57 protein-coding genes and 1 tRNA gene (2 of these 58 running past the window's edge) are annotated in these 56,820 nt (G+C 56.1%); 36 read left to right on the forward strand and 22 right to left on the reverse strand.

All coding sequences use genetic code 11. The features are described 5' to 3' along the window. Window positions 1–747, forward strand: the 3' portion of a protein-coding gene (locus tag ACZYUB_RS11020) for a permease (RefSeq protein ID WP_463947868.1). Its footprint begins 624 nt before the window's first position; the window shows 747 of its 1,371 coding nt (coding positions 625–1,371); its start codon lies beyond the left edge, outside the window; it ends in the stop codon at window positions 745–747. 16 nt (window positions 748–763) lie between these two features. On the opposite strand, the gene ACZYUB_RS11025 is transcribed toward ACZYUB_RS11020, so the two are convergent. Then, window positions 764–1,036: a zinc ribbon domain-containing protein gene (locus ACZYUB_RS11025; protein WP_463947870.1), complete on the reverse strand. Its 273-nt coding sequence runs from the start codon at window positions 1,034–1,036 to the stop codon at window positions 764–766. A 253-nt stretch (window positions 1,037–1,289) separates the two neighbouring features. Between ACZYUB_RS11025 and ACZYUB_RS11030 the strand changes: the two genes are divergently transcribed. From ACZYUB_RS11030 to ACZYUB_RS11080, 11 genes are all read left to right on the forward strand, one after another. Next, window positions 1,290–3,452, forward strand: coding sequence for a TonB-dependent siderophore receptor (locus tag ACZYUB_RS11030; protein ID WP_463947871.1), 2,163 nt, complete (start codon window positions 1,290–1,292; stop codon window positions 3,450–3,452). Then, entirely contained in the window at window positions 3,452–4,462 is a 1,011-nt protein-coding gene (locus tag ACZYUB_RS11035; RefSeq protein ID WP_463947872.1) for a FecCD family ABC transporter permease, read from the forward strand. Before ACZYUB_RS11030 ends, ACZYUB_RS11035 begins: the two co-directional genes overlap by 1 nt. A gap of 4 nt (window positions 4,463–4,466) precedes the next feature. After that, the gene (locus ACZYUB_RS11040; protein WP_463947874.1) at window positions 4,467–5,573 is read left to right on the forward strand and encodes a FecCD family ABC transporter permease; all 1,107 of its coding nucleotides are present in this window, start codon (window positions 4,467–4,469) and stop codon (window positions 5,571–5,573) included. Then, entirely contained in the window at window positions 5,570–6,556 is a 987-nt protein-coding gene (locus ACZYUB_RS11045; RefSeq protein ID WP_463947875.1) for an ABC transporter substrate-binding protein, read from the forward strand. Before ACZYUB_RS11040 ends, ACZYUB_RS11045 begins: the two co-directional genes overlap by 4 nt. Then, window positions 6,532–7,329, forward strand: a complete 798-nt coding sequence (locus ACZYUB_RS11050) for an ABC transporter ATP-binding protein (protein WP_463947877.1) — start codon at window positions 6,532–6,534, stop codon at window positions 7,327–7,329. The genes ACZYUB_RS11045 and ACZYUB_RS11050 overlap by 25 nt, the downstream gene beginning before the upstream one ends. A 340-nt stretch (window positions 7,330–7,669) precedes the next feature. Continuing rightward, window positions 7,670–8,995 carry a tyrosine-type recombinase/integrase gene (locus tag ACZYUB_RS11055; protein ID WP_463947879.1) on the forward strand — a complete coding sequence of 442 codons (1,326 nt, stop codon included), beginning with the start codon at window positions 7,670–7,672 and terminating at the stop codon, window positions 8,993–8,995. Continuing rightward, window positions 8,995–9,630, forward strand: coding sequence for a hypothetical protein (locus ACZYUB_RS11060; protein ID WP_463947880.1), 636 nt, complete (start codon window positions 8,995–8,997; stop codon window positions 9,628–9,630). The genes ACZYUB_RS11055 and ACZYUB_RS11060 overlap by 1 nt, the downstream gene beginning before the upstream one ends. Before the next feature lie 92 nt (window positions 9,631–9,722). Continuing rightward, entirely contained in the window at window positions 9,723–9,911 is a 189-nt protein-coding gene (locus tag ACZYUB_RS11065) for a helix-turn-helix transcriptional regulator (RefSeq protein ID WP_463947881.1), read from the forward strand. A 49-nt stretch (window positions 9,912–9,960) separates the two neighbouring features. Further along, entirely contained in the window at window positions 9,961–10,335 is a 375-nt protein-coding gene (locus ACZYUB_RS11070; protein ID WP_463947883.1) for a hypothetical protein, read from the forward strand. 326 nt (window positions 10,336–10,661) lie between these two features. Further along, window positions 10,662–11,297: a YagK/YfjJ domain-containing protein gene (locus ACZYUB_RS11075; RefSeq protein ID WP_463947884.1), complete on the forward strand. Its 636-nt coding sequence runs from the start codon at window positions 10,662–10,664 to the stop codon at window positions 11,295–11,297. 434 nt (window positions 11,298–11,731) lie between these two features. Next, window positions 11,732–11,929 carry a hypothetical protein gene (locus tag ACZYUB_RS11080; RefSeq protein ID WP_463947886.1) on the forward strand — a complete coding sequence of 66 codons (198 nt, stop codon included), beginning with the start codon at window positions 11,732–11,734 and terminating at the stop codon, window positions 11,927–11,929. 448 nt (window positions 11,930–12,377) lie between these two features. Here ACZYUB_RS11080 and ACZYUB_RS11085 read toward each other — a convergent pair. The 4 genes from ACZYUB_RS11085 to ACZYUB_RS11100 all read right to left on the reverse strand — a co-directional run bounded on the left by ACZYUB_RS11085 (window position 12,378) and on the right by ACZYUB_RS11100 (window position 16,217). Further along, window positions 12,378–12,453: transfer RNA gene (locus tag ACZYUB_RS11085), tRNA-Thr, on the reverse strand. 137 nt (window positions 12,454–12,590) lie between these two features. After that, on the reverse strand, window positions 12,591–13,337 hold the full coding sequence (locus ACZYUB_RS11090; RefSeq protein ID WP_463947887.1) for a hypothetical protein: 747 nt from the start codon (window positions 13,335–13,337) through the stop codon (window positions 12,591–12,593). 67 nt (window positions 13,338–13,404) lie between these two features. Then, on the reverse strand, window positions 13,405–14,784 hold the full coding sequence (locus ACZYUB_RS11095; RefSeq protein WP_463947889.1) for an alkaline phosphatase: 1,380 nt from the start codon (window positions 14,782–14,784) through the stop codon (window positions 13,405–13,407). 26 nt (window positions 14,785–14,810) lie between these two features. Then, a complete protein-coding gene (locus ACZYUB_RS11100; protein ID WP_463947891.1) occupies window positions 14,811–16,217 on the reverse strand; it encodes an alkaline phosphatase in 1,407 nt (468 codons plus the stop codon). Between the two features lie 213 nt (window positions 16,218–16,430). On the opposite strand from ACZYUB_RS11100, the gene ACZYUB_RS11105 reads away from it, so the two are divergent. Then, the gene (locus ACZYUB_RS11105) at window positions 16,431–17,654 is read left to right on the forward strand and encodes an iron-containing alcohol dehydrogenase (protein WP_463947893.1); all 1,224 of its coding nucleotides are present in this window, start codon (window positions 16,431–16,433) and stop codon (window positions 17,652–17,654) included. A 53-nt stretch (window positions 17,655–17,707) separates the two neighbouring features. Next, entirely contained in the window at window positions 17,708–17,875 is a 168-nt protein-coding gene (locus ACZYUB_RS11110) for a rubredoxin (RefSeq protein WP_463947894.1), read from the forward strand. Window positions 17,876–17,948: 73 nt separating this feature from the next. On the opposite strand, the gene ACZYUB_RS11115 is transcribed toward ACZYUB_RS11110, so the two are convergent. The 3 genes from ACZYUB_RS11115 to ACZYUB_RS11125 form a co-directional block, all read right to left on the reverse strand. Further along, window positions 17,949–19,355, reverse strand: a complete 1,407-nt coding sequence (locus ACZYUB_RS11115) for a peptide MFS transporter (protein ID WP_463947895.1) — start codon at window positions 19,353–19,355, stop codon at window positions 17,949–17,951. A 275-nt stretch (window positions 19,356–19,630) separates the two neighbouring features. After that, window positions 19,631–20,542, reverse strand: coding sequence for a UTP--glucose-1-phosphate uridylyltransferase GalU (galU, locus tag ACZYUB_RS11120; protein WP_463947897.1), 912 nt, complete (start codon window positions 20,540–20,542; stop codon window positions 19,631–19,633). 147 nt (window positions 20,543–20,689) lie between these two features. Further along, window positions 20,690–21,007: a ComEA family DNA-binding protein gene (locus tag ACZYUB_RS11125; protein ID WP_463947898.1), complete on the reverse strand. Its 318-nt coding sequence runs from the start codon at window positions 21,005–21,007 to the stop codon at window positions 20,690–20,692. A gap of 224 nt (window positions 21,008–21,231) precedes the next feature. On the opposite strand from ACZYUB_RS11125, the gene cysQ reads away from it, so the two are divergent. Then, on the forward strand, window positions 21,232–21,993 hold the full coding sequence (cysQ, locus tag ACZYUB_RS11130) for a 3'(2'),5'-bisphosphate nucleotidase CysQ (RefSeq protein WP_463947963.1): 762 nt from the start codon (window positions 21,232–21,234) through the stop codon (window positions 21,991–21,993). A gap of 101 nt (window positions 21,994–22,094) precedes the next feature. Here cysQ and ACZYUB_RS11135 read toward each other — a convergent pair whose 3' ends face one another. The 9 genes from ACZYUB_RS11135 to ACZYUB_RS11175 all read right to left on the reverse strand — a co-directional run bounded on the left by ACZYUB_RS11135 (window position 22,095) and on the right by ACZYUB_RS11175 (window position 31,005). After that, window positions 22,095–23,042 carry an L-lactate dehydrogenase gene (locus tag ACZYUB_RS11135; RefSeq protein ID WP_463947900.1) on the reverse strand — a complete coding sequence of 316 codons (948 nt, stop codon included), beginning with the start codon at window positions 23,040–23,042 and terminating at the stop codon, window positions 22,095–22,097. A gap of 270 nt (window positions 23,043–23,312) precedes the next feature. Next, entirely contained in the window at window positions 23,313–23,630 is a 318-nt protein-coding gene (locus ACZYUB_RS11140; protein WP_463947901.1) for a YciI family protein, read from the reverse strand. A 59-nt stretch (window positions 23,631–23,689) separates the two neighbouring features. Continuing rightward, window positions 23,690–24,229 (reverse strand): septation protein A, encoded by a 540-nt coding sequence (locus ACZYUB_RS11145; protein ID WP_463947903.1) that lies wholly within the window; start codon window positions 24,227–24,229, stop codon window positions 23,690–23,692. A 115-nt stretch (window positions 24,230–24,344) separates the two neighbouring features. Then, complete coding sequence (trpA, locus tag ACZYUB_RS11150) at window positions 24,345–25,151, reverse strand: tryptophan synthase subunit alpha (protein ID WP_463947905.1); 807 nt, start codon at window positions 25,149–25,151, stop codon at window positions 24,345–24,347. After that, complete coding sequence (gene trpB / locus ACZYUB_RS11155; protein ID WP_463947906.1) at window positions 25,151–26,341, reverse strand: tryptophan synthase subunit beta; 1,191 nt, start codon at window positions 26,339–26,341, stop codon at window positions 25,151–25,153. Before trpB ends, trpA begins: the two co-directional genes overlap by 1 nt. A gap of 61 nt (window positions 26,342–26,402) precedes the next feature. Then, complete coding sequence (gene trpCF, locus ACZYUB_RS11160) at window positions 26,403–27,806, reverse strand: bifunctional indole-3-glycerol-phosphate synthase TrpC/phosphoribosylanthranilate isomerase TrpF (RefSeq protein WP_463947908.1); 1,404 nt, start codon at window positions 27,804–27,806, stop codon at window positions 26,403–26,405. 8 nt (window positions 27,807–27,814) lie between these two features. Then, complete coding sequence (gene trpD, locus ACZYUB_RS11165) at window positions 27,815–28,828, reverse strand: anthranilate phosphoribosyltransferase (RefSeq protein ID WP_463947909.1); 1,014 nt, start codon at window positions 28,826–28,828, stop codon at window positions 27,815–27,817. Further along, complete coding sequence (locus tag ACZYUB_RS11170; RefSeq protein WP_463947910.1) at window positions 28,821–29,426, reverse strand: aminodeoxychorismate/anthranilate synthase component II; 606 nt, start codon at window positions 29,424–29,426, stop codon at window positions 28,821–28,823. The genes trpD and ACZYUB_RS11170 overlap by 8 nt, the downstream gene beginning before the upstream one ends. Then, entirely contained in the window at window positions 29,419–31,005 is a 1,587-nt protein-coding gene (locus tag ACZYUB_RS11175; RefSeq protein WP_463947912.1) for an anthranilate synthase component 1, read from the reverse strand. The genes ACZYUB_RS11170 and ACZYUB_RS11175 overlap by 8 nt, the downstream gene beginning before the upstream one ends. 418 nt (window positions 31,006–31,423) lie before the next feature. Here ACZYUB_RS11175 and rnm point away from each other — a divergent pair, with 418 nt between their 5' ends. From rnm to ACZYUB_RS11205, 6 genes are all read left to right on the forward strand, one after another. Beyond that, entirely contained in the window at window positions 31,424–32,314 is an 891-nt protein-coding gene (gene rnm / locus ACZYUB_RS11180) for an RNase RNM (protein ID WP_463947913.1), read from the forward strand. Beyond that, window positions 32,311–32,931: an L-threonylcarbamoyladenylate synthase gene (locus ACZYUB_RS11185; protein ID WP_463947915.1), complete on the forward strand. Its 621-nt coding sequence runs from the start codon at window positions 32,311–32,313 to the stop codon at window positions 32,929–32,931. The genes rnm and ACZYUB_RS11185 overlap by 4 nt, the downstream gene beginning before the upstream one ends. Window positions 32,932–33,035: 104 nt before the next feature. Then, the gene (rluB, locus tag ACZYUB_RS11190) at window positions 33,036–34,085 is read left to right on the forward strand and encodes a 23S rRNA pseudouridine(2605) synthase RluB (protein ID WP_463947964.1); all 1,050 of its coding nucleotides are present in this window, start codon (window positions 33,036–33,038) and stop codon (window positions 34,083–34,085) included. 12 nt (window positions 34,086–34,097) lie between these two features. After that, window positions 34,098–34,829, forward strand: a complete 732-nt coding sequence (gene queC / locus ACZYUB_RS11195) for a 7-cyano-7-deazaguanine synthase QueC (protein WP_463947917.1) — start codon at window positions 34,098–34,100, stop codon at window positions 34,827–34,829. Window positions 34,830–35,094: 265 nt separating this feature from the next. Then, entirely contained in the window at window positions 35,095–36,672 is a 1,578-nt protein-coding gene (locus tag ACZYUB_RS11200; RefSeq protein ID WP_463947919.1) for a TerC family protein, read from the forward strand. Window positions 36,673–36,779: 107 nt separating this feature from the next. Continuing rightward, window positions 36,780–38,522 carry a hypothetical protein gene (locus ACZYUB_RS11205; protein WP_463947921.1) on the forward strand — a complete coding sequence of 581 codons (1,743 nt, stop codon included), beginning with the start codon at window positions 36,780–36,782 and terminating at the stop codon, window positions 38,520–38,522. Window positions 38,523–38,592: 70 nt separating this feature from the next. On the opposite strand, the gene ACZYUB_RS11210 is transcribed toward ACZYUB_RS11205, so the two are convergent. From ACZYUB_RS11210 to cmoA, 5 genes are all read right to left on the reverse strand, one after another. Beyond that, window positions 38,593–39,570, reverse strand: a complete 978-nt coding sequence (locus ACZYUB_RS11210) for an alpha-L-glutamate ligase-like protein (RefSeq protein WP_463947922.1) — start codon at window positions 39,568–39,570, stop codon at window positions 38,593–38,595. A 1-nt stretch (window position 39,571) separates the two neighbouring features. Further along, a complete protein-coding gene (locus ACZYUB_RS11215; RefSeq protein ID WP_463947924.1) occupies window positions 39,572–41,080 on the reverse strand; it encodes an inactive transglutaminase family protein in 1,509 nt (502 codons plus the stop codon). Window positions 41,081–41,083: 3 nt separating this feature from the next. After that, the gene (locus tag ACZYUB_RS11220) at window positions 41,084–42,070 is read right to left on the reverse strand and encodes an ATP-dependent zinc protease family protein (protein ID WP_463947925.1); all 987 of its coding nucleotides are present in this window, start codon (window positions 42,068–42,070) and stop codon (window positions 41,084–41,086) included. A gap of 62 nt (window positions 42,071–42,132) precedes the next feature. Beyond that, a complete protein-coding gene (gene cmoB / locus ACZYUB_RS11225) occupies window positions 42,133–43,113 on the reverse strand; it encodes a tRNA 5-methoxyuridine(34)/uridine 5-oxyacetic acid(34) synthase CmoB (RefSeq protein ID WP_463947926.1) in 981 nt (326 codons plus the stop codon). Then, window positions 43,110–43,853, reverse strand: a complete 744-nt coding sequence (gene cmoA, locus ACZYUB_RS11230; RefSeq protein ID WP_463947928.1) for a carboxy-S-adenosyl-L-methionine synthase CmoA — start codon at window positions 43,851–43,853, stop codon at window positions 43,110–43,112. Before cmoA ends, cmoB begins: the two co-directional genes overlap by 4 nt. A gap of 234 nt (window positions 43,854–44,087) precedes the next feature. Here cmoA and ACZYUB_RS11235 point away from each other — a divergent pair, with 234 nt between their 5' ends. The 15 genes from ACZYUB_RS11235 to tolB form a co-directional block, all read left to right on the forward strand. Then, window positions 44,088–44,336, forward strand: coding sequence for an FmdB family zinc ribbon protein (locus ACZYUB_RS11235; RefSeq protein ID WP_463947929.1), 249 nt, complete (start codon window positions 44,088–44,090; stop codon window positions 44,334–44,336). 21 nt (window positions 44,337–44,357) lie between these two features. Further along, a complete protein-coding gene (gene aspS / locus ACZYUB_RS11240) occupies window positions 44,358–46,121 on the forward strand; it encodes an aspartate--tRNA ligase (protein WP_463947931.1) in 1,764 nt (587 codons plus the stop codon). A 92-nt stretch (window positions 46,122–46,213) separates the two neighbouring features. Beyond that, complete coding sequence (locus tag ACZYUB_RS11245; RefSeq protein WP_463947932.1) at window positions 46,214–46,954, forward strand: YebC/PmpR family DNA-binding transcriptional regulator; 741 nt, start codon at window positions 46,214–46,216, stop codon at window positions 46,952–46,954. A gap of 99 nt (window positions 46,955–47,053) precedes the next feature. Next, complete coding sequence (gene ruvC, locus ACZYUB_RS11250; RefSeq protein ID WP_463947934.1) at window positions 47,054–47,584, forward strand: crossover junction endodeoxyribonuclease RuvC; 531 nt, start codon at window positions 47,054–47,056, stop codon at window positions 47,582–47,584. Between the two features lie 90 nt (window positions 47,585–47,674). Then, entirely contained in the window at window positions 47,675–48,298 is a 624-nt protein-coding gene (gene ruvA / locus ACZYUB_RS11255) for a Holliday junction branch migration protein RuvA (protein WP_463947935.1), read from the forward strand. A 12-nt stretch (window positions 48,299–48,310) separates the two neighbouring features. Next, window positions 48,311–49,321, forward strand: a complete 1,011-nt coding sequence (gene ruvB, locus ACZYUB_RS11260) for a Holliday junction branch migration DNA helicase RuvB (protein ID WP_463947936.1) — start codon at window positions 48,311–48,313, stop codon at window positions 49,319–49,321. A gap of 612 nt (window positions 49,322–49,933) precedes the next feature. After that, a complete protein-coding gene (locus tag ACZYUB_RS11265; protein ID WP_463947938.1) occupies window positions 49,934–51,490 on the forward strand; it encodes a cytochrome ubiquinol oxidase subunit I in 1,557 nt (518 codons plus the stop codon). Window positions 51,491–51,502: 12 nt separating this feature from the next. Beyond that, window positions 51,503–52,642, forward strand: a complete 1,140-nt coding sequence (gene cydB / locus ACZYUB_RS11270; RefSeq protein WP_463947940.1) for a cytochrome d ubiquinol oxidase subunit II — start codon at window positions 51,503–51,505, stop codon at window positions 52,640–52,642. A gap of 12 nt (window positions 52,643–52,654) precedes the next feature. Beyond that, window positions 52,655–52,762 (forward strand): cytochrome bd-I oxidase subunit CydX, encoded by a 108-nt coding sequence (cydX, locus tag ACZYUB_RS11275; protein ID WP_460881399.1) that lies wholly within the window; start codon window positions 52,655–52,657, stop codon window positions 52,760–52,762. A 146-nt stretch (window positions 52,763–52,908) separates the two neighbouring features. Then, a complete protein-coding gene (gene ybgC / locus ACZYUB_RS11280) occupies window positions 52,909–53,337 on the forward strand; it encodes a tol-pal system-associated acyl-CoA thioesterase (protein ID WP_463947942.1) in 429 nt (142 codons plus the stop codon). Further along, a complete protein-coding gene (gene tolQ, locus ACZYUB_RS11285; RefSeq protein WP_463947944.1) occupies window positions 53,309–53,998 on the forward strand; it encodes a protein TolQ in 690 nt (229 codons plus the stop codon). Before ybgC ends, tolQ begins: the two co-directional genes overlap by 29 nt. After that, on the forward strand, window positions 53,998–54,432 hold the full coding sequence (gene tolR / locus ACZYUB_RS11290) for a protein TolR (protein WP_460881473.1): 435 nt from the start codon (window positions 53,998–54,000) through the stop codon (window positions 54,430–54,432). The genes tolQ and tolR overlap by 1 nt, the downstream gene beginning before the upstream one ends. Before the next feature lie 15 nt (window positions 54,433–54,447). Next, window positions 54,448–55,533 (forward strand): cell envelope integrity protein TolA, encoded by a 1,086-nt coding sequence (tolA, locus tag ACZYUB_RS11295; RefSeq protein WP_463947946.1) that lies wholly within the window; start codon window positions 54,448–54,450, stop codon window positions 55,531–55,533. 104 nt (window positions 55,534–55,637) lie between these two features. Beyond that, entirely contained in the window at window positions 55,638–55,982 is a 345-nt protein-coding gene (gene tolA / locus ACZYUB_RS11300; protein WP_463947948.1) for a cell envelope integrity protein TolA, read from the forward strand. 2 nt (window positions 55,983–55,984) lie between these two features. Continuing rightward, window positions 55,985–56,820, forward strand: partial view of a Tol-Pal system beta propeller repeat protein TolB gene (tolB, locus tag ACZYUB_RS11305; protein WP_463947950.1) — the 5' portion only. It continues 469 nt past the right edge of the window; the window shows 836 of its 1,305 coding nt (coding positions 1–836); it begins with the start codon at window positions 55,985–55,987; the stop codon falls past the right edge of the window.

Below are 56,820 nucleotides of genomic sequence, written 5' to 3' on the forward strand. Positions count from 1 at the left end.
TTACAGAGCCAGCTTGCGCAACTGATACCCTTTGATCCGCGCCGAGGCGGAGAAGGGCTATCAGCCCAAGGGGCGTTACTCATACTGCTACTCGGGCTCGTTGGCCTGGCATCATGGCGGGGGATCGAGACCATCTTTGAGGGCTGGAATCGTTGGACCACCGGCTCCCTGCTGCTACTTGGCGTCACATTAGTGATGGCTGCGGTGGGGATTAAACCCAATGCCCACAACGTAGAGCTGTTGATCAATGGTCGAGCTCTCGGGGTTTTGACGGCGTTTATACTCCTGGCTTGGCTGCTCAAATACCACCTCTCGGAAGAGCAGCAATGCAACTTTCTCTGGGAATCCTGGAAATTCGTGAAACAGATATTCCCGTTGCTGGTCATCGGGGTATTTCTGGTCGGGATCCTGCGGGAGCTGATCAAACCAGAGTGGATCGAAGCGGTTGCCGGTAACAATACCCTGCTGGGCAATCTGGCCGGGGTGGCCTTCGGTGTGTTTATGTATTTCCCGACGTTAGTCGAAGTGCCGATTGCTCAAATGTTCCTGAGCCTGGGCATGCATCGTGGCCCGCTACTGGCCTACCTGATGGCCGATCCCGAACTCAGTTTGCAGAGCATCCTCATCACCGCTGCCATCATCGGCCATGTCAAAACTTGGACTTATGTCGCCTGGGTCGCCCTGTTCAGCACGCTGGCTGGGCTCTTGTATGGCTTCTGGATTGATGGCGTCTTGTGGCTCGGCTGAGACAAAAGCATCAGGTTTATGAAGAACCAGGGGATTTGGTCTCGGCTCCTTCGGTATCACCTGGAATCTCGGTCAGCCTGAACTCGACTTGCCGCTTGGAAATCAGTGAATTGCAGTGGTTACAGAAAAAATTGATGGCACAGCACTGTAATTTTTCCAGCTTTGTATGACAGGTCGGGCAAAAGCCGATGATCTCAAACGTCCTACCACAGTGGGAACAAGTGTAGGGACTATAACGAGGATCAAGGCTCTCCTGATGACAACCAGGGCAACGAATGAGGAAGGTCATCTTCTCTCCTTGCTGCAACGAGCAGTCTCGCAATAATTCCCTACTCCAAGTGTAGCGAGTCTTCGGATGGACGTTCGTGTTCAATCATAGGTGATTATTCGATGGTAGTCGGTGTGTATCGTTTCTAATGCTGAATCGCACCAGCTTCGTTTGATAACCTCACAATGTCAGCATATTTCAGCAAATGATAACTGTTTGCATCTAATGGCTTAATATGTAGAATTCCTGCACTTTTATCTGCAGGGTCTGTGTTATGTCGTTTGCTTCCTCCTCCGCTGCACTGGCTGTCCGGCCGTCGCTGCCGTTTTCTCTGTCCGTTCTTGCCTTGTTCTGCTCGACCTCGACGTTCGCAGAACAGAGTGCAACCACAGCGCCTGTGATGGTGGTGGCCGATGCGGTCAAGACCTCGCAGGATGAGGCCAAAGGCTATCAGGCCCAGACTTCGTCCCTGGCAACCCAGACCGACACGCCGCTGGTGGAGATCCCGCAATCGGTGAGTGTGGTGACCGAGCAGCAGCTGGAGGATCGTCAGCCACAGAGTCTGGACGAGGCACTCTCCTCGGTGGCCGGTCTCAAGCAGAGCAACACCTTGGGCGGCACCCAGGATGCCATCATGAAGCGCGGCTTTGGCGGCAACCGGGATAACTCCATCATGCGTAACGGCCTGCAGTCGGTTCAGGCGCGCAACTTCACGCCGACCACAGAACGGGTCGAGGTGCTCAAGGGCCCGGCTTCGCTGCTGTATGGCATCCAGGATCCCGGCGGCATCATCAATGTGGTGACCAAGAAGCCCAAGCATGATGCCTATTATCAGGCATCCAGCTATTACACCAGTTTTGGTGGTGGCGGCGTGCAGGCGGATTTGACCGGGCCGCTGAATGACGATGGCCTCTCGTACCGCCTGATTGCCGACCAGCAGCAATATGATTACTGGCGTAATTTTGGCGAGATTGAGCAAGGGGTTGTCGCACCTTCGGTAGCGTGGGAGAACGAAACCACGGCCATCCTGCTGGATTATGAACACATGGATTATGCGGTACCCTTTGATCGGGGCACCTACATCGACACCAAGACCGGCAAGCCGTTGGCGATCCCCCGCGAGCGCCGACTCGACGAGACCTATAACATCACCACCGGCCGCGCCGACACCGCCAATCTGAAGTTCTCCCATCAGTGGAATCCTCGCTGGTCGCTGCATGGCGGCTATGGTTACAGCCGCAACTACTACAACGATGATCAGATGCGGGTCATGTCGTTTGACTCCACTACCGGTGTGGTGACCCGCCGTGCCGATGCCACTAAGGATGCTTTGCAACAGGCCCATACCGCGAGCCTCTACACCGTCGGGATCATCGATCAGGGCAGCACCCGCCATGAAGTGGTGACCGGGGTGCAGTACATGCACAACTACCGGACCTTGGGCGATCTCTATCGCGACAGCAGCAACAAGAACTTCAACATGTATGATCCCGTGTATGGCACCTCGCCCTATCCCAGTAAGGTGAGTGCCGCCGATAGCGATCAGACCGACAAGTTGCGCACCTCGGCTGTCTATCTGCAGGATGCCTGGACTCTGGATGAACACTGGATCCTGGTGCTGGGGGGCCGCTATGACCACTTCAACGAGCTGACCGGCAAGGGACGCCCGTTCAATACCAACAGTCATGTCAACGACAGCAAGTTTGTGCCCCGGGCCGGGGTCGTCTATCTGCTCGATCCGGACTGGTCGCTCTACTCCAGCTATACCGAGTCGTTCCGTCCCAATACCTCGATTGCCAACGCCATCGGCGATCTGCCGCCGGAAGAGGGCAAATCCTGGGAGCTGGGCACCAAGTGGCAGGGTAACGGGCTGACCTCGACCCTGGCGCTGTTTGATATCGACAAGAAAAATGTCCTGACCAGCGAGACCGATACCACCACCGGCGACACCCTCTACCGGGTTGCCGGGCGAGTGCGCTCCCGCGGGCTGGAGGCCGAGGTCAACGGTGATCTGGGCGAGAACTGGAGCGGCTATGGCAGCTACGCCTATACCGATGCCGAGGTGCTGGAAGATCCGTTGCTGGCCGGTACTCCGGTGGACGGAGTAGCTAAACATATGGCATCCCTGGGGCTGATCCATCAGTGGAATCAGGTACTCGGCGGCAACCTGCGGGCCGGAGCCTACAGCCGGTATACCGGCACCTGGTACATCGGCAACACCAAGGGAACTATGTATGCGCTGCCCGCCAGCATGGTCTACGACAGCATGGTGGCCTATGACCGCAAGCTGGGTGCTTACGATCTCAAGGTGCAGTTCAATCTGAAGAATATGTTCGACAAGACTTACTACACCTCGGGCGTCAGCAATGCCAATGCGCCTATCCTGGCGATCGGTGAGCCGCGGCAGTTCTTGTTGACCACCACGGTCGGCTTCTGATGTCCGCATCCCGGCCAAGAGGGCGACTGGGGTGGCTGTGGGTTGCGCTTGGGTTCGGACTAGCGCTGGCGCTGGTCGCCAGCCTGTTGCTGGGCTATCGCAGCCTATCCCCGGCCGCTTTGCTGGGGTGGAGTCAGGATCTGACGCTGCGTCATCTGATCCTGGAATATCGCCTGCCGCGGATGCTGATTGCCCCCGTGTGCGGGGCAGCTCTGGCAGTATCCGGTTGTCTGTTGCAGAGCCTGACTCGCAATCCGCTGGCGGCTCCGGATGTGCTCGGTGTGAATGCGGCGGCCTCGTTTTGTGTGGTGCTGGCGCTGTTTATACAGCCGGATTTGGGACTGGGCTGGCTGAATGGACTGGCGTTTGTCGCCGCACTGGCCATGACCCGCGTGTTGCTGTGGTTGCTGGGAAGGGAGGGTTCGCGACACAGTCTGCTGCGTCTGCCCTTGTTGGGAAGTGTGCTGGCCATGCTGTTTGCGGCCCTGACCCAGACCCTGATCACGTTGGATCCGGCCACTCAGGATCAGGCCCTGAGCTGGTTGACCGGCAATATCGCCGGTCGCTCCTTGCGCCAGTTCTGGGCGGCGCTGCCCTGGTTGCTGCTGGCCGTGGTCGGGCTCTGGCGGCTGTGGGGCAGACTCGATCTCTTCTATCTGGGCGATGCCCAGATCCGCACGCTGGGGCAAGATCCGGACACCTTGCGCCGCCAGGCGGTGCTGATTGCCAGCTTGCTGGTGGCCGCCGTGGTGGGGGTGATTGGCCCCATCGGCTTTATCGGCTTGCTGGTACCTCGCATGGCGTTGCGTCTGAGTGCCAGCGGACATCGCCACTGGCTGCCGCTGGCGGCGTTGCTCGGAGCCTTGCTGCTGACGCTGGCCGATCTGTTGGCGCGGTTTATCTACTATCCCGAGGATATTCCCGCGGGCGTGGTCACGGCTCTGCTCGGCGGGCCCGCCTTTTTGTTCCTGCTCTACCGTCAGCGGGGGCGTAGCGATGGCGCAGGCTAAACCGGTGTCCGATCAACAACCGCAGCCGTCAACTCGGCAACCTACGGCAGATTCTGCGGCCAAATCGACCGCGTCCACATGGATGGCGGATCGCCATTGGCGCGGCGCCGGGCTGAGCCTGCTGCTGCCCGCCGGTGCATTGCGCGTGCTCGGCCTCTTGTTGCTGGTGCTGGCACTGGTCAGCATTTTGGCCATGGCCTTGGGCCCCTTGTGGATCAATCCGCTGGATCTGCAGGCTCCTTCGCCGCTGCAGCAGTTGGTGCTGTTCGAATTACGCTGGCCACGGCTGTTGCTGGGATTAGTGGTCGGCGCCAGTCTGGCGGTGGCCGGCTTTGTGCTGCAGAGCCTGACCCGGGTGTCGATTGCCGCGCCTTCGGTGCTGGGCTTGGCCGATGGCGCGGGTTTGAGCGTGGTGCTGGTGCTGTTTGCCGGTGAGGCGCTCTGGGGCGGGCACCTGCTCAGCCCCCAGGGCATGGCGCTGGCCGCATTGGCCGGAGCTGTGGCGGTGCTGATGCTGTTGCGTGGCCTGAGTCGGCGCGACGGCGATCTGGAGAAGATGGTGTTTGCCGGTCTGGTGGTGGCCGCCATCTGCAAGGCGTTGGTCAGCCTTTTACTGCTGCTGAGTCAGAGTGATATGGCGATGCAGGCACAGATCTGGCTGGTGGGCTCCCTGGCCCAGGCCAATCCCGCCCTCAATCGCTGGCTGCTGGCGGCCTGTGTGCTGCTCTTGGTCCTGACGCTGCTCAACTACCGAGCGCTGGCGCTGTATCGCCTCTCCGATGAGGTGATGGGGAGTCTGGGGCAGCCAGTGGGCATCAGTCAGCGCTGGCTCTATTTGTTGGCCGCAGGACTCACAGCCATCGCGGTTGCCGGGGCCGGACAGATAAGCTTCGTCGGCCTGGTGGTGCCCCATCTCATCCGGCGTATCTGTCCACGCGGCGTTCCGGCTCAACTCATCGGCAACGCCTGTGGCGGAGCCTTGCTGGTGGTCTCCGCCGATGTGCTGGCGCGTAACCTGTTCTCCCCTTACGAGCTGCCGGTGGGGATCTTCACCGCGCTGATTGGCGTGCCCTGTTTTCTCTGGCTCTATGGCCGGGGAGGGCGATCATGAATGCCCTCTGTTTGCTGTTGGGGGTGGGGTTGTCGCGCGATTGGCTGACGTTACGGCTGCGGGTCCTTGTTTTACAGATCATGCTCCTACCGATCCTGCTGCTGCCACTCTCGGCGGCGGCTTATGCCTCGGAAACGGCGACCGCGCTGCGGGTGGTGACCCTGAGCAATGACAGCACCGAAGCCCTGCTGGCGCTGGGGCTCAAACCTGTGGGGGCCACGCGCTCGCTTAACGGTCAGCCCTGGTATCCGCATATTGCCGCCCAGATGCAAGGCGTGACGGTGGTGGGGTTGGAGAATGCCCCGAATCTGGAGCTGATTGCCAGCCTGCAACCGGACTTGATCCTCGGTAGCCGCCAGCAATCGGCGCGGCTGCGAGCCACTTTGGAGCGCATAGCCCCGACCGTGCTGGTCCGGGATAGCCGCAAAGGCTGGCAGCAGAACTTTCTGCTGTTTGCCCGGGCACTCGGGCAGGAGCCCGCCGGGATCAAGCGTCTGGCCCAGGTGCAGGCGCGGATCGCGTGCCTGAAACAGGCGTTGCAGCAGCAGCCGCTGCGCCAGGTCAGTGTACTGCGCTTTAATCCGGGCCAGGTGCGCCTCTACCAGCTGGATTCGTTCAGCGGCGAGCTTTTTTCTGCCCTCGGTTTGACGCGCCCGGCCAGCCAGAATGTTCACGCCTATGGGGTCAATAACTTCAGCGCTGAGCGCATCGCCGAGCTGGAGGCCGACTGGCTGTTCTATTTCACCTATGGGGCCCGTCGCCAGCAGAGCACCTTGCTCTATCGCGAGGCATTTATGAGCGATCCGGCCTGGCAGCAGCTGTCGGTGGTGCGACATAACCGGGTACGCAGTCTGGATGATGTGATTTGGAATACCGCCAACGGCATCCTGGCCGCCGGGGTGGCGCTGGATCAGATCCCCCAGTTGTTTTCACTCGCTATCCCTGAAGGAGGTGCCCTGTGCCGTTCGTCTGTGAAGGATTGACTCTGGGTTATGACGCCAGCCCAGTGCTGAGCCAGTTTTCGCTGGCGCTGCCCCGCGGCCAGCTGGTCGTGTTGCTGGGGGCCAATGGGTGCGGCAAGTCCACCTTGCTCAAGGCGTTGGCCGGACATCTGGCACCGGCTCAGGGGCGGATCCTCTTCGAGCAACGTCCGCTGGCCGATTGGCCTGCGGTGGAGCGGGCGCGGCGACTGGCCTATCTGCCTCAGTATCCCGAACTGTTTGCCGATCTGACGGTCTTTGATCTGGTGCGTTACGGGCGGTTTCCCCATCAGGCTCTGCTGCGCCAGTGGCAGGCCGAGGATGAAGACGCCGTGCAGCAGGCTCTGGCTCAGACTGGATTGCTGGATCTGAGAGCTCGACGTTTGTCCTCGCTCTCCGGTGGTCAGCAGCAACGGGCCTGGATCGCCATGGTGCTGGCCCAGGAGGCGGAGGTATTGCTGCTCGATGAGCCCATCAACCATCTGGATCTGAATCATCAGGTCGAGATCCTGGATCTGCTGACCGACCTGCGCCTGCAGGGTAAGACGCTGGTGGTGGTGCTGCATGATCTGAATCTGGCCAGCCGTTATGCCGACCAGCTGGTCTTGCTGCATCAAGGCCAGATCCTGCAGCAAGGTCCGGCGGCTGAGGTGCTGCAAGCCAGCAGCATTGAACAGGCCTACGGCCAAGCCGTTACTGTGGTCACGGATCCCGTGTTCGGCACCCCCTGGGTGATCCCCACAGGGCGCCACGCCAGCCGCCAACTCAGGCCATAAGCCCGAAGAGTGCTGCTTGCCGTGTTATTGCCAGAAACGGCTCTTGGCCAGAGGGATAGGCAGCCCTAATGGAGCTCAAAAAGCACAAAGGGTTAGCCTCGTTAAGAAGCTAACCCTTTGTTTTATATGGTGCCGGTAATAGGAGTCGAACCTACGACCTTCGCATTACGAAACCAGATTTTTACGGTTTTTGGCTGTTTCACTGTGTTTCATTGGCCTGTTATTAATTGTTATTAAATCAATGGTATACGCTGTATTTGCTGCGTCTTGTTGTATCACTAAATATCGCCCTATATCATGTGAAGTGTTGGGCATGGTGTTGGGCATAAATGGGGTGGGTATGGCAGATAAGCAACCGCGAAAACCGATTACGCAAGATCGGGAAGTCGCCGCACTAACGACCGAAGAAGGGAAGAAGGTTAGCCGCTTCACCGTCTATTCAAAACACGGTGGCGGGCTTCATGTGGAGGTGCGCCCTGATGGCCTCAAGCGGTTTAACTATCGGGCCAGACTGGACGGGAAACAGTTTGATTACCAGATCGGGCTTTATCCCGCGATAACACTCGCCAAGGCCAGAGCTGCCCACGGTGAAGCGGTTGCCTTGGTCAAGCAAGGCATAGACCCGCGCCAAGCTGCGAAACAGGTGAAAACCAAGAATCTCGAAATGCCGACCCTTGGCGAGTGTTACCGCGATTGGCTGGCGATGCGGGCCAAGTCGAAACCCATAGGGCCGCGAACCTTGAGCGACTATGAGGGAACCTTTGCCCGCCACCTTGAACCCTTGCTAGGCAATACCCGTGTTTGTGATTTGTCCCGCGCCCTGTTGTATGACCATTTCCGCAAGGTGGCGACCAAGGAAGGCGCAAGAAAGGGGCTGATCGTGCTGAATATGTGCCTCGACCATGCCGTGCTGTTGGGCCATATGGAGATCAACCCCGCCCGCTTGCTCAAGCCCGCCATGTTTGGCGCATCCATGCCGCCGCCCCGTGAGCGATGGCTAACCCGTGATGAGGTTGGGCTGCTATGGGCTGCGCTGGACGCTGCGACCGCTGGCGCTGGTGCTGTGACCGTAGGGGGCCGAGGAATCGCCTCTAGCGTGGTTCTGTCGCTTTCTGTGGCTAATTGCTTACGTCTGATCCTTCTCACCGCTGTGCGCCGTTCTGAGGCTGTGGGGATGCGCTGGGATCAGATTAATGGCGACCGATGGACAATCCCCGAAACCAAGAACGGACGCGCCCATGTGGTAACCCTTCACCCGCTGGCGCTGGAGATTATCGAGCGACAAAGGCCGCTATCCGGTGGCCCTTATGTGTTCGAGTCCACCAGCAAGGCCGGACACCCGATTACAGGGGATGCCGTCACCCGTGCGCTGGAGCGTGTTCGCCTCAAGTATCTGGCCGAGCTTGCGCCATTCAGCCCGCACGACCTGCGCCGCAGTGCGGCAACGGGGGCTGCTGAATATCTGGACGCGCCCGAGCGCCTGATCGAGCTGATGCTAAACCATGTGCCGAAAGACAGGCTGATCCGCACCTATCAAGTCGGCCAGCAAGCCGAGAAGCTGCGAGCCCTGTTTCTGCGCTGGGGTGACTTCATTCAGACGATAACGCAACCGGAGCAAGCCAAGCCGGATAACGTGGTATCGGTGAATTTTGGGGGGAGAGGGTGATGAAAGCTGAGGATTTGATTCAACCCCGATATGAGTGGCGTCTTGTTGAGACTTCACCAGAAGAAAAATGTGAGAAACCATCAGATTTCGCTGATGAATACCCAATAGATGATGTATTGGCTTTTTTTGTAAAACGGGTGCGCCAAGGTGCGCCAATCAGTGAGGCAACTCTGCGATTAGTTGCCGAGGGCGTTGAGCGACATATTAAGAACAATGATTGCAACCCGTGGCCTGTTGTTGGAGCTAATGGCGGGCGACCAATTAGTGAACGGCCGTCTGATGATGTTTTACTTAAATCGGCCGAGGTTCAATTTTATCGCCGTTTTTTACCGGACTTCGATGGACGCAAACCATTAAAACAAGAGGTTCTGGCAGTTCAATTTGGTGTTAGCGTCAGAATGATACGCACATGGGAGAGCCTACCCATTCCAAGGTTTCACGACTGGAGGCGTGCGCCGCGAAAACAAAGCGCGTATTTAGTGTTCAATCGCAGAATACAGGAGCTTATGGACAAGGAGGAAATTGGCAGAGATTGTTACTTCTCTGGTTTCGTTTCGCCAGATAACGCCAAAATAGTGCAAGAATCTGAAATGCTGAATTTTATGGACGAAGGGGATGAGAACTCGTTAGTTTGATTCCCCCTTCATTCGTGGAGCAGTGATACCAACTGCCATAAGGTGATGCTCGAAGGTAAGGCATTCGGCCGAGCCATTATCGAGGTATCATTATGCTAATTCCAACATCTCAAGTCTCAACGCGCCTTGGTGTGAGTCGTTCAACTGTGGAGCGCTTACGCCGTAATCCTGCCGCTAAATTTCCAAAGCCTATCAAGATCGGCCCTAACTCAGTGCGCTATGACGCTGCCGAATTGGATCAATGGCTGGATGCCCGCCGCGTTGGGGGTGATCATGTCTAATCACTGCGCCCCTGAGTGGGCATTCCCTAGGCTGAATAGCGAGGCCCGAATGATGCTGGCTGTTCTGTTGCGCGATGAATCTGTAGCAGAGACGGAGCTTTGTCGCCTGTTCGGCCATAACTACCGCTCTGCAATCCAGACCCTTGAGGGAGAGCGCTATCAGTGGCGGATCATTAATCTGCCGGGGGCTGACGGAAATACGGTTGCCCGCAAGTTGGACGACCGCCACAAGTCAGGTGATCTCCGTCTTGATGCGCAAGCCCGTCTTGAGCGGCTAGTCGAGCTTCGCACTAAGAGCGCCATTCAAGCCGCTCGGGAGAAACGCAGGGCCGCTATCGCACGGGCCGAGCTGGTGGACGCCATTGAGCGACTTGAGGCGTTTAACGCTGCAAACGAATACGCCCCGACCGAGGCCGAGGCGTAATCCAAAAACTGCTGGTGGCCGTGACTTTGGCGAGTAGGGCCACCAGCCCATTGAGACTAATCCCATGCTGAGAGAATGTCACGCTTGCCGTTTGGCTGGGCGGGTTGAGCGCTGCCCAATTGAATCTCTGGTACATCCTGAAACAATTTACGCTAATTGTCTTGTGCTAATTGTCTTGTGCCGAATTGATGAAGCCCAGAGCTGGCGCGGGTTGGCGGGTGATGAAGGGAGCGAAAAAAGCGCGGTTATTTATAATATCTATAGGTCTTTAAAGGTCTTTATCTCTGTATTGTTACAACTGGGCCGCTCAAAAATGGTGAACGGCCATGTTTGAATGTGATGACCTGCCAGCCAGCGTGATCGCCAAAGCGACAGGGGAAACCAAGCGCAAGCGCGGCCAGAGATACGGGCATGTCACATACCAGAAGGGCTACAGCTACGCCGGAAAGCGGTACCCGATTAACTCAGAAAAATCGGGTTGCTACACAAAAATTCTGCAACGGATAATCGAGCAAATAACGGCAATGAGGGCGCACTATGGCCGAGTCTTGTTTGTGCGGCTTGACCTGCGTCATAAGGGTTTTGGCGACGACAACTCACTGATGAGTGCCTTCATGAAATCAGCCCGCGCCATTGTCCAGAGTCGATATAAAACGCCGCACCTTGGTTACCTGTGGGCGAGAGAGCAGGAGCGGGCGAAGCACCAGCACTATCACGTTTTCTTGTTGGTCGATGGCGACAAGGTAAACCACCCGTCCGCGCTGCTGGGATGCCTTGCTGATAGCTGGGCCAGACAAGGCGGAACGTTATCAATACCGGAAAATTGTTACATCCTGGTTGTCGATGAGGATTCCGAAGCGGCGGCCATACATCGAGCCAGCTATTTAGCGAAAGGGCGCGGCAAGGGATACCGCCCTGATGGAGCGAGGGACTTTGATTGTTCGCGTATCAAATTACCATGACCGGCTAATGGGCAGTGTATCCGCCAACGGCGGAGTCCCGGTCAGCGCGACACCCCAAACCATACAGATCCGTATGGTTTGGGAGACCGGAAAAAATATCCGGTCAAATGTTAACCCCCGCCGCACGGGAGCCAGTGAGGTGAAATATCTAAAGTGCCGGAATCTCGGCCTTTCGAGATCGCAGCACGGGAGCCAGCTTTTGACCTGAAGGTGTAGCAGGCACGCTACAGCGACCACCACGCCACACGGGAGCAGTGAGCGGTGAAAGGTTTTCACCGGATTTAAATACCAGGAATTCCGGTAATAATGCGCATGGCAAGTCCGCGCCCTTGCTGGAGCTCCACCCTTTTGAGTTGAGTAATTTCTGCGCACTCAACGTCGACAGAGTAGGGATGATAATATGGCTGCGTATTCATCCGGTTAAGGTGCTAACCATGAGTGACATTGACCCCGAACTGATCCCGACCGCTCAACTTCTCGAACACGCACTACAGGCCGAGCAGATGCCACCGCGCCGCTGGTTATGCCGCTATGGTGAACTGGATTGGATAACCGGAGTGCCGAAGCTGGCGAAACGCTACAAGGCGCTGAGATGTGCCAAGCTGGCTATGATGACCGGACGCCTGATCTGACATTTCGAGTCAAAGGTGAGGCAAGGTTTTCAGCTACTCCATGAACTTCCAGACTATAAAAAGCACGGTCAGAAGTAAGGTTCGGGTAATGTTTTGCGGTTCCAGGTGGCGAGGTGTTGAGGATTGTTGAGGTTGGAACCTGATATTCAATGTTGATAAAAGTTGACCTTCAACACGCCACCGGAGCGCCGCCAATGTCGCGGAGCTAGTTTCTATAGGCCCTAAAGAGAGCAAGAACCAACAAGCCCACCCCTAAACGGATGGGCTTTTTTGTGTCCGTGTTTGATGGGAGTAAGGCAGTAGGGGGGGTGAGTTCGGGGTGGCTTGCCTGCGAAATAAAGCGCCTATGCGTTGTGAAGTGTTGGGCATAGTGTTGGGCATAAACGCAAAAATCAGCCAAAAAACACAAAGGGTCACAACCTGATGAGCTGTAACCCTTTGTTTTAACTGGTGCCGGTAATAGGAGTCGAACCTACGACCTTCGCATTACGAATGCGCTGCTCTACCAACTGAGCTATACCGGCCTGGGGGGATATTCTCCGCATTTTATCAGTCAGATCAATCCCTTCGAGGCGCTTTGCTTCACGAAATGCTCCCCTGGTGATGCGTTTGCCGTCTTTTTGAACAAGCGTGCACCCTTCCGACGAGGGTATGAATCCCGTTAGTCAAAGAAGTCGCTGATCTCTTTACGGTCATACTCTTCCAGCTTCAGCCAGGGCAGGCGGTCGGCGGCGAGCGGGGTTTTGAGTTTGACCTCCATCCGGTACTGCTTGTAGCCATCGCGGGTATGGCGGTCGAGGGCCAGCGCCAGTTGCAGTGTATCGGACCACAGCACGCGCATGATGGTATTGCCCTGTTCGCGCTGATACCAGCGGGCGCCAGCGGGGGCCTCTTCATCGGTGGCGGTGAAGTCCGCCAGCAAGGCCGGATTGAACAACTGGCTCAAGCTGATCCAGTCCGGGTTAAACCCTGCCTGGCCATACTCCATCGGTGGATAGTAGACCTGATTTTTATGGTAGTGGTCGACATAGACCAGGCTCAGGCTCTGGTCGGGTTGCTGGGTCACCCAACGCGCCGCCATCTGGTACATAAAGTGTTTATGGGGGGTCTTAGAGTTGTCGTGGAGCTGGTGAAAGGCGCGGGCGACCGGCAACGGGATCAGCCGTTCACTCCAGAGGGTGTCGGCGGTGCGGATCCAGCGCTCCTTATAACTGTGTTGCTGGGTGATGCCATCCGGGCTCACTTCCAGGGTGTGGTAGCTGATCAGGGCATTGATATCGGGTGGTGTGGTGGCTGCCGAAGCCGTGGCACACAGCAGCACAGCGGGAAGTAGAGCACGACACAGCAGCCCGGAGGCAGAGCGACAAAACAGAATGAAACAGACAGACACGGCAAAAGAACCCGGCATAGAACAACATCCTTTTTTACAGACGAAAAAGCAGGCCCAGCCGGGCCTGCCTGTCACGAGGGCGTGATTAGAGATCCAGCGCCGTCTTCACCAGCTCGAACACCTTGGTGTTATCCAGGGTGCCCTTGAAGGTATTGGCGTTGGTACCACTGGCAAACAGCATGACATCGCCACCGCCATGGGTCTCGGAGCCGAGTTTCACGCCACTTTCTTGCAGATAGTCATCGGCCATGACCTCGTCGCTGGTCAGATCGGTGCGGGTCTCCTTGCGATTTGGACCGTTACCGAAGGCTAGCGTGGTGATGGCGTTGCCATTCACATCCCGCTTGATGGTCTTGTCACTGCCTTCCTTGACCAGATCCAGGATGTTGTTGCCCTTGGCCGAGTAGCCATTGAAGGTCATGGTGTGGTCATGGTCGGCGGTGACCACGATCAGGGTGTCCTTCAGGTCTACCTTGGCCAGTGCTGCCTTGATGGCATCATCGAAGGCGACGGCATCTTGCAGCGCCCGCTTGGCATTGGTGCCGTGCAGGGCGTGGTCGATACGACCCCCTTCGACCATCAGGAAGTAACCTTCCGGCTTGTTCTTCAGGATGTCGATGGCCTTGCTGGTCATCTCGGCCAGGGAGGGTTGGGTACTGGCGGCGTTCTTCTGCCGATCCAGATCGTAATCCAGATGGTAGTCGGTGGTGAACAGACCAATCAGGCGGCTGGTGGCGGCTGGATCCACAGCGGCCAAACCGGCTTTGGTGGTCACGCTGGCATAGCCTTGCGCCTGGAGCTCGGCAGGTAAGTCCCGACCATCGGCGCGACCACGTTTGTTGCTGGTGGCGTTGTAGGGGGTCCAGTAGTTGGCGCCACCGCCCATCAGGACGTCTACGCCATCACCCAGTGCGGTATTGAAACCGGCACCACCGGGTACCGCTTGCACGGCTATGTCATAAGCCGCATCGCGATGGCAGATATGGGCATAGGTCGCAGCCGGGGTGGCGTGGGTCAGCTCGGTCGTGGTGATGGAGCCCACCGCCTTGCCCTTGGCCTTGGCCAGCTCCAGCAGGGTCGGTACCGCCTGGCCATTGGTGCTGGCACAGCCGCTGAGACCCTTGTTGCCGTTCGCGTCTTTCTTTGGCGCTTCGGCCACCGTATCGGCGCTCATGGAGATGACTTCGTTGTTCATCTTCACGCCGGTCATGTAGGCAGCCATGGAGGGCGCCGAGTCGGTGGTCTGGGCATCATGGGAGAAGGTCTTGATGCGGGCCGCGTAGTCCAGGGTTTCCATGGTCAGCAAGCCTTCTTCGCCGACGCTATAGATCTGGGCGGCGGTGACCGTGGTCGGGCCCATGCCATCCCCGAGGAAGAAGATGACATTCTTGGCCGGAGCCGCCAGAGCGGCGGATGAAGCAAGGGCCGTGGCGATAGCGGCACTGAGCAGGATCGGTTTTAACATGATGAGAGTTCCTTGAATTCGGGTGATTACAGACCGGCGGCCGTCTTGAGCTTGTTGAATACGGCGGTGTTTTCCATGACACCGTGGAAGCTGTCGGCTCCCATACCGGTTGCCCCGAGGAAGACATGGGTGCCACCGTGGGTTTCACTGCCCGGAGTTCCGACTTCGAAGACCACTTCCTGGCGATAGTCATCGGCACTGGTCATGGCATCGTCGATGGCGGTACGTGGGCCATCAACGCGGTTGGAGCCGTTTCCGAAGCCGATGATGGAGTAGGGCATGCCGTTGGCATCGGTCGCCGGTTGACCCACACTGCTACCGGCGTAGTTTTTCACTACCCCCAGAACACCAGCTTCGCTGTCGGTGGTCTTCCCGGTGCGCTTGGCATAACCGTTCAATACCAGCGTGTGGTCATGGTCGGCGGTGACCACGATCAGAGTGTTCTTCAGCTCCGGATCCAGAACCTTCATCTTGTCGATGGCGGTCTTGATGGCGGTATCGAAGGCGATGGTATCTTGCAGTGCCCGCTTGGCATTGGTGTCATGCAAGGCGTGGTCGATGCGGCCACCTTCGACCATCAGGAAGAAGCCTTTCTCTTTCTGGCTCAGCAGATCGATGGCCTTGGTGGTCATGTCGCTCAGGGACGGCTCTGTACTGCTTGCGTTTTTCACGCGATCCAGCTCATAGGAGAGGTGGCTGCCGTTGAACAGACCGAGCAGGGGCTTGTCGGTGCCTGCGGCGTTCATCTCGCTCAGGGTGCTGGCGTAGTTATAACCCAGCGCCTGCAATTCGCTGATCAGGTTGCGACTGTCGGTTCGGGAGCCGGAGGCATCGCTGGGCAGAAATTGCTTGCGGCCACCGCCGAGGATGACATCCAGACCCGAGCCCAGGGCGCTGTTAAAGCCAGTACCATTCGGCACTAATTGTACCGCGATGTCGTTTTCCAGATCCCGATTACAGATGTGAGCATAAGTCGCCGCCGGTGTGGCGTGGGTGACCCGGGTGGTAGTGACAACCCCGGTGCCCATGCCGGAAGCCTTGGCCAGCTCCAGCAGGGTGGTCACTGCCTTGCCTGCGCTGGTGGAGCAGTCCGCTTGCTGGGTGGCGGCGCTATCCATGGAGATGACACCGTTATTGCTCTTCACGCCGGTCATATAGGCCGCCATGGAGGGCGCGGAGTCGGTGACCTGGGAATCGTGGGAGTAGGTCTTGAGGAACGCGGTCTCCGGCAGGGTATCGATAGTCAGGCTACCATCCTCGCCGTAGGCATAGATCCGCGATGCGGTCAGGGTGGTGATGCCCATGCCGTCGCCGAGGAAAAACAGCACGTTTTTCGGTGTCGGTTTGACGGTCGTTTCGGTCGAATCGCTATTACAACCGGCGACTAGTAGTCCGGCGGAGAAGAGCAGGGCAAGAGGTGCCAACTTGTGCATGGTAGTGAAACTCCTGTACTGAAAGTGGCTCGATACTAGGAGCTGGTTGTGACAGTTTTATGGACGGAACATGATGGAAATGTCTAATTTCTGTGAAATTTGCCGATTTATTAATGACGTAGCGGCTAGTGTTTGTTATTTTGTAACGTTCATTCACTATTGTTGGTTATGCGATAAAATTGCATAAATTCAACAACAGCCTAGGAGAGACGCATGGACAATTTCGCATTTCACAACCCCACCAAGATCCTGTTTGGTACAGGTCAAATCGCGGCGGTCGGTCAGGAAATCCCGCAAGAGTCACGCATTCTCATCACCTATGGCGGTGGTAGTGTGGTCAAGTTCGGCGTATTGGACGAGGTCAAGGCCGCTCTGGCCGGACGTCCACTGTTTGAATTTTCCGGCATCGAGCCCAACCCGACCTATGAAACCTTGATGCAGGCGGTTGAGTTGGTGAAGCGGGAGAGCATTGATTTTCTGCTGGCCGTCGGTGGTGGCTCCGTGATTGATGGCACCAAATTCATTGCCGCCGCGGCCTGCTGGGGCGGCTCTGATCCCTGGGATATACTGCTGGATGGCGGTGCCACGGTTAAAACCGCATTGCCGATGGGCGCCGTGTTAACCCTGCCAGCTACCGGCTCGGAGATGAATTGCGGGGCGGTGATCAGTCGCAAGGAGACGCGGGTTACCCTCCCGGCGGCCAACGGCGCCAATGCCGGGGTCTCGATGATTACCAAGAGTCAGCAGGACAAACTCTACTTCACGCACCCGGCGGTCTATCCGCGCTTTTCGGTGCTGGATCCGACCAAGAGCTACACGCTGCCACCCCAACAGACCGCCAATGGTATCGTCGATGCCTTTGTCCATGTCATGGAGCAGTATCTGACCTACCCGGTGGATGCCAAGGTCCAGGACCGTTTCGCGGAGGGGCTGTTGCTGACCCTGATCGAAGATGGCCCCAAGGTGTTGGCCGAGCCGGAAAACTATGCGGCCCGCGCCAATATCATGTGGACGGCGACCATGGCGCTGAACGGTTTGATTGGTACCGGTGTGCCGCACGATTGGGCGACCCATATGATGGGTCACGAGCTCACGGCGCTGCAGGGATTGGATCACGCCCGGACGCTGGCGGTGATCCTGCCTGCGGTGCTGGAACAACAGCGCGACAGCAAGCGGGAAAAGTTGCTGCAATACGCCGCGCGGATCTGGGATCTGCATAGCGGCGACGAGGCGAGCCGGATCTCGGCGGCTATCGCCAAGACGCGCGAGTTCTTTGAATCGCTGGGTGTGGCCACTCGATTGGCCGCGTATGGTGTCACCGCCGAAGCCATTGCACCTGTGCTGGCCAAACTGGAGCAGCATGGCCGTTTCCCACTCGGCGAGCGTCAGGATGTGACCCTGGACGCAAGTCGTCGCATTCTTGAGGCCTCGCTCTGAGTCTTTCTCGCCTGATTCCGCTAGGGTTGGGAGAAGAGAGCAGGAGGTTCGCGATGGCAAGATGGCGCTGTGAAGTGTGTGATTATATTTACGACGAGGCTGAAGGGCTTCCCGAAGAGGGGATAGCGCCGGGGACTCCCTGGTCGCTGGTTCCCGAGGATTGGCTCTGCCCGGATTGTGGCGTCAGTAAAGCCAGTTTTGTGTTGGATGACGAGACCTGAGAGAGACGTCCACTGAAACGACAAAGCCCCCGAAATCGGGGGCTTTTTTTACGGATTTTTTCTGCAACAGTTCTTAGTGGCTGGTAACAACCACATCATCGGCGGTGTGAGTCGGCTCTTCGGCATGGCCTTCGGCACCGTGCATCCAGTAGATCAGCTTGTTGGCAAACACCAGCAGGATGGCGGCACTGGCCACGGCGGTGATGGCGATACCACCGAAGATGGACATGGCACCGGATTCACCGACATAGGAGCCGATCATGCCGGCGGCATAGTTGGCCAGGGCGACAAAGCCGAACCAGGCACCCATCATCAAGGAGGCCAGACGCAGCGGCGCCAGCTTGGTGACCATGGACAGACCGATAGGCGACAGGCACAGCTCGCCCAGGGTGTGGAACAGGAAGGCGCCGACCAGCCAGAACATGGAGGTCTTGACGGTTTCATCGCCACCTTGCTGCAGTACGGCCCCGATCATGAACAAGAAGCCAACAGCCAAGAACAGCAGGCCCATGGCAAACTTCACCGGTGAGCTGGGTTCACGTTTCCCCAACTTGACCCAGATGGCGGCAACGAGCGGCGCTAGCGTGATGATGAAGAAGGGGTTCAGGGACTGGAACCAGGCGGTCGGTACTTCAAAGCCGCCCAGCATCCGATCGGTGTAGTTCTGGGTGTACAGGTTCATCAGACCACCGGCCTGTTCGAAACCAGCCCAGAAAATGATGGTAAACAGACCCATCATCAGGATGACTTTGATGCGATCCACTTCCTGCTTGGTCAGGGGGGCTTTTTGCGCAGCACTGCGTTGAGCGGCGGCCCGTTGGGCGGCTGGCACACGACCGATATCGCCCAGATAGCGTTGGGACAACAGCGCCTGGATCAGCAAGGAGATGAGCATACCGATACCGGCAGCGACGAAGCCGGCTTGCCAGCCCCACTTGGCGGCAACGGCACCCGCCACAAAACCGGCCAGCAGCGCGCCCAGGTTGATGCCCATGTAGAAAATGGTGAAGGCCCCATCACGGCGGTGATCCCCTTGCTCGTACAAGTCACCCACCATGGTGGAGATGTTGGGTTTGAACATACCGTTACCGGCGATCAGCAGTGCCAGACCCACATAGAACACCTGGTCGACAAGACCCGGGAACATGGCATGGGGCAGAGCCAGGGTAAATTGACCCATGGCCATCATGATGGCGCCGAAAACGATGGCGCGACGCTGACCGAGGAAGGTATCCGCCAACCAGCCACCGATGAGCGGTGTGATGTAGACCAGACCGGTGTAGATGCCATACAGCTTGAGGGCATCGGCTTCTGTCCAGCCCAGGCCGCCGGCTGTGGTCTGGGCAGTCAGATAGAGCACCAACAGAGCGCGCATGCCGTAGTAGGAGAATCGCTCCCACAGCTCGGTGCTGAATAACAGGAAGAGTCCCTTGGGGTGTCCCCACAGGGTACCTTGTTGTGACGGTATGGATCTGGACATGAACTTCACCTTGATTCTGTTGTTATTGTGTTCCCGCTCAGCGAGAGGCAAACGTTATAAAACAGCAACAGCGTAAAATCCAGAAAACAGATCAATTTTATGGTGAATTCATCCGGAATGTGACGATTATTCCGATTTATGGGTTGCTCATTTGAGCTTATTTGGCGATATAAACGTTTTCCTGACTCATTGTTAGCATAAAGTTGTGGTCGGATCTCGGGCACAAAAAAGGGCGGTATGACCGCCCTTCGGAAACTGCAGCTGAGCCGGGATGATTAATCCAGCTGGGCAACAACCTCTTTAAGATAGGCTTTGAAGTCGGCGCCAATGCTCTTGTGGCGCAGGCCGTAAACGATGTTGGCTTTCATATAACCCAGCTTGCTGCCGCAATCGTGGCTCATCCCCTTCATCCGGTAGGCATCGACCTGCTCCTTCTCCATCAACATGGCGATGGCATCGGTGAGCTGGATTTCATCGCCCGCGCCGAGCGGGGTTTTTTCCAGCAGCGGCCAGATATTGGCGGAGAGCACATAACGACCGACTACCGCCAGGTTGGAGGGGGCCTCCTCGATGGAGGGCTTCTCGACCATGGCGGTCATCGGCATGGACTCACCGGCGGCTAGGGTGCCGCCATTGATATCGGCAATTCCGTAGTCACTGACTTTATCTTGCGGCACCGGCTCGACCATGATCTGGCTGACTGAGGTATCGATGAAGCGTTGGACCATTTCGGCCAGATTGTCCTTGAGCGGATCGCTCGCCACTTCATCGATCAGCACATCCGGCAGCAGCACGGCAAACGGGCTGTCACCGACCAGTGGATGAGCACAGAGAATGGCGTGACCCAAGCCCTTGGCCTCGCCTTGGCGGATGTGCATGATGGTGACATCTTTGGGGCAGATGTTCTGCACTTCGGCCAGCAGCTGACGCTTGACCCGCTTTTCCAGGGTTGCTTCCAGCTCGAAGCTCTTGTCAAAGTGGTTTTCGATGGAATTCTTACTGGAGTGGGTAACCAGAATGATCTCTTTGATGCCCGCAGCAATCGCTTCTTTAACGACATACTGGATCAGGGGCTTGTCGACTACCGGCAACATCTCTTTGGGAATGGCTTTGGTGGCAGGCAGCATACGTGTGCCAAGACCGGCTACCGGGATAACGGCCTTGCGCACAATGATCTCTTTTTTCATGTTTCATCCTTGCTCAACAACGAGTGGCTAACCACATGATAGCCGAGCTTGGCGTCCGCTCCAATCGGATTACTTGCCGCGGGTCAGCTGAGGTTCAGTGTCGAATGGGCCGCCTCAAGCCGGACAGCCCACTCCCCAGAGGGTGGATTAATCGAGGGTCAGCTCGGCTTGATGCTCACTGACAAATCGCTCACTGATACCGTTTACTTCCGCCAGCTCTTCCAGGCTCTTGAAACCGCCATGTTCGGTCCGCCAGGCAATGATGGCGTCGGCCTTTTTCTTGCCGATCCCCTTGAGGGCCATAAATTGTTCTGCGGTGGCGGAGTTGATAGGGAGCTTGGCGCTATCGACCTGCTGGGTTGTCGCCTGCGCATCGGTAGTGGCGGTATCGGCGGCGAACGCCATATTGCCGATAAAGGGTTGGGTTGCCAGTAACAGGGCAAAGAGGGTGGTTTTGAGTGTCATGCAAAATCTCCTGAAAAATAGTTAGCTATCAATGGCCTGAAGCCATGTTCAGCATCGGGAAGTTTTGCGCCGAAGAGGACTGTCAGTTCGTCCGGTTGGCAGGGGACGTATTACCGATATGGGTAGGATGAGGTGTCCAGACTTGGCTATAACTCATTGATTTTCGATATTAGGCCTCCGATCATCTCTGGGGTAAGATGCGAGCATCAAGAGGGAATACGATGATGCAACTGACAGACAAATTGATTGATTCGGTCATCAAGGTGGCCGAGGAAGCGGGCAAGGCGATCCTGGGGGTCTATGACGGCCCGATAAAGGTAACAGTCAAGGAGGACGAGAGTCCGCTGACCCAGGCAGACAAGGCGGCACATAACGTCATCGAGTATGCACTGCAGCACCTGACGCCGGAGTGGCCTGTGGTGTCGGAAGAATCCGATGAGCTGGCTAAACAGCGCCGCACACAAGCAGCCTGTTACTGGCTGATTGATCCGCTGGATGGCACCAAGGAGTTTATCCGTCGCAATGGCGAGTTCACGGTGAACATTGCGCTGATCGTTCATGGCAAGCCGGTGTTCGGGGTGGTGCATGTGCCGGTGACGCGACTGAGTTACTGGGGTGGATTGGGGCTGGGCTCCTGGAAGCGCAGTGATCAGGGACAGCAGGCGATCAAGGTCAGCCCGCCACTACCCGGTTTTCCGCTCAAGGTGGTGGGCAGTCGCTCGCACCTGACCGCGGAAACCGAAGCCTATCTAGCGGCGCTGGGCGAGTATGAATTGGTGTCGGTGGGGAGCTCCTTGAAGTTCTGCCTGATCGCCGAGGGTAAAGCCCATCTCTATCCGCGACTGGGACCAACCTGTGAATGGGATACGGCGGCGGCACAAGCCGTGCTCGAGGGCTCAGGAGGCCATGTCGAAACCCTGGAAGGCGAGGCGCTGCACTACAGTAAGCCGGATATTCTCAATCCCTGGTTTGTGGCCCGGACCTGAACCTTGGTTCGCGCGGAGCCGTGAGTCGCTGATATGAGACGGGGGCCTAAGTGGGCCCCCGTTTCATGTTCATGCGTGTTGGCTTGTCGGCGGATAGTGCGTTAACGCAAGTCGCTCTGGGCTATGACCTGGGCCGCCAGTGTCTGCAGATATTCGGCGGAGAGTCGCAACTGCGCCAGCTCTCCGGCGGTGAGCGGATACTCCAGAATACGGGCGACGCCACGACTATCCACCAGGGTCGGCACACTCAGCACACAATCCTCGATCCCGTATTGGCCCTCCAGCAAGACCCCCACTGGCAAAATGGACCCCTCATTGAACAGGATCGCCTGCACGATCCGGTAGAGGCTGGCGGCTATGCCATGGTTGGTATTCTGCTTGCGCTGGAAGATCTCGAAACCGGCTTGCTTGACCTCTTCGAGCAGTTTGCTGTGATCGATGCGGGGACGGCCGACCATGTCGCACCAGGCATCCATAGGAAGCCCGCCGATATTGGTAATGCTCCAGGGGATGAAGCTGGTTTTGCCGTGTTCGCCCAGCACATAACCCATGACGTTTTTCGGATCCAGTCCCACCTTGTCGCCGACAATTTTCATAAAGCGGGCCGAATCCAGCACGCAACCGGCGCTGATGACCCGCTCGGCAGGATAACGGGTGTTGCGGATGACAAAACGTGTGACCAGATCCACCGGATTGGTGGCAAATAGCAAGATGGCCTCAGGAGCCACCTTCTCCAGCTCGCGGGCAATATCCACAGTAATGCGGGCGTTGATCAGCGCCAACTCATCCCGGCTTTGTCCCTGCTTGATCTGCGCCCCGGCTGTGATGATGACCAAGCGACTTCCTGCGCAATCGGCGTAGCTGCCATGGGTCAGTTTGACGTTGCGGCTGAAGGTGAGGGAGGTGGTATGGCCGAAATCCAGGATCTCGCCCTTGGCCTTCTCGTCATTTAGATCCACCAACACCAAGTTGTCGCAGGCCCCATTGAGCAACAGGTACTGACAGACCGAGACGCCGACTGCGCCTGCACCTATGACTGAAACTTTCATCTTGTTCTCCTGACGGAGCATCCCGAATCCGGATGCGATGCTCACTGTATTGCAAAACCTTTGCCATATATATATCTGCATTTATTGTCATTAAGTAGTGCAAAACCACAAGTTCGGACAATTTTATGGGTGCAATCGCTTAAGGCTGGTGCAGGAAAGGCGGCGAACAACCTGAGCGTTAGCGAGCAGCAAGAGAGACAGGACAAGATGCACAGAACAAACAGGGCGCCTTGCTGCCGCCCTGCTGGAGATCCGGGAAAACGCGGCGATTTAGAAGAAGGTTTGTTCCGGCTTGACGGTGATCTTAAGCGGCTTGACGGTGACCTTGGCATACACACCCGCGGCGACATAGGGGTCGGCATCGGCCCACGCTTGTGCCTCGCTCAGGCTGGCAAACTCGGCAATCACGGTACTACCGGTAAAGCCTGCGTCAGCCGGATCCTCGGCGTCGATGGCCGGATTCGGTCCTGCCAGCAGCAGACGTCCGGCGTCGTTGAGCGCCTGCAACCGGGCCAGATGGGCCGGACGGGCTTCCTTGCGCAGGGGCAGGCTGTTGCTCACATCTTCGGAATAGATCAGATACCACATGGTGGGCTCTCCTTGGCAATGGGATCAAAAACACAGGCGCCATGGGGCGCCTGTGGTGGTTACTCTTTTTGTTCGGCCGGTAGATGGCGGTAGAGGTAAAACACCGTCAGCAGGGTAAACAGCAGCGTCATGCCCAGCAGGCCGAACACCTTGAAATTCACCCACACCTCTTGGGGCAGGTTGAAGGCTATATAGGTATTGGCGGCGGCACAAAGTGCGAAAAAGCCAGCCCACGCCAGATTGACGCGATTCCAGATGGCATCCGGCAGTTGCATCTCCTTGCCCAGCATCTGCTTGATCAGCGGCTTCTTGAGCATCAGCTGGCTGACCAGCAGGGCCCCAGAGAACAGCAGATTAATCACTGTGACCTTCCATTTGATGAAGGCATCGTTATGGAAGAACAGGGTGAAGCCACCGAACACCAGCACCATGCCGAGGGTAATCAGGTGCATCTTCTCCAGCTTGCGCAGGGTGAACCAGGTGATGGCGATCTGCAGTACCGTCACCACCATCAGGGCCCCGGTCGCAGCATAGATGTCATAGAACTTGTAGACGGCGAAGAACACCAGCAGGGGGATCAAGTCGAAAAACTGTTTCATGCCTGGACCTCATCAAAATCGAGGCCCCAGTCTAGCGACTGATCGAGGAGAAACAAAGTAAAAAGCCCGGGATCCACTGGATCCCGGGCTCTGAATTATTCACTTGGGGTGTTATTTAGTGAGCGGTGGCGGCCTTCATCTCGTGCACAAATTGCTCAAGCGCGGACAGCATCTGGGCCGGGTTGGCCAGATTCTTCTCGATGATCTTGACCACCGCCGAGCCGGATATGGCTCCTGCGGCACCGGCGGCAATCGCCTCCTTGACCTGAGCGGGCTCGCTGATGCCAAAACCCAGCAGCGCGGGGGCGGCATGGAACGACTTGAGCGTTTCTATGAGATGGCCCACCGGCTTACCCGCCCGGGTCTCGGTGCCGGTCACCCCGGCGCGACTGAGCAGGTAGGTGTAACCGGAGCCTAACTCGGCCACCTTCTGCAGCGTGGCCTCGTCGCCATTGGGCGGCGCGATAAAGATGGAGGCGATACCGGCCTTATCGGCTGCCGCTTTGTAGGGGGCTGACATCTCAACCGGAACGTCGGCGACCAGCACCGAATCGACTCCGGCGGCGACGGCGCGCTGATAGAAGCCATCGATGCCTTTGGCATAGACCAGGTTGGCATACAGCAGCAGGCCAATCGGCAGCTTTGGGTACTTGGCACGCACCTGCTCGAGGATTTCAAAGCAGGTATCGGGTGTGGTACCGGCATTCAGAGCGCGTGTGGTGGCGTCCTGAATCGTCGGGCCGTCCGCCACCGGATCGGAGAAGGGGATCCCCAACTCCAGGGCATCGGCACCACCGGCCACCAGGGCATCGATGATCTGCAATGACAGCTCAGGCGTGGGGTCGCCCAGCGTCACGAACGGCACAAAGGCGCCCTCATTCTTGGCGGCGAGATCGGCAAACAGTTCAGCGTAACGGCTCATTACAGGGCTCCTTGCTTTTGCAGAATATCGGCGACGGTGAAGATGTCCTTATCGCCACGGCCGGAGAGATTGACGATGAGCACCTGCTCCAGCTCCGGATTTTCACGGGCCATTTTCAGGCCATGGGCCAGGGCATGGGAGGATTCCAGGGCCGGAATGATCCCTTCATGCCGTGCCAGCTCCTGGAAGGCATCCAGCGCCTCCTGATCGGTGATGGAGACATATTCGGCACGCCCGGTGGCGGCCAGATGGGCGTGTTGCGGGCCGACGGAGGGGAAGTCGAGACCCGCCGAGATGGAGTAAGACTCCTCGATCTGACCATGCTTGTCTTGCATCAGGTAGGAGTGCATGCCGAAGAAGACACCCTTGGTGCCATGGCCCAGCGGCGCGCCATGTTCGCCACTCTCGATGCCATGACCACCCGGCTCGACGCCAATCAGGCGCACGCTGGCATCCTCGATAAAATCGGCAAACATACCGATGGCATTGGAGCCACCGCCGACACAGGCGATGACGGCGTCGGGCAAGCGGTGTTCGACTTGTTGCAGCTGCACCTTGGCCTCTTCACCGATCATGCGTTGGAACTCGCGCACTATGGTCGGGAAGGGGTGGGGGCCGGCGGCGGTGCCCAGCATGTAGTGGGTGTCTTCGTAGTTGGCGGTCCAGTCGCGCAGCGCCTCGTTACAGGCATCCTTGAGAGTGGAAGAACCGGCGGTGACTGGCACCACTTCGGCCCCCATCAGGCGCATGCGGAACACGTTGGGCTTCTGGCGCTCCATATCCACGGCACCCATGTAGACGCGGCAGGGCAGATCGAGCAGGGCACAGGCCAGGGCGGTAGCCACCCCATGTTGACCGGCACCAGTCTCGGCGATGATGCGGGTCTTGCCCATGCGCTTGGCCAGCAAGGCTTGGCCCAGCACCTGGTTGGTCTTGTGGGCGCCACCGTGCAGCAGGTCTTCACGCTTGAGATAGAGCTTGGTCTTGGTGCCCTTGGTCAGGTTACGACACAGGGTCAAAGGCGTTGGCCGACCGGCATATTCGGTCAGCAGGGTGCGGAACTCTTCATGAAAGGTCGGATCGGCCTGGGCATCGAGAAAGGCTTTTTCCAGCTGCAACAGGGCCGGAACCAGGATCTGCGGCACATACATGCCACCAAATTCACCAAAAAACGGGTTGAGCAGAGTCATTACAATCGTCCTTAAAGTAAGAGGCTAAGCCTGGGACTAAGCCGGGAACTATGCCTGTGGCTTAGTAGGCTCGTAGCGCCGTGAAGGCGCGTTGGAGTTTGTCGGCATCCTTGATGCCGGGGGCAGACTCCACGCCTGAATTCAGATCCAGCCCGAGACAGCCGACCCGACTCGCGTGTTGCGCATTGTCCGGGTTGATGCCGCCCGCCAGCATCAGCTGAGTTTTATCCAGCTCATCCAACAGGCTCCAGTCAAAGCTCTGACCGGTGCCGCCGCTCTGCTGGCCCACCTGAGTGTCCAGCAGGATGCGATCGACCTGACTGGCTAATTCGTGGAGTTCGTGACGCGGCAATTGCTCACCGATGGCCACGGCCTTCCAGATCTGGCAGCCTTCCGGCAGCGCCGAACGCAGGGCGGCGATATAGGCGGAGTCCTCCTGACCATGTAATTGCACCGCCGCCAGGCCCAGCTGGTGCACGGTCTGCAGCACTGTATCCAGCTCGGCGTTCTGGAATACGCCGACATAACGCAGCGGGGCGGCGGTCATTACCGTCTTGGCCTGCGGAATATCCACACAACGCGGGCTCTTGCTGACGAAGATCAGCCCACCGTGGACGGCGCCAACCTGATAAGCGGCTTGTGCCGCTTCCGGCGTGGTGAGGCCACACACCTTGTTTTGTCCCAGGATCAGCTGGCGACAGGCCAAGTCCACATCGGCTTGCACCATCAGCGAGGAGCCGACCAGGAAGCCGTTGGCGAAGGTACTGAGATCCTTGACCTGGGCATGGCTATGAATGCCCGACTCGCAGATGATGATGCGATCGCTCGGCAGTCTTGGCGCCAACTGCTTGGTGCGGTTCAAGTCGATGGTGAGATCGCGCAGGTTGCGGTTGTTGATGCCGACTACCTTGGCGCCCAGGGCGATGGCCCGCTCCAGCTCTTCCTCGTTGCTGACTTCGGTCAGGATCCCCATCTGCAGGCTGGTGGCGACGGCGGCGAGCTCGCGATAGGCCCGATCGGTCAGTACCGAGAGCATCAGCAGCACGGCATCGGCCTGATAGTGACGGGCCAGATAGATCTGGTACGGATCGATGACAAAATCCTTGCACAACACGGGCACCGAGACCTGGGCGCGCACCTGGGGCAGAAAATCGAAGCTGCCCTGAAAGTACTTCTCATCGGTCAGCACCGAGATGGCGGCGGCGTAACGGCCATACACAGCGGCAATAGCGGCCGGATCGAAGTCGTTGCGGATCAGTCCCTTGGAGGGAGATGCCTTCTTGCACTCGAGAATAAACACAGTACGCTCGCCAGAGAGCGCCGCGGTGAAGTCCCGATCGCTGGGCGTCAGTTGGTCGATAAAACCGGCTAACGGCTGACTGGCTTTGCGGGCCTCAACCCACAGCTGCTTGTCGGCGACAATTTTGCCGAGCACTGTCTGGTTGATGGATTCAAGATTCAGCATGGGTTTCCTTACTCCTCGCTATGACTCAGAGCGGCTAGGCGGCTCACCCGGTCCAGGGCTTTGCCACTGTGCAATGTTGCCAGAACCAGCTCGGCGGCTTGTTTGAAATCGGGGCTGACGCCGCCCATGACCAGCAGGGGGGCCAGATTGATGGCGATGGCACTGTTCTGGGCATCGCTACCACGACCGGCGAGAATCATTTCGCTGATCTGGCGGTTCTGCTCCGGTTCACCGCCGCGAATGGCTTCCAGCGGGAACTCCTGCAAACCAAAATCAGCGGGGCTTAGATCGTAATGATGGATCTCGCCATCGATAATTTCGGCCACAGTCGTGCTGCCATGAATGGCAATTTCGTCTAATCCGGAGCCGTGCACCACCATACCGCGGGTCAGTCCCAATTGCTGCAGGGTTTCGGCAATCGGTGCCACCAGGGACGGGCTGTAGACGCCCATCAGTTGGTAGCTGGGGCGCGCCGGATTGATGAGCGGCCCCAAGACGTTGAAGATGGTGCGGGTTTTCAGGGCATTGCGCACCGGCATGGCATGGCGCATTGCGCTGTGGTACTGGGGGGCAAACAGGAAGCAGACGTTCTCTTCATCCAGACAACGGCGAGCAATTGCCGGGCTCATATCCAGGCGCACGCCTAATTTGTCCAGCAGATCCGAAGAGCCGGTCTTGGAGGAGACGCTGCGGTTGCCATGTTTGGCGACCTTGATGCCACACTCGGCTCCCACCAGCGCCGACAGGGTGGAGACATTGATGGTGTGCAGGCCATCGCCACCAGTACCGACAATATCGCAGAACGCATAATCCGGGCGTGGGAACGGTTTGGCGGCAGCAATCAGTGCACTGGCGGCCCCGGCGATTTCGCTCGGTGCTTCGCCCTTCATCTTCAGGGCGGTCAGCAAGGAGGCCAGTACCACCGGCTCCATCTCGCCGCGCAGCAGCACGTCAAACAGCGCCTGGGTGGCTTCACGGCTCAGATCCTCGCCGCGGTAAAGTTGTTCCAGGGACTCATGCATGGACTGCCTCCTGCGGTGCTGTAATGAAGGCCAGGCTCTGGGTCAGCAGCCGCGCGCCTTCGGTGGTCATGATGGATTCTGGATGGAATTGGAAGCCTAATACCCGATCGGCGCGGTGCAGCACCGCCATCGGCATCTCCTTGTAATGGGCGACCACTTCCAGCTCGGCCGGAACATAGGTGGCGACCAGCGAGTGGTAACGGGCGACCGGCAACGGATTGGCAAAGCCCTGGAACATATCCTGGCCACTGTGCTCGATGAGCGAGCTCTTGCCGTGGATGATCTCCCCCGCCGAGCCGACAGTGCCGCCATAGTATTCGCAGATCGCCTGATGACCCAGACAGATCCCCAGTATGGGCACCTTGCCGCGGCACAGACCGATCAGTTCAATCATGCAACCGGCCTCATGGGGAGCACCGGGTCCGGGAGAGAGCACCAGTACCACCTCTTCGCCACAAGCGGCGATCTGGGCGTAGATCTGGGCGGCAGGCATGCTGTTGCGGTAGATGCGTACGTCGCAGCCCAAGGAGCGGAATTGATCCACCAGGTTGTAGGTGAAGGAGTCGAAGTTATCGAGCAGGAAAATGGTTTTAGCCATGGGTCACCTCCGCGAGGGTCTTGCCGTGGGCCAGTGCAATGGCGTTGAGCACGGCGGCTGCCTTGCTGCGGGTTTCATCGGCTTCCGCCTGGGGACGGGAATCATAGACCACACCGGCTCCGGCCTGGACGTGGGCGACGCCGTGTTTGACAAAGGCCGAGCGGATCACGATACAGGTATCCATGTCGCCGTTGCCGGAGAGATAACCGACCGCACCGCCGTAACTGCCGCGACGCTGACCTTCGACCTCGCGAATGAGCTCGGAGGCACGGATCTTCGGCGCGCCGGTCAGGGTGCCCATGTTCATGCAGGCCTGGTAGGCGTGCAGGGCATCCAGATCATGGCGCAGGGTACCAACTACTTTGGAGACCAGGTGCATGACGTGGCTGTAGCGATCGACTTTCAACAAATCGCGTACATAGCGGGTACCGGGTTCGCTGATGCGAGCGATATCGTTGCGCGCCAGATCAACCAGCATCAGATGCTCGGCGGTCTCTTTGCCATCCTGACGCAACTCCAGCTCGATACGGCCATCCAGATCCAGATTGATGCTGCCATCGGCATTGAAACCACGGCGGCGGGTTCCGGCAATCGGGTACATCTCGACTTGGCGGTTATGGGCCTCGAATTTCACCGCACTCTCCGGTGAAGCGCCGAACAGGGTGAAGTCCCGGTCGTTCATATAGAACATGTAGGGGCTGGGGTTGGTCTTCTTCAGCTGACGGTAGGCCAGCAAGGGTTGCGGGCAGGGCAGGGAGAAGCTGCGGGAGGGGACGACCTGAAAGATGTCGCCCTTGCGGATATTGCCCTTCAGGCGCTCTACATCGGCACAGAATGCCTTGTCATCCCGGTTGGTGGTGACGCGACCGTCCAGCGGCAGGGCGGCGGGTAACTCGGGAGCGACGAAATGGTTGCAGCGCGCGCTCAGGCTTTCGAGACGGCCTTGCAGGCGCTGGAATTCATCGGCGAACGCTTCGCCACCAAATGCCACGGCGCGCAATTGGCTGCGCTTGAGGCGATGGTCAATGTGGATCAGGGTTTCGGCCACATAGAAACAGAAGTCCGGGCAGTCATTGCTGGCATCGGTTGCTGCAGGCAGGGTTTCGTAATTGGCTATCAGGTCATAGGCGAAGATACCGCCGAGGAAGATGGCTTCCTGGCCCTGTTCGCAATGCAACTGGGTCAACAGGGTGCGCAGGGTGTCCAGCACCGACAGCGCCTTGAGGCGGCTATCTTCATCCTGATCGGTGTCGATGGCCGGGAAGTCCAGGCTCAGAATGCTCCCTTGACGCGACTGGCTGACGGCAGGGCTCAGACCGCTTTGCAGGCGATCCAGCACTGCTAGTCCGTTGCGGTTCAAGGCCTCGGCGCTGACATTCAGGCCGCGGCAGGTTAAACGGACGCAACTGTCGATCAGCAGCAGGCTCTGGGTACCCGCCTTGGTGTCGATTTCGGCGGACTCCAGCAGCAGACTGTTGTCATTGGCCGTGGTGAGTTGGGCAAACAAGGCCAATGGATCGGCGACATAGGCGGCGTCGCTCATCAAGGCGTGTAGATGGTTGGGATGCAGCTCAGTCATGATGCGGAGCCTCCGGGGTGTCCTGTAGGTGGACAGTGCAGAACAGTTTCATGGCGATATCCTTTAATGAAGTGATTTAAAACAACAACTTGCTTGTGTTGCTCTCACCATCGCCAGGTCTGTTTGTTGTGTTTTTGTTTCATCTCGTCCCTGTTTCCCGGATAATAAAAAAGCCCGCGGTTCCTGGCGGGCTTTTTCTGGGTATTCTGTCTGCTTAACCGTTTTTTGACATAGCAAAAGTCCCACGCCCGCTTATTTGGGAGTGTGCCACCACCAACGCATGTTCAGGGTGAAGTGCTGTGTCATGTAAAACGTCCTTGGATGACTGAAGTTATGCGACGGGATATCCCGCGAAGTGGCTACAGTAAAACGATAAAGCCGGAAGTTTGTCAAGTTTCTTTTGTAGTGGAACTCTCTGATGCGTATCGATCTGCATAGTCATTCAACGGCCTCCGATGGTCGTCTTACCCCGGCGGAGCTGATGCGCCGGGCGGTTACTCAACGGGTTGATGTCCTGGCTTTGACCGACCATGACACTGTAGCCGGATTGGCCGAAGCGGCTTGCACCATCGAGACCGAAGCTCTGCCACTCGTGCTGATTCCCGGGATCGAGCTTTCCACCAGTTGGGAATCCATGGAAATTCATGTGGTGGGCCTGCATATTGATGCGGACTCGGCTGCGCTAGCCGCCGTCATACAGCGGCAGGAAGCGGCTCGCGAGGCACGGGGCGTCGAGTTGGGACGTCGGTTGGCAAAACAGCGGATCGAGAATGCTTATGAAGGTGCGCTGGCTCTGGCCAATGGTGCTAGCCTGACCCGAGCCCACTTTGCCCGTTATCTGGTCGAAGCGGGCCACAGCCAGACCCAGCAAAAGGCTTTTGATGTTTATATTGGCCGTGGCGGCAAGGCGTATGTTCCCCATGACTGGATTAGCATCGCCGAAGCGATTGCAGTGATCCATGCCGCTGGCGGTTTGGCTGTACTTGCCCATCCTGGTCGCTATAAACTTTCCACCAAGTGGCTAAAACGCCTGTTATCCCATTTTAAAGAGGCGGGCGGAGATGCCATGGAGGTCAGTTTGCCCCAGCAAAGCCCCCAGGATCGGGCTAATCTGGGACTATGGTGTCGCGAGCACCAGTTGCTGGCCTCGGTGGGCTCCGATTTTCATGCTCCAACGTCCTGGCAGGAGTTGGGGCGCAATCTCTGGTTGCCCAAAGATGTCACGCCGGTGTGGCATTCCTTTATCGACTCGCTAACACCCGTAGTGATGGGTGCTGATGGGTCTTCTACATTCCGGGAGGAATTATGAGCCAGTTTTTCACGATGCATCCTGAAAACCCGCAAACCCGCTTAATTAATCAGGCCGTAGCTCTGATCCGTAGCGGTGGCGTAGTGATCTATCCGACCGATTCAGGCTATGCGCTGGGCTGTTTGCTGGAAAACAAGGCGGCGCTGGAGCGGATCTGCCGTATTCGTCATCTCGATAGCAGCCATAATTTTACCCTGGTCTGTCGGGATCTCTCCGAGTTGTCGCTCTATTCCAAAGTGGATAATCAGGCCTTTCGTCTGATCAAGAACAATACCCCGGGTCCTTATACCTTCATCCTCAAGGCGACCAAGGAAGTACCACGACGCCTGATGAACGAGAAGAAAAAGACGATCGGCATCCGGGTGCCTGAAAATCCAATTACCCAGGCCCTGTTGGCCGCACTGGGCGAGCCCCTGATGTCCACCACTCTGATTTTGCCGGGTTCGGAGGTTGCTGAATCGGATCCCTATGAAATCCGGGATCGGCTGGAGCAGGTTGTAGATTTGATTATCGATGGTGGTTATCTGGGTGAACAACCCACCACGGTCGTTGATTTTTCTGAGGATAGCCCCGAGGTGGTTCGCCACGGTGCGGGTGATCCAACCCCCTTCCTGTAAGGGATTATTTTTCATCGCCGAGAGGGCGATGAGCCCCATGATGGAGTCAAGACTCCTTGCAACAGAGGCTGGACATGGATGCCCGGCAGGTTGCACATCCAGAGATGAACACCATGAGTGATAAGTTGCAGAGTGAAAAGTTGCAAAAAGTGTTGGCCCGGGCCGGTATCGGCTCCCGCCGCGAAATGGAAACCCTGATCACCGAAGGACGGGTCAGTGTCGATGGTAAGGTTGCAACCCTGGGCGATCGGGTGGGTCCCAGCGTGGTGATCCGCATTGATGGTCATGCCATCACCGCAAAGCCGGCCGAGGACGTGATTTGCCGTGTTCTGGCCTATCACAAGCCGGATGGCGAGATGTGTACCCGCAAGGATCCGGAAGGGCGCCCTACGGTCTTTGATCGTTTACCCCGCATCCAGGATGCGCGTTGGGTGGCAGTTGGTCGTCTCGACGTCAACACCTCCGGTTTACTGCTGTTCACCACCGATGGCGAGTTGGCCAACCGGTTGATGCATCCGCGCCATGAAGTGGAGCGGGAATACGCGGTGCGGGTATTTGGTGAAGTGGACGACAAGATGCTCAACCGTCTGCGTCTGGGCGTGCAGTTGGAAGATGGCCCGGCCAAGTTTGACAAGATTGTCCGCGCCGGAGGCGAGGGTCTGAACAATTGGTTCAACGTCACGCTGCAAGAAGGACGCAACCGGGAAGTCCGCCGGTTGTGGGAAACCCAGGAAGTTCAGGTCAGCCGTCTAATCCGTGTTCGCTATGGCGATGTCAAACTGGAGAAGAGTATCCCGCGCGGAGGCTGGATGGAGTTACCACTCGAGAAGGTCAACTATCTGCGTGCACTGGTTGGTTTGCAACCGGAGACCCGCAGTAAGGTGCTGGTGGATGACAAGCGCAGCCAGTTCAAGCAAAGCGCCCAGATCCGGCGCGCGGTACGTAAGCACCGGGAGCTGCAACACACCGAAAATCGTCAGGCGCACCCGGAGCGCAATTATAGCGGTGGCATCTCCCTGGATGGACCTTCAGCGGCAAAACCGGCAGCGAAGCGCCCAACCCGCTCTCAACCGCAGCGTACCCGTCTGGGCAGCAGTTCAGAGGTCGCTCGTCCCACGGAGCGTCGTCCCTCTGGGCGTAAACCGCGCGGTTAAGGAGTCCGGGTCATGAGTGTGCACTCTATTGCTTCTGATTCCGCCGGTCTGTTGGTTCGCAAGGCCGTTGTGGTGTTCAGTGGTGGGCAGGATAGTACCACCTGCCTTATCCAGGCGTTGGCGCATTACGATGAAGTTCATGCCATCACCTTTAATTATGGTCAACGCCATAGTCAGGAGATCGCCGTGGCTCAGGCGATTGCGGGTGAGTTGGGGGTGACGGCGCATAAGGTGCTGGATCTTTCCTTGCTCAACGAGTTGGCGATTTCATCCCTGACCCGGGACGCTATTCCGGTAAGCTCGGCACTTCAGGATAACGGCTTGCCGAATACCTTCGTGCCGGGTCGTAATATCCTGTTCCTGACCTTGGCGGCCGTGTATGCCTACCAAGTCGGGGCCGAGGTGGTGATCACCGGGGTCTGCGAAACGGATTTTTCCGGTTATCCGGATTGTCGGGATGAATTTGTCAAAGCCCTGAATCAGGCCTTGTGTCTGGGCTTGGAGAAGCCACTTCGCTTGGTGACGCCACTGATGTGGCTGAACAAGGCCCAGACATGGGCTCTGGCCGATCGCTATGGTCGCCTGGATTATGTGCGCAGTCGCACTCTGACCTGCTACAACGGGCTAGTGGGCGAGGGCTGTGGCGAGTGTCCGGCCTGTGAATTACGAGCTCGGGGCTTGCAGATGTATCTGGCAGATCGGGAACAAATCCAGGTACAACTGGCAACTAAATTAGCGCTATAGCCGTACATCGGCAGCGGGCCGTTGCCTGCTGTCAACAGCCCGTCACTTGACCCGAAACACCGCTCCACATACTCTGTGGCGGTGTTTTTTTTTGATGAGGCCAATATGAACAGCGATAGTAGTCCCTCGTGCTACTTTTCTTCTTTCCCGTCAACCGCTCTCCGGTTACCCCTGCATGCTTGTTATTGTCTCTCCCTGCTGCTGTGAATGGCTGTGACGCCATGAATTTTCTATCTTTTTTTAGTGTTATTGCTGGTGTGGAGTCATGATGCTCGAGTTTGCCTGGATGATGGATCCGACCGCCTGGTTGGGTTTGCTGACGCTGGTGGTCCTGGAAATTGTCCTCGGGATCGACAACCTGCTGTTCATCGCCATTTTGGCGGAAAAATTACCACCTGAATTGCGGGACAGAGCGCGCCGGATCGGCTTGGCGCTGGCGTTGTTGATGCGCATGGTGCTGCTGATTAGCCTCTCTTGGCTGGTTCGTCTCACCGAGCCGATGATTACCCTGTTCAGTCATGACTTCTCGGGGCGGGATCTTATCCTGCTTATCGGTGGGCTGTTCCTGCTGTTCAAGGCGACACGGGAGTTGCATGGTCGCCTGGAAGGGGAAGTTAACGGGGAGGGGGGAAGCAAGATTTATGCGGCCTTCTGGACTGTGGTGGCACAGATTGTGGTGCTGGATGCCGTCTTCTCGTTGGATGCGGTCATCACGGCGGTAGGGATGGCGGAACATTTGTCGGTGATGATGCTGGCAGTGACCATTGCCATCGGCATCATGATGTGGACCAGCAAGCCGCTGACTGCGTTCGTCAATCGTCATCCGACCTTGGTGATCCTCTGCCTGGGCTTCTTGCTGATGATTGGCTTTAGTCTGGTGGCGGAGGGCTTTGGCTTCCATATTCCGAAGGGGTATCTCTATGCGGCGATTGGCTTCTCGATCCTGATCGAATTGTTTAATCAGATGGCGCGTTCGAATCAGAGCAAGTTGCTCGAAGGTAAGCTGCGCCGTCGCGAGCGCACGGCTGAATTGGTGATGCGTTTGCTGGGGGATAGTAAGCAGCCAGAAGGCGGCAGCTTCCAGGAGTCTTTATTGCCCAGTGCCGATGAAAGCATGTTTGCCGATGAGGAAAAGGAGATGATCTCCCGGGTGTTGCAGCTCTCCTCTTTGCCGGTACGCGCCGTGATGACGGTGCGCCGGGATGTGGAGATGCTGGATCTGTCCGAGGCGGAAGACAAAATCTTGCAGCGCTTGGCGGAGACACCACACTCCCGTTTGGTGGTCATCCGCGAGGGGAACAAGGATCAACCGCTGGGCATCATCCGTAAACGGGATGTACTGGCTCGTCTACTGAGCAAGCAGGAGTTGCGGTTGGATCAGCTGATCCAGCAGCCGTTGTGTTTACCTGAGACCATCAACGTCCTCAATGCTCTGGAACAATTCCGGCAGGCCAAGAATTATCTGGCTTTTGTGCTGGATGAATTTGGCAATTTTGAAGGCATCGCCTCTATCCGTGACATCATGGAGGAGATTGCGGGCAAATTGCCGGAAACCGGCGAAGAGGATAACGACTTCGTGGTCCTGGGACCGGATAGTTACCATGTCAGTGGCGACTGTCTGTTGCAGGATCTGCAGCGGCATATCGGTTTTCCGGCTCCGGCTACCGCCCATTACCATACGCTGGCGGGTTGGTTGATGGATTGGCTGCAGCGCTTGCCGGAAGTGGATGAGGTCTTGGAGCTGGATGGCTGGCGGATCACGGTTGTGGCGGTGCGTTCGCACCGGATTGAAACTTTATGGCTAACCCGCCAGGATCGGACGGTAGATGTCGAATCGGCCTGATGCACGGCGCCCCGGCGAGGGGCGCTGAGAGCATATGGGCCTGCAGTTGTTTAAGGCGCACCCTGGATATAGGGATGCGCATCCAATGATGAACATGAGGATGTTGGATGAAGGCTAGATGGCACTCCCTGAGCAATGGACACTGGTTGCATGTCTGGGAGTTACGGCAGCGCCGACTTGAAGCTGAAGGACGATGGGGACCCATTACCCTGCTGTTGTGCGCTATGGCGTTATTGCTGGGGATCCAGAATCCCCTGCTCTATGGCATGGCGCCTGGCTTTGATGCTTCCTTGTTCGCCGCCATGGGCAAGATGTGGGCTGATGGCGATGTCTTGTATCGTGACATGCTGGATATCAAGGGGCCGGTCATCTTCTTGCTGGATGCTATCGGCTACAAGATGGGCGGCTTTCCCGGAATTGCGCTGTTCGAAACAGCCTTGCTGGCGTGGGGTCTAAATAACAGTTATCGGGCATTGGCGCTGTTGGGGATTGCTCCGCTTGCGCGGTTGGCGTCTTTACTGGCAGTGATCAGCTTGTGCGGCTATCGCTATTACTACGGCAACATGACTGAGGATTACACCCTGTGTCTGGCGCTGATCGCTCAGTTGCCATTTGTGCGCCTGTTAGTGTCTGGGCGTTTTAGCTGGTCTCAGGCCTGGTTACCGGCGGTGACATTCGGCTTGATTGCCATGATGCGGTTGAATAACGGTGCTTTCTGGGGCGCTTGGTATGCCACCTTGTTCCTCGGCTGGTGCTGGCAGGGGCGTTGGCAGGATGGACTCAAACTGTTTGTTTCCGCCTTGTTCGGAATAGGAGTAGTCGCCGGACCACTGGTGTTCTATTTCTGGCAACAAGGGGTCCTGGATAATTTCTGGTTCTATTCATTTGCCATTTTCATGGGGCAAAGTTACGGCAGTGGTTTCTCGCCTCTGGTGGGTAGTGTTGGCTTGCTGCGTACTGGATTGATTCTCTTGTTACCTCTGGCCCTCTATGTGCTGCATCGCTGGCATCACGCTACTCCACAGGCCGAGCCGACGGTCGGTAAATCGCTAGTCGCTGTTATGTTGTTCGGTGCTCTGTTCGGGGTGATCGCTAATTCGGTTTCCGGGCATATCTTCGATCATTATGATCAGCTCTATTTGGCGTTTATCCCTTTGCCGCTGGCGCTGATCATCGAAGCGATGCGCCGAGAGTGGGGGAGTGACTCGCCGCTGGTCTGGCTGGGGGCCCTGGTGGTGTGGGGCTGGGGTGTCTATCTGGTGATGCCCCATTGGTTTTTCAGCTGGAGTCGCTTCGAATGGCCGATGCTACAAGTCGTGCAAGTTCTGGCGACTAGCTTGCTGTTTGCCCTGATCCTCAGTCTCCCGGTGTGGCTGAGAGTTCGCACCGTACAGGGGCGTAAACAGTTAACCGCGCTGGCTTCGATGGGCTTGCTGCTGGCACCTCTGGTTTTGTTGGGTTATTCCGCTTGGATTGGTACCCATACCGGACGGCCATTCGGTGACTCCGGTCGTCAGCAAATTGCCCAGATCCGGGCCGAAACCAGCCCTGACGAGCGGATCTGGATTGATGGCACCATGCCGCAGTTTTATGTCTGGACTGATCGCAAGGCGGCCTCGGCCTACTTGTTCTTCGACAATGTGCGTCCGCCGTTTGATGCCAAGGCGCGCGTGCTCGCGGATATCCAGCGTGTGCAGCCGAAATTCATCGTCATTCGTAAAAAGCGTCTGCAGCAATATGCGACTGATGTGGCCAGCTTTACTCCGTCGCAGCGGGCGTTCTATGACTATGTGCTGACACATTACCAACAGGTGCAACCAGGCCTATTCAAGTTGAACAAGGCTAAATAATCCCTGACCTCAGGTGGAAATTGGTTATAAAAAAAGTCCGCGAATGCGGACTTTTTTATTTTGACCCAGTTTAAGCCAAGGTCTGAGTTGGAAAAACGCCGAAGTGTTCCATGGCATACGCTACGCGCTCTTCCACCGACATCTTGACGTTGCCCAGCTTCTCGATTTGACGCAGACGTGGCAGCAGTCCTGCCGCGTTGGCGATCTGGATCGATAAGCCTGGGCGAGCATTGAGCTCCAGCAACATGGGGCCCCGCTTTTTATCCAGTACCATGTCAGTACCAATGTACCCAAGCCCGGACATTTCATAGCAGGAAGCGGCAAGATTCAGCAACTTCAACCAGTGGGGGACCTGCAGGTCGAACAGATCCTTATTGGTATCCGGATGATGACGCAGCGGCTGATTGTACTGGACGCCGCGCACGGCACGCCCGGTACGCAAACAGATACCCACACCGACCGCACCCTGGTGCAAATTGGCCTTGCCATCGGATGACGCGGTCGACAGGCGCATCATGGACATCACCGGGAAGCCCTTGAAGATGATGACGCGGGTATCCGGAACCCCTTCGAAGGAGTAACCATCGAAGACATTATCAAAGTGGATCAGGTCTTCGACCATTACGAAGTCGGGTTTGCCGCCCAAAGAGAATAGGCCGGCCAGGATATTGGAGATATGACGCTCCAAATCGCTGACGGTTTCTGCTTTGCCATTGGGCTTATAAAACAGACCATCTTCCTGGCGCATGATCACCAGTATGCCCTTGCCGCCGGATCCGCGAGCCGGTTTGATGCAGAAGCCTGGCCAATCCTTGACCATGTCGGCGATCTTTTTGACTTCGTGCTGGTGCTGGATGGTGCCGATCAGTTTCGGCACCGTCACACCTGCAGCAACCGCAATGTGCTTGGTCTTGAGCTTGTTATCCACCAGCGGATAGAGTTTCCGGGGGTTATAACGGCCGATATAGTTCACATTGCGCTGGTTCATCCCCATGATACCGAGACTGCCCAGCTTGAATGGTGAGGTATAGCGTTCCCAGAACCACATATTACTTTTTCAACTCATCGGCCAGGGGTTTGAATCGCTTCAGCTCGGAGAGGCGATAACCGGTGTAGTTACCCATCAGCAACACGGTGGCCATGATCACCAGCTGCAAACCCAGATAGTTGAAGGTCAGATGCTGGATCAAGCTGTTGTCCATGGCCAGATAGGCCAGAACGGCAACCAGCAGGGAGCCACCACCTTGTTTGACCACCTCTTTCGGACCCTCTTCTTCCCACAGGATCGACATCCGCTCTATGGTCCAGGAGAGAATAATCATCGGGAAGAAGGTGATGCGCATACCTTCGGTCAAGCCCAGCTTGTAGGTCAGCACAGACAACAGGGCAATGATGGCGATAACCGTGATGATCACCGTGGATATTCGAGCGACCAGCAAGAGGTTAAGTCGTGATAGATAGGAGCGGATCACCAGACCCACACCGACAATCGACAGGAAGCCGAGCAGGCCAACCACCAGGTTCGTCTGGATGAAGGCGACTGCGATCAACACCGGCATAAAGGTTCCGGAGGTCTTCAAACCGACGATGACACGCAAAAATACCACCACCAGTACGCCGATTGGCAGCAGCAGTATGCCCTTGAACAAGGCCTGTTCTTCAACCGGTAGGGTGTCGATGGAGAAGTTGAGCATATTGGTGTGCTCGAACTTGGCGGTCAGCGCCCGGGCAACTGCAACTTGCTTTTGTACCACCGAATAGGTAACCCGAGAGTTGTTCCCCCCGGTGACATCCAGCAATGGTTGAGAGTTGTATTCCCATAGCATCAGCTGTTCGGGACGCCCTTGCAGGCCGGTTTTCGGATCGAACAAGTCGTACTTGTCATCCTGGAATACTTGGACGTAATCGATCAGTTGCTGCCGACGACGGCCATCTTCCAGCGTCAGAGCGCGGACCACCCGTGCCGGAATATCGGCTTGGTTGAGCATGTCGACAATCAGGTGCGCCCGACCCTTATGGTTACGCAGCAATTGGGCGTTCTGCTCCTGGTTATCGAACTCCTTCATGATTTCCCGGGTCAGCGTGAAGGCATCGGCCGAACGCTCTTTGGCTCGATCGAGAATTTGCACCATGGCTGTAGCTATGGGCTCCTTCTCGATTTGTTTCTCGATGGCCGGCGGTTCGGCGGGGAGCGATTTGGCGTAAGGGTCACTCATCATCTCGGCGCGGTAGTAAAGCTCCTGATGACCCTTGGCGGTACGAATCGACCATTCGGCACGGGTGATGCCGTTGCGATCCACGAATGACAAGCCATAACCCGGGCTCGCCGCCGATTCATCGACCAGAGTGAAGCCTGGCTGGGTTGCTGGCAGCGCCAGTGACGCTATCACTGGTTGATCTGCAGCATCAAATTCAACCTTGGCCTCTACTGACCAGACCTGGCGGTATTCACCGGGTAGCCAAGGGACGTCAAAGGCAACGTGACGGTAGATCATCAGGCTGGTGCCAAGAATGAACAGCAGCGCAACTACGATATAAAAGGGGCGACGAGAGACCATGATTTACTGCTTGTCCTTGGACGGGGTGGCTTCCTTGGTGGTGTCAGTTGCAGCGGCAGCGGATACTGTCGGAGCAGCCTTTTTCACCTCTTTGGCTTTGGGTTCAGACTTTTTGGCCTCGCTCTTCTTTGGCGCGGCTTTCTTGGTATCGCTCTTCTTATCGGCTGCGGCCTTGGCTGCTTTGTCACTCTTGCTCTTGGCGGTGATCAGGGTGGCAACATCAGGCTTGGGTTGTACAAATTCCCGAGCGACATCGACAACAGCCACATCCTTGATGAACTCTCGACCCAGCAGCAAGGAGAAGTCCATTTCGGAGCGGTCCTTGAGGCTGAATTCGGCCTTTTCGGTCAGTGAGCCGAGCTGCATGGTCAAACGGACCACGGGGCGGCGATCGGAACTTTCAGCCGAGGCTTGCTTGATGCGGACATAGCGCACAAATGGAGCTTCGATGTCCAGGCTCTTGCCATTGTCCAAAGGCATTTTGAACTTGACCCAGCGCTTGCCTTCCCGTTCGAAGACAGTGATATCGGTGGCGCTGATGGAGGAGGTGGCTGCCCCGGTATCAACCCGGCTTTGGAAGGCGCCATTGGCCTCTTCCACGTACACCCATTCGGATTCACCCAGGATCAGCTTGCCATCCGGTGTGGTCAGACCCGGTTCGATAATCGGGCAGGAGCTCTTGTCTTCACTGGACATGGTACTACGCACCACCTGTTGCATTTGTTTGGCGAGTTGTTGCTGCATGGCTTTCAGCTCTTGAACTCCCTGCCGGCTCTTCTCTTGCTGAGCCTGGAGGATTTTCAATTCGGTACCGAGTTGATAGCTGTTATCCAAGAGTTTTTGTTGACCCTGCACCACGGTTTGCTGGATGCGACTCTCGCTCCCAATCAACTCGTTTTTTAACTGTTCCGGGGTGACTTCGGCCATGACGGCACCGGAGATGAGAAGCAGGGAAAAAAGTGCACTGCAGGTGAGAGTTTTAGTTGTCATAGACGTCGTCTGTAAGGATTAAACATAGTTTCGTTAGTGTATCTCAGCCGGGCAAGGCGGGACTAGCCTTCTGCGCAGCGAGATGCAATCAATACGGCCCGCTTCGGCGCCGGATGCCCTTCAATAGTAAGGGTTGAGTCCGATGGGTCAAGGAATTCAGCCAGAGAATCGTTCCTCATCCATGCAGTTTTGCGTTGTTCGTCGGTTGTGGTCACTGATTGGTCAACAATCCGGACATTTTCGAATCCACATTTTTTCAGCCAACCGGCCAAGGCCTGCGCCGAAGGAATGAACCAGACGTTGCGCATTTGTGCATAACGCTCCCCGGGAACCAATACATCGTCAGGGCCGCCGTCGATCACCAGGGTCTCCAAAACCAGTTCGCCGCCATCGCGCAGTTGATCCCGAAGTTGATACAGATGATCAATCGGTGAGCGACGGTGGTAGAGCACGCCCATGGAAAACACGGTATCGAAGCGTTCCAGTTTAGGCAGTTGTTCGATGCCCAATGGCAGAAAGTGAATATTGCCCGGGCGACCGGCTAACTGCTTGATGGCACTGAATTGACACAAAAATAGCGGCGAGGGATCGATACCGACCACCAAGCGTGCCTCTTCGCCGAGCATGCGCCACATGTGATAGCCACTGCCACAGCCAACATCCAGAACATAGCGCCCTTTGAGCGGCGATAGGTGGGGTAAAACCCGCTCCCACTTCCAGTCGGAACGCCATTCGGTGTCTATCTGCACACCGAACAGATCATAGGGGCCCTTGCGCCAAGGGTGCAGGTGCTGGAGCAGGTTTTCCAGCTTGCTGCGCTCACCCACAGTGATTTCATCCGGCTGGCCAATGGTGACTGACTGTTTGAGATCCACATGGTGGGCCTGATAGCTCTCCAGCTTGGCCAATACCCGCTGCCAGCGCGGTAAATCGCCATGTTGCTGGTCATGTTGCCAGGCATGTAACTGGGCAGGCAGAACCGTGAGCCAACGGCTCAGCCGATCGGTGGCCAGCAACTGGTAGAAGGAGGCAAAATCAATCATGGGGTGACTCCCTGCTTGATGGCGACCAATGATCCGAAGTTGAAACATTGAAACCAGAGGTCGCTATGGGCAAAACCGGCGGCGGCCAAGCGGGACTTATGGGTCGCGACTGTGTCGGCGCGCAGCACGTTTTCCAGCAGGGTGCGCTTTTGGCTGATCTCCAGCTCGCTGTAGCCATTGGCGCGTTTGAAATCCAGATGTAGGTCGATGATAAGATCGCTGACCGGTTCATCTTCGAATTTGAATTTTTCGCTCAGGATGAGCAGCCCTCCAGGTCGCAAGCCTTGATAAATACGCTGCAACAGGGGTAACCGTTGTTCCGGGGCTATGAATTGCAAGGTAAAATTTAACACCACCACAGATGCATTCTGAATATCGATGTCGCAGACATCCCCTTCGCGGATCTCGACCGGAATGGTGGATTTGAACGCACTCAAATGATTTCGGCAGCGTTCGACCATGGCTGATGAATTGTCGATGCCGATAATGGTGCAGTCTTGATAGGGGACATGCCGCCGCATCATCAGGGTCGCAGCGCCTAAGGAACAACCCAGATCGTAGAGTGCGCTTGCCGGCTGGGCGAAGCGTTCGGTCATCATGCCGATGGCGGAGAGAATGTTTGAGTAACCAGGGACAGAGCGCTGGATCATATCGGGGAACACGTCGGCTACTTGTTCGTCAAAACAGAAATCGCCGAGCTGTGCGATCGGTGCGGCGAAGAGTTGATCTTTATTATGCATGGTATGGATAACCCGATGCTGGACGCTAAAAATAAGTTCAAAGAGCGGGAGGCGCTCGCAAAGTGGGCGCTATGGTAGCAGAAAAGCAGGGTATGGAGCAGGATTTGTGACAGAACACGCGCCCGCAGTGCCATTTACAGGCTCAACTCAGGGCAGGTGTTATCACGGCAGAATATTTGCCCTATAATGGCGGGCCTTTTCGCTTGGTAACATGAGTTCATTCGTTTCTAGCCTATGCCTATCTACGAATATCGATGTGATCAGTGTGGCCACTCGCTGGCCAAATTACAGAAGCTGACCGATACGCCCTTGACCGATTGTCCGGCATGTCAGGCCTCAGCACTGAAGAAGATGCTGTCCATTCCCGGCCTTCATGTATCGGGAGCTTGTCAGCAGATGACCAATTCGAAAGTGGGGCAGATGAGTCATTGGCCCTCGTGTGAGGCTGGCGGTGGCTGTATGAGCTGCCCGGCCAGCAAATAACATTATTTCAAGGATTACTTCATGCGTACCATGTATTGCGGCCAGGTGAATGCCAGCCATGTCGATCAACCGGTGACTCTGTGTGGTTGGGTCCATCGTCGTCGTGACCTCGGTGGCTTGATCTTTATCGACATGCGGGATCGGGAAGGGATCGTGCAGGTATTCTTCGATCCGGATCGGCCCGAGGCCTATACCCTTGCATCTGACTTGCGCAATGAATTCTGTATTCAGGTCAGTGGGCTGGTCCGTGCTCGTCCGGCTTCGCAAGTCAATGCCGATATGGCAACTGGCGCTATCGAAGTTTTCGCTCATGAGCTGGAAATCATTAACCGTGCCGAGCCTTTGCCGCTGGATTTCAACCAGATCAACACGGAAGAGCAGCGCCTGAAGTATCGTTATCTGGATCTGCGTCGTCCCGAGATGGCGCAATCCCTGAAGACTCGCGCCCGCATCAGCAGCTTTGTGCGTCGGTTCATGGATAACGCCGGTTTCCTCGATATCGAAACACCGATGCTGACCAAAGCTACCCCTGAAGGTGCGCGAGATTATCTGGTACCAAGCCGGGTGCATAAGGGCAAGTTCTACGCCTTGCCGCAATCGCCGCAACTCTTTAAGCAACTGCTGATGATGTCCGGCTTCGATCGCTACTATCAGATCGTCAAGTGCTTCCGCGACGAAGACTTGCGTGCCGATCGCCAACCGGAGTTTACCCAGATCGACGTGGAAACTTCCTTCATGAGTGCCGAACAGGTGCGTGAAGTGATGGAAGAGCTGATCCGTGGTCTGTGGTTGGATGTGGCTGGTGATGATTTGGGTCAGTTCCCGATCATGACCTTTGATGAAGCCATGCGTCGTTATGGTTCAGACAAGCCGGATCTGCGCAACCCGATGGAGCTGGTCGATGTCGCCGATCTGCTGACTCAGGTCGAATTTGCCGTATTTGCCGGCCCTGCCAATGATGCCAAGGGGCGTGTTGCCGCATTGCGCGTGCCGGGTGGCGCCCAACTGTCCCGTAAGCAGATCGATGAATATACCCAGTTTGTTGGCATCTATGGTGCCAAGGGCCTGGCTTGGATGAAGGTTAACGATGCGGCCAAGGGTATCGATGGGGTGCAATCTCCGGTCGCCAAGTTCCTGAATGACGCTATCGTGCGGGAAATCCTGGCACGAACGGGTGCGACGGATGGCGACATCCTGTTCTTTGGCGCCGACAAGGCCAAGGTAGTCTGCGATGCCATGGGAGCCTTGCGCCTGAAGGTTGGTCGTGACTTGAACCTGGTCGTTGCGGGTTGGAAGCCATTGTGGGTGATCGATTTCCCGATGTTCGAGGAAAATGGTGAAGGCGGTTTGACGGCGATGCACCATCCGTTCACCGCGCCCAAGGAGATGAGCGCCGAAGAGTTGGAGGCCAATCCGTGCGCAGCGTATGCCAATGCATACGACATGGTTATCAACGGCTATGAAGTCGGTGGTGGTTCGGTGCGTATCCATCGCAGCAACATGCAGCAGACCGTGTTCCGTATTCTGGGTATCGAAGAGCAGGATCAAAGAGAGAAGTTTGGTTTCCTGCTGGATGCTCTGAAGTTCGGTACTCCGCCGCATGCGGGCCTGGCCTTTGGCCTGGATCGTCTGACCATGCTGCTGACCGGCACCGATAATATTCGTGATGTGATTGCCTTCCCGAAGACCACCGCCGCCGCTTGTCTGATGACAGATGCGCCGAGTTTTGGCAATCCGGCTTCGTTGGTGGAGTTGGCTATCAAGAGCACGGTCGACAAGGCCTGATGTTCGGGCTCGTGGCCGAGCCTGAACCCTGAATTTCAGCGTGATGGGGAGAACTGTCACGCCATACAAACTGTGTTAACGGAGAGTTTTCTATGGCAGGTCATAGTAAATGGGCCAACATTAAGCACCGCAAAGCAGCGCAAGATGCCAAGCGGGGCAAAATTTTTACCAAATTGATCCGTGAAATCACGACTGCAGCCCGGGTCGGAGATGCCGATCCGGCTGCTAACCCCCGTCTGCGAGCCGCTGTTGCTGCCGCACTGTCGAATAACATGACCCGGGACACCGTTAACCGTGCCATTCAACGGGGTGCTGGTGGTGGTGAAGGCGCCGAGCTGGAAACCTTGATTTATGAAGGGTATGGCCCGGCGGGCTCTGCGGTGATGGTGGAATGTATGACTGATAACCGTAACCGGACCGTGTCCGAAGTCCGTCATGCTTTCAGCAAGTGCGGTGGCAATCTGGGGACTGACGGTTCAGTCTCCTATCTGTTTAGCAAGAAGGGTGTTCTCACCTTCGAAAACGTGAATGAAGATGCGCTGATGGACGCCGCTCTGGAAGCCGGTGCCGATGATGTGATCAGCAACGACGATGGCAGTGTCGAGGTCTATACCACACCGAATGATTTCGGAACTGTCCTGGATGCACTCGAAGCGGCAGGTTTTAAAACCAGCAACGCGGCCGTGACCATGATTGCCTCGACCGAAGCTGAAATGGATGCCGAAACGGCACCCAAGTTCATGCGTCTTATCGATATGCTCGAAGATCTGGATGATGTACAAGAGGTCTATCACAACGGCTCCATCTCCGATGAAGTAGCTGCCACCCTCTGAGATGGTTGCTGATGAACATCTGATATCAACAAGGGGAGCCATGGCTCCCCTTGTCGTTGTTAATCACGCCGGTCGTAGACCCCGTATTAAGGAGAGAGGATGAGCATTATATTGGGCATTGATCCGGGCTCGCGCATTACCGGTTACGGTGTTATTCGTTCCCTGGCGGGACGCTGTGAATACCTGGGCTCGGGGTGCATTCGAACCAGTGGTGATGTTTTGGCGCCCAAGCTCAAGCAAATTTATGATGGTATCAGCGAGGTGATCCTGCAGTTTCGTCCCGATCTGTTTGCCATCGAACAGGTCTTTATGGCGCGCAATCCGGATTCCGCATTAAAGCTGGGACAAGCGCGCGGTGCGGCGATCGTGGCGGCGGTGAATGCTGGCTTGGAGGTTGCTGAATATTCGGCACGCCAGGTGAAACAATCGGTGGTGGGAACAGGCGCTGCCGACAAAGAACAGGTGCAACATATGGTGCGGCAGTTACTGAAATTACCCGGCAATCCCCAGGCCGATGCGGCGGATGCCTTGGCGGTTGCCCTGTGTCACACCCATACCATGCAGAGCTTGATCCGCATGGCGGGTCGTGGCTCGACGGTGCAAGGGGTGGTGCGCGGCCGTTTGCGTTGAGGCGATGTCCGTCGATTGTGGTAAAAAGCTGGATGCCCATCCAGTTATTCATTATTCTAGCGTCAGTGCAAGTTGACGGAGTACGTGCAGGTGATAGGTCGATTACGTGGCACCTTGATAGAAAAACAACCCCCGGAGATCCTGCTGGAAGTCGGTGGCGTCGGCTATGAGTTGCAGTTGCCAATGACCTGCTTCTACGAGCTGCCACCCGTCGGTCAGGAAGCCGTTCTGCATACCCATTTTGTGGTACGCGAAGATGCACAACTGCTGTACGGCTTTGTCAACAAACGGACCCGAGCCCTGTTTCGCGAGTTGCTTAAGGCCAATGGCGTTGGTCCCAAGTTGGCGTTGGCGATTCTTTCGGGTATGTCGGCCAGCCAGTTTGTCAGTGCGGTCGAGCGGGAAGAGATTGGGTTGCTGGTGAAAATACCGGGTGTTGGTAAAAAGACAGCCGAGCGCTTGGTCGTCGAGATGAAAGATCGCCTCAAAGGCTGGAGTGAAGGGGCTTTGTTTACGCCATTTACCGATGCCATGACGGCTCAGGCTGGTGGGGAGGAGATGAACAAACCCTCCAGTGTCGAGGATGAAGCGGTTTCGGCGTTGTTAGCGCTGGGCTACAAACCGCAGCAGGCCAGTCTGGTGGTCAGTAAGATCTATAAGCCCGAGATGCCGGTGGAAGCGGTGATCCGTGAAGCCTTGCGTTCCATGCTGTAAGGAAGTTGAGTCATGATTGAAGCCGATCGCCTGATCGCCCCCAAAGAAACGCGTGAAGACGAACTGATAGACAGGGCCATTCGACCCAAGCAACTGGCCGATTATCAGGGGCAGGATCATGTGCGCTCCCAGATGGAGATCTTTATTGAAGCCGCCCGCCGACGGGGAGAGGCACTGGATCACCTACTGATCTTCGGTCCGCCTGGGCTTGGCAAAACCACCTTGGCGAATATTGTCGCCAATGAGATGGGGGTCAATATCAAGACCACATCGGGACCTGTCCTGGAAAAAGCCGGGGATCTGGCTGCTCTGCTGACCAATCTGGAACCGAATGATGTGCTGTTCATCGATGAGATCCATCGCCTGAGCCCCGTGGTCGAAGAGGTTCTGTATCCGGCGATGGAAGATTATCAACTGGATATCATGATCGGCGAGGGGCCCGCCGCGCGCTCCATCAAGTTGGAATTACCTCCTTTTACCCTGATTGGCGCGACCACGCGTGCGGGATCTTTGACATCGCCACTGCGGGACCGTTTCGGGATTGTCCAGCGGCTGGAGTTCTATAAGGTGGCGGATCTTTCCGACATCGTCGAGCGCAGTGCCCAGTGCCTGGGCTTATCGATGGCAACTGCGGGAGCTTACGAGATCGCCTGCAGGGCGCGGGGGACGCCGCGTATTGCCAACCGTTTACTACGCCGGGTGCGTGATTTTGCCGAGATCCGTGCTGATGGCCATATCAGTGCCGAAGTTGCCGCATCTGCGCTGGATATGCTGGATGTCGATAAAGAGGGCTTCGATTATATGGATCGCAAACTATTGCTGGCGGTCATCGATAAATTTATGGGGGGGCCTGTGGGTCTGGATAATCTCGCAGCCGCCATCGGCGAAGAAAAAGATACCATCGAGGATGTCCTCGAACCTTTCTTGATCCAGCAGGGCTTTTTGCAACGGACTCCTCGTGGACGCATTGCGACCCAGCGCGCCTATCAGCATTTCGGTTTACAGCCCCAAATCACATCCTGAATATCAGTCCTCAGGTATTGATCCGGCTTACGGCTCACTGCGTACTGACTTGAGGGCATAAAAAATGCGGACGCAAGGTCCGCAGAGAAAAGTTCAAGATGTGAGTTCACGAGTAAGCAAACCATCAAGTGACACAAGTAACGCATCAGGAACGTTTCCAGAGCGTCTTTTGGGGCACTGAAGGAATGGCGCCATTCTAGAAAGCTCGGCATATGTTAACAAATGATAAAAATCATCACTCGGTATTAGAAAAACTAATCCAGGGGTTTTTTGTGACTCAGCGAGGTTGTTTTAGCGGCAAACTGTGACTGATTCAGGGTTATGCGGCAGTTAATGGTCTGCTAACTCACTGGTATGGTTTAGTATTTAACGGGCATAGTCATTTGGATTTTGTGGTCTTTATTGCCTTAATTAGTTACCAAATGGTATAAAGTTACCTAGGAAATACAGCTTTAAGTGCTAAATGTTGTAATTTTGTTGCATTTGATCTGGTTTTGTTAATGGCTGCCTGTTTGATAAACGGAAAGGCGACTAAAAGCAACATCACAGCGATGCAAGGAACGGCATTCCAGCAATGTGAAGGCCAAGGATAGATATCGGTGAGGAATTATCATGATTAATGAGACTGTGGTCGAACTGTCGCGGATCCAGTTTGCCGCGACAGCGCTCTATCACTTTTTATTCGTGCCATTGACCATCGGGATGACCTTCATTCTGGCGATCATGGAATCGGTCTATGTCATGACCAACAACCCAATTTACAAGGATATGACCAAGTTTTGGGGCAAGTTGTTTGCTATCAACTTCGCGCTGGGGGTGACGACAGGTCTGACGATGGAGTTCCAGTTTGGTACTAACTGGTCCTACTATTCCCACTATGTCGGCGATATCTTTGGTGCACCGTTGGCGATTGAAGGATTGATGGCGTTTTTCCTCGAATCAACCTTCGTCGGTATGTTTTTCTTCGGTTGGGATCGAATGACCAAAACCCAGCATCTGGCTTCCACCTGGCTGATGGCCATTGGTACCAACCTGTCTGCGTTGTGGATCCTGGTTGCTAACGGTTGGATGCAATTCCCGGCTGGTGCTGAATTCAATTTTGAAACCATGCGCATGGAGATGGTCAGCTTTGGTGAGTTGATCTTCAACCCGGTTGCACAGGTCAAATTCGTGCATACCGTGGCTGCGGGTTACACCACAGGTGCCATGTTTGTCCTGGGTATCTCCTCCTACTATTTGCTCAAAGGGCGTGACATTCCGTTTGCGCGCCGTTCTTTTGCCATTGCCGCTGCGTTTGGTATGGCCTCAATCCTCTCCGTTCTGGTGCTCGGTGACGAATCAGGCTATGAAATCGGCGACTTGCAAAAGGTGAAACTGGCGGCCATCGAAGCCGAGTGGGAAACTGAAGAGGCTCCTGCTGCTTTTACCGTCATCGGTTTGCCGAATCAGGACGAGATGCGCACCGACTATGCCATCAAGATCCCCTATGTGATGGGTATCATCGCAACTCGTTCTTTGGACAAGCAGGTCACAGGTCTCAAGGATCTGATCAGTGATCACGAACAGCGCATTCGTACAGGGATGCAGGCCTATGCCTTGTTGACCAAGTTACAAGCAGGCGACAAGTCAGAAGAGACTGTGAAGCAGTTTAATGCCGTCAAGCAAGACCTTGGCTTTGGTCTCCTGCTCAAGCGATATACTGCCAATATCACGGATGCGACTGATGAACAGATTGCTCAAGCGGCCAAGGACAGTATTCCCAAGGTTGCACCGGTATTCTTCTCCTTCCGCATCATGGTGGGCGTCGGTATTCTGATGTTGCTCCTTATCGGATTGGCGTTTTATGACAGTGCTCGTCATCGCATCGGTGAACGCAAGTGGTTGCTCAAAGCTTTGCTGTGGGGGATCCCGCTGCCCTGGATTGCGATTGAATGTGGCTGGTTTGTCGCAGAATACGGTCGTCAACCCTGGACGATTGCCGAAGTATTACCAACGTTCATGTCCGCATCGACGTTGACTGAGGGCGATCTCTGGTTCTCGCTGATCGGGATCTGTGCCTTCTATACCGTGTTGCTCGTGGTGGAAATGTACCTGATGTTCAAATTTGCTCGCAAAGGTCCCAGCAGTTTGAAGACTGGCAAATACCACTTCGAAACGCATTCTGCCTAAAGGAGTTAGCGCATGTTGGATTATGAAGTTTTACGCGTGATCTGGTGGGCACTGGTTGGTGTTCTTCTGATCGGCTTTGCCATCACTGATGGTTTCGATATGGGGGTCGGTGCATTGTTGCCGATCCTGGGTAAAAACGACACCGAACGTCGTGTAATGATCAATACCATTGCTCCGCACTGGGATGGCAACCAGGTATGGTTGATCACGGCTGGTGGCGCTATTTTTGCGGCGTGGCCGACCGTTTACGCCACCGCGTTTTCCGGTTTCTATGTGGCGATGGTTTTAACCCTGATGGCACTGTTTTTCCGGCCTGTAGGTTTTGACTATCGCTCCAAGATCGAAGACCCACGCTGGCGTTCAACCTGGGACTGGTGCCTGTTTATCGGTGGTGCCGTGCCGCCGATCGTGTTTGGTGTGGCGTTTGGTAATCTGCTGCAGGGTGTGCCATTCAGCCTGGATACCTTCCTGCGTTCCAGCTATGAAGGCAACTTCTTCGGGCTACTGAATCCGTTTGGTCTCTTGGCTGGTTTCATCAGTCTGTTTATGATCCTGACTCAAGGCGCAGCCTGGTTGATGATGAAAACCGATGGTGAGGTTCAGACCCGTGCCCGAACTACGGCAACCCTGACCGGATTACTGACCGCAGTGCTGTTTGCGGCTGCAGGCTACTGGGTCGCGCATGGCATCAACGGCTATACCATTACCGAGTTTATGGGGATTGGTGCTGTTTCCAATCCACTGCACAAGACAGTAGCGGTTGAAGCTGGCGCCTGGATGAAAAACTACGAAACATACCCCTGGATGATCTCAGCACCAATCTTGGGCGTGGTGATGGCTTTGCTGGCATCCTTGTTCGCCAAGTTTGGTCGCAGCGCCTTGACCTTCCTTTGTTCATCCCTGGCGATGACAGGCATCATTTTGACCGCGGGTTTCAGTATGTTCCCCTTCATTATGCCTTCCAGCCTGAATCCGGCTCATAGCTTGACGATCTGGGATGCAACTTCATCACAGAATACCCTGAGCGTGATGCTGGTTGCCGCGGTGATCTTTGTCCCCATCATTCTGGGGTATACCACTTGGACTTACATCAAGATGTTTGGCCGAGTGAACAAACAATACATTGAAGCCAACAAGCATTCGGCTTACTAAGGAGAGCAGCTTATGTGGTATTTCACCTGGATCCTGGGTTTGTTGCTGGCTTGTTCATTCGGCATTATCAATGCGCTCTGGTTGGAGCATACCGAGAACCTGGATAGAAAACTCGATTGAGTCACTTCGCCCGACAAGCCACCCGAATGGGTGGCTTTTTTTCTATTTGTCGGTTCAAAAAAACAAGTGATTGAGATCACCTTCTTTCCCCAATCTAGCTGGGGTACACTAGGCTCAAATTTCTAGGCTGGGAGTTTGCTCTTTCCATGCAAGCTACATCATTTCAGTTTCCGGTTCGGGTCTATTACGAAGACACAGATGCCGGTGGCATTGTTTATCATGCCAACTACCTGAAATATCTTGAAAGAGCACGCACCGAGTGGCTTCGTGCCATGGGGGTCGAACAGGATGTCTGGTTACAGCGTTCCATCGCCTTCGTGGTTCGGCACATGGATATCGATTTCCGTCATGCGGCTTGTTTTAATCAGCAGTTGCTGGTGACTTGCCGTATCGCTGAGCTCAAGAGAGCCTCTCTGGTTTTTGCCCAACACATTGAAGATGAAACTGGCCGGCTGATCATGTCTGCCCGGGTGACCATTGCTTGTGTCAACCTGGACGGTATGAAACCCACCGCATTTCCTGACGTTATCAAGGGAGTTTTTACCTGTGCAACCGTCGCAACTATCGTTTACTAACCTGATCCTCGAAGCCAGTCCGCTGGTACAGATCGTCATGCTGATCCTGCTGGCCATGTCGGTGGCTTCCTGGGCTGTTATCTACCAACGGACCAGGTTACTGCGCGAAGCCAAAAATAGCTCTGAGCAATTCGAAGAGCGCTTCTGGTCCGGGATTGATTTGAACCGCCTTTATCAGGAGTGCTCTGCACGCCGTGATGAGTTGACAGGAATGGAGCAGATCTTTTTTGCCGGCTTCAAGGAATTTGCCCGTTTGCACAACGGTGGCCCCCGGAGCCAGGAGATGGTGATGGATGGTACCTATCGGGCGATGCGGGTCTCGTTATCCCGAGAGGTTGATGACCTGGAAACTGGCTTGCCCTTGCTGGCTACCGTGGGCTCTATCAGTCCATATATCGGTCTGTTTGGCACCGTGTGGGGGATCATGCATGCCTTTATCGCACTGGCCGCGGTGAAAAATGCCAGCTTGGCAATGGTGGCACCGCCTATTGCTGAAGCCTTGATTGCAACCGCCATGGGTCTGTTTGCCGCGATTCCAGCTGTCATTGCTTTCAACCGTTTCAGTACCAAAGCGGGCAAGTTGGAAAATGCCTATATCAACTTCATGGATGAGTTTTCTACCATCCTGAACCGCCAGTTGGTTAACAAGGGTGATCAATGATGCAAGTTCATCCCCGCAGCAAAAAACGTGCGGTTGCTGAGATCAACGTCGTCCCCTACATCGATGTCATGCTGGTGTTGCTGATTATTTTTATGGCCACCGCTCCTGTCATTATGCAAGGGGTCACGGTTGATCTGCCGCAGGCGGATTCTCAACCTATGTCCGAGGATCAAAAGGTTCCGGTCGTGGCATCCGTGGATGCCACGGGGCGCTATTTTCTCGATATTGGTGACTCCCACCGAGAGACGTTGGACTTGGTCGATCTGGCCGGGCAAGTGGCACAATATTTGCGAATGAATCCTGAGTCCCCTGTCGTGGTTCAGGGCGACGCCAAGGTACCCTATGATGCGGTTGTACAACTGATGGCCGCGCTGAAGGAAGCGGGTGTCCCGAGTGTGGGATTGATGACCGAACCTGTCGGCAATAAGAAATAATCGGAGTAATCGACGGTGAAACGTAGTATGACCGGCCCGGTGGTGGTGTCACTATTGTTGCACGCTTTACTCATTCTAGCCTTTGTCCTCAAATGGAATCTTGATAAACCCAAGCGTCCGGGAGGCGGTGGCGGCGGTGGCGTGGTCCATGCAGTCGTGATCGATCAATTGCAATTCAAGCAACATGCGGAATTTGCTAAACAGCAGAAGCAGCAAAAGCTGGAAGAAGAGAAAGAGCGAGTTCAGGAACAAAAGAAAGAGATCGAAGCCGTCCGTCAGCAGAAGGAAGCTGAGACGATTCGTTTGCGGAAGGAACAAGAGCAGCTCAAGACCAAGAAAGAAATAGAGCGTAAGAAAGAGGTTGAGCGGCAACGTCTTGAGGCTGAGAAAAAAATCGCACTCGAGAAAAAGAAGAAAGATGAGCTCAAGAAAAAAGAGCTGGAACGGCAAAAACTAGAAGAAGAACGCAAGAAAAAGCTGGAAGAGCAAAAGAAAGCTGATGAGAAGAAAAAAGCTGATGAGCTGAAGAAAAAAGAAGATGAATTGAAAAAGAAAGAGGCTGAGCTGAAAAAAGCTGAACAACTGAAAAAAGAAGAAGAGAAGAAGAAACAGGCGGAATTGAAGAAAAAGGAAGCTGAGAAGAAGCAGAAGGAGCTCGAGCGTAAGAAAGCTGAAGAAGCGAAGAAAAAAGCGCTAGAGAAGAAGCAAGCGGAGCAGGCTCGAAAGAAAAATCAACAGGATGCCAAAAAGCTCGAAGAGGATCTATTCAGCGATCTCGAGAGCGACACTCCTGGTGCTCCAGGCAACAAGGCTGGCCCAGGAATGGGTGGTGATGGTGATGCGTACGCCGGGCTCATCAGCGAGATGGTGCAACGGAATATGCTGATCGATAACACCATGTTTGGCAAAGAGGCCATTTTGCGGGTGAATATCGCACCCGACGGATTGGTGTTATCCATAGGTTCTTGTGATGGCAACCAGGCTATTTGCTCAGCTGGTATCGCGGCAGTGAACAAGATTGGTAAGTTCCCTGCGCCGCCGAAGGATAAATACGATGAGTACAAGGTGTTGGCGTTGAACCTTCAACCTGGCGCGCAGTAGTGCCAAGTTGCGACAGGGTTCAGGAATGCGGGGTAACAACCTCGCGTTTGATTGGTTGTTCGTTGTACAACTTGTTCACTAGCGTGATGAGCATGGATTTCAACATGAACAATATAAATCTGGTTTTGGGTAGTGTCGTCCTGACCTTGATCCCCATAGTTTCTTGGGCGGCAAAGCCGGTGGAAGATTATGAGGTACAGGTCGTGCGAACTATCCAGCAGCACTGGCAAGGCGATAAGCGTCTGCATGGTCGGCAATGTGTGGATCTCAGTGTCAAACTTGCTGCCGACGGAAAGGTCATCGCTTTGGGACAGGGCTCGGGGGATGAAGCTGTCTGTAATGCGGCGAGAGCGACAATAAGTCGAATGAAGCGCTTGCCAGCCCCCCCCAAAGATAAGTACGAACAGTACAAGAATATGTTACTGACATTGCAACCTGGAATTAGGTAAAGATGAAAAGAATCGTAGGTCTTCTGATGGTCTGGTTGCTGAGCAGCCAAAATGCTTTTGCTGAACTGCAGATCCTGGTCACGGGTGGGGTAGATAGTGGTCGTCCTGTTGCCGTACCTCAATTCAAATGGGCAGGTGGTACCCAACTGCCTGAAGATGTCGCCAATGTGATCAGTTCTGATTTGATGCGCAGTGGCAAGTTTGCTCCTCTGGCTCGAACCCAGATGCCTCAGTCACCCACAACAGCGGCAGAGATCACCTATCCGGTCTGGGCCAATATGGGGATTGAAGCCATAGTCGTCGGGCATATTGAGCCCGCCGGTGCTAACCAGTACAAAGTAACCTTTGAATTGGTGGATGTGCTTAAGGGCAAGAATGGTGGTGCGGATGCCGTGCTGGACAGTCGCGTCGCCACTGTACCTGGCAAACAATTACGGCAGTATGCCCACCGGATCTCGGATATCGTCTATGAACGCTTGACTGGGGAGCGAGGCGCATTTCTGACTCGGATTAGCTATATCTCCTTTAACCATGGTGCCCAGTATCCATATCAGCTGATGATGGCTGACTATGATGGCTACAATGAGCGGGTATTACTGCGTTCCCGTGAACCGCTGATGTCGCCTTCCTGGTCACCTGATGGCCGTAAGCTGGCTTATGTCAGCTTCGAAAAGCGTCGTGCTTCCATCTATATTCAGGATCTCTATAGCCAGTCCCGGTCTTTGGTTGCGTCCTATCCTGGTATCAATGGCGCTCCGGAATGGTCACCGGATGGCCGTAAATTAGCATTAGTTCTGTCGAAAGATGGTCAGCCTGATATCTATGTTCTGGATGTTGG

This window comes from Pseudaeromonas sp. HNCC25DJ182 (assembly GCF_055413365.1).

Coding starts and splice junctions, on each gene's coding strand:
- ACZYUB_RS11025 (WP_463947870.1), bottom strand. CDS start 1,036: ATGACCTTCCTCATTCGTTGCCCTGGTTGTCATCAGGAGAGCCTTGAT.
- ACZYUB_RS11030 (WP_463947871.1), top strand. CDS start 1,290: ATGTCGTTTGCTTCCTCCTCCGCTGCACTGGCTGTCCGGCCGTCGCTG.
- ACZYUB_RS11035 (WP_463947872.1), top strand. CDS start 3,452: ATGTCCGCATCCCGGCCAAGAGGGCGACTGGGGTGGCTGTGGGTTGCG.
- ACZYUB_RS11045 (WP_463947875.1), top strand. CDS start 5,570: ATGAATGCCCTCTGTTTGCTGTTGGGGGTGGGGTTGTCGCGCGATTGG.
- ACZYUB_RS11055 (WP_463947879.1), top strand. CDS start 7,670: ATGGCAGATAAGCAACCGCGAAAACCGATTACGCAAGATCGGGAAGTC.
- ACZYUB_RS11060 (WP_463947880.1), top strand. CDS start 8,995: ATGAAAGCTGAGGATTTGATTCAACCCCGATATGAGTGGCGTCTTGTT.
- ACZYUB_RS11065 (WP_463947881.1), top strand. CDS start 9,723: ATGCTAATTCCAACATCTCAAGTCTCAACGCGCCTTGGTGTGAGTCGT.
- ACZYUB_RS11070 (WP_463947883.1), top strand. CDS start 9,961: ATGATGCTGGCTGTTCTGTTGCGCGATGAATCTGTAGCAGAGACGGAG.
- ACZYUB_RS11075 (WP_463947884.1), top strand. CDS start 10,662: ATGTTTGAATGTGATGACCTGCCAGCCAGCGTGATCGCCAAAGCGACA.
- ACZYUB_RS11080 (WP_463947886.1), top strand. CDS start 11,732: ATGAGTGACATTGACCCCGAACTGATCCCGACCGCTCAACTTCTCGAA.
- ACZYUB_RS11090 (WP_463947887.1), bottom strand. CDS start 13,337: ATGCCGGGTTCTTTTGCCGTGTCTGTCTGTTTCATTCTGTTTTGTCGC.
- ACZYUB_RS11095 (WP_463947889.1), bottom strand. CDS start 14,784: ATGTTAAAACCGATCCTGCTCAGTGCCGCTATCGCCACGGCCCTTGCT.
- ACZYUB_RS11100 (WP_463947891.1), bottom strand. CDS start 16,217: ATGCACAAGTTGGCACCTCTTGCCCTGCTCTTCTCCGCCGGACTACTA.
- ACZYUB_RS11105 (WP_463947893.1), top strand. CDS start 16,431: ATGGACAATTTCGCATTTCACAACCCCACCAAGATCCTGTTTGGTACA.
- ACZYUB_RS11110 (WP_463947894.1), top strand. CDS start 17,708: ATGGCAAGATGGCGCTGTGAAGTGTGTGATTATATTTACGACGAGGCT.
- ACZYUB_RS11115 (WP_463947895.1), bottom strand. CDS start 19,355: ATGTCCAGATCCATACCGTCACAACAAGGTACCCTGTGGGGACACCCC.
- galU (WP_463947897.1), bottom strand. CDS start 20,542: ATGAAAAAAGAGATCATTGTGCGCAAGGCCGTTATCCCGGTAGCCGGT.
- ACZYUB_RS11125 (WP_463947898.1), bottom strand. CDS start 21,007: ATGACACTCAAAACCACCCTCTTTGCCCTGTTACTGGCAACCCAACCC.
- cysQ (WP_463947963.1), top strand. CDS start 21,232: ATGCAACTGACAGACAAATTGATTGATTCGGTCATCAAGGTGGCCGAG.
- ACZYUB_RS11135 (WP_463947900.1), bottom strand. CDS start 23,042: ATGAAAGTTTCAGTCATAGGTGCAGGCGCAGTCGGCGTCTCGGTCTGT.
- ACZYUB_RS11140 (WP_463947901.1), bottom strand. CDS start 23,630: ATGTGGTATCTGATCTATTCCGAAGATGTGAGCAACAGCCTGCCCCTG.
- ACZYUB_RS11145 (WP_463947903.1), bottom strand. CDS start 24,229: ATGAAACAGTTTTTCGACTTGATCCCCCTGCTGGTGTTCTTCGCCGTC.
- trpA (WP_463947905.1), bottom strand. CDS start 25,151: ATGAGCCGTTACGCTGAACTGTTTGCCGATCTCGCCGCCAAGAATGAG.
- trpB (WP_463947906.1), bottom strand. CDS start 26,341: ATGACTCTGCTCAACCCGTTTTTTGGTGAATTTGGTGGCATGTATGTG.
- trpCF (WP_463947908.1), bottom strand. CDS start 27,806: ATGCTGAATCTTGAATCCATCAACCAGACAGTGCTCGGCAAAATTGTC.
- trpD (WP_463947909.1), bottom strand. CDS start 28,828: ATGCATGAGTCCCTGGAACAACTTTACCGCGGCGAGGATCTGAGCCGT.
- ACZYUB_RS11170 (WP_463947910.1), bottom strand. CDS start 29,426: ATGGCTAAAACCATTTTCCTGCTCGATAACTTCGACTCCTTCACCTAC.
- ACZYUB_RS11175 (WP_463947912.1), bottom strand. CDS start 31,005: ATGACTGAGCTGCATCCCAACCATCTACACGCCTTGATGAGCGACGCC.
- rnm (WP_463947913.1), top strand. CDS start 31,424: ATGCGTATCGATCTGCATAGTCATTCAACGGCCTCCGATGGTCGTCTT.
- ACZYUB_RS11185 (WP_463947915.1), top strand. CDS start 32,311: ATGAGCCAGTTTTTCACGATGCATCCTGAAAACCCGCAAACCCGCTTA.
- rluB (WP_463947964.1), top strand. CDS start 33,036: ATGAACACCATGAGTGATAAGTTGCAGAGTGAAAAGTTGCAAAAAGTG.
- queC (WP_463947917.1), top strand. CDS start 34,098: ATGAGTGTGCACTCTATTGCTTCTGATTCCGCCGGTCTGTTGGTTCGC.
- ACZYUB_RS11200 (WP_463947919.1), top strand. CDS start 35,095: ATGATGCTCGAGTTTGCCTGGATGATGGATCCGACCGCCTGGTTGGGT.
- ACZYUB_RS11205 (WP_463947921.1), top strand. CDS start 36,780: ATGAAGGCTAGATGGCACTCCCTGAGCAATGGACACTGGTTGCATGTC.
- ACZYUB_RS11210 (WP_463947922.1), bottom strand. CDS start 39,570: ATGTGGTTCTGGGAACGCTATACCTCACCATTCAAGCTGGGCAGTCTC.
- ACZYUB_RS11215 (WP_463947924.1), bottom strand. CDS start 41,080: ATGGTCTCTCGTCGCCCCTTTTATATCGTAGTTGCGCTGCTGTTCATT.
- ACZYUB_RS11220 (WP_463947925.1), bottom strand. CDS start 42,070: ATGACAACTAAAACTCTCACCTGCAGTGCACTTTTTTCCCTGCTTCTC.
- cmoB (WP_463947926.1), bottom strand. CDS start 43,113: ATGATTGATTTTGCCTCCTTCTACCAGTTGCTGGCCACCGATCGGCTG.
- cmoA (WP_463947928.1), bottom strand. CDS start 43,853: ATGCATAATAAAGATCAACTCTTCGCCGCACCGATCGCACAGCTCGGC.
- ACZYUB_RS11235 (WP_463947929.1), top strand. CDS start 44,088: ATGCCTATCTACGAATATCGATGTGATCAGTGTGGCCACTCGCTGGCC.
- aspS (WP_463947931.1), top strand. CDS start 44,358: ATGCGTACCATGTATTGCGGCCAGGTGAATGCCAGCCATGTCGATCAA.
- ACZYUB_RS11245 (WP_463947932.1), top strand. CDS start 46,214: ATGGCAGGTCATAGTAAATGGGCCAACATTAAGCACCGCAAAGCAGCG.
- ruvC (WP_463947934.1), top strand. CDS start 47,054: ATGAGCATTATATTGGGCATTGATCCGGGCTCGCGCATTACCGGTTAC.
- ruvB (WP_463947936.1), top strand. CDS start 48,311: ATGATTGAAGCCGATCGCCTGATCGCCCCCAAAGAAACGCGTGAAGAC.
- ACZYUB_RS11265 (WP_463947938.1), top strand. CDS start 49,934: ATGATTAATGAGACTGTGGTCGAACTGTCGCGGATCCAGTTTGCCGCG.
- cydB (WP_463947940.1), top strand. CDS start 51,503: ATGTTGGATTATGAAGTTTTACGCGTGATCTGGTGGGCACTGGTTGGT.
- cydX (WP_460881399.1), top strand. CDS start 52,655: ATGTGGTATTTCACCTGGATCCTGGGTTTGTTGCTGGCTTGTTCATTC.
- ybgC (WP_463947942.1), top strand. CDS start 52,909: ATGCAAGCTACATCATTTCAGTTTCCGGTTCGGGTCTATTACGAAGAC.
- tolR (WP_460881473.1), top strand. CDS start 53,998: ATGCAAGTTCATCCCCGCAGCAAAAAACGTGCGGTTGCTGAGATCAAC.
- tolA (WP_463947948.1), top strand. CDS start 55,638: ATGAACAATATAAATCTGGTTTTGGGTAGTGTCGTCCTGACCTTGATC.